Source organism: Proteus sp. G4415 (assembly GCF_963896075.1).
Classification (GTDB): domain Bacteria; phylum Pseudomonadota; class Gammaproteobacteria; order Enterobacterales; family Enterobacteriaceae; genus Proteus; species Proteus mirabilis.
The window spans coordinates 1-50,594 of the sequence record NZ_CAWQOK010000143.1 but is presented as its reverse complement, the minus strand read 5'-3'; the positions used below and the strand labels follow the sequence as shown (position 1 = coordinate 50,594).

At 40.2% G+C, this 50,594-nt stretch carries 37 protein-coding genes; 27 read left to right on the top strand and 10 right to left on the bottom strand.

Going from position 1 to position 50,594, the window contains the following annotated elements; genetic code table 11:
- Positions 1–112: 112 nt before the first annotated feature.
- A complete protein-coding gene (gene bcsG, locus AACU95_RS15460) occupies positions 113–1,822 on the top strand; it encodes a cellulose biosynthesis protein BcsG (RefSeq protein WP_087741114.1) in 1,710 nt (569 codons plus the stop codon).
- 160 nt (positions 1,823–1,982) lie between these two features.
- Here the strand turns inward: bcsG and metK are convergent, their stop codons facing one another.
- Entirely contained in the window at positions 1,983–3,137 is a 1,155-nt protein-coding gene (gene metK / locus AACU95_RS15455) for a methionine adenosyltransferase (RefSeq protein WP_004244148.1), read from the bottom strand.
- Positions 3,138–3,828: 691 nt separating this feature from the next.
- Here metK and speA point away from each other — a divergent pair.
- The 5 genes from speA to AACU95_RS15430 all read left to right on the top strand — a co-directional run bounded on the left by speA (position 3,829) and on the right by AACU95_RS15430 (position 8,720).
- Positions 3,829–5,736, top strand: a complete 1,908-nt coding sequence (gene speA / locus AACU95_RS15450; RefSeq protein ID WP_046334668.1) for a biosynthetic arginine decarboxylase — start codon at positions 3,829–3,831, stop codon at positions 5,734–5,736.
- Between the two features lie 98 nt (positions 5,737–5,834).
- Positions 5,835–6,755, top strand: a complete 921-nt coding sequence (gene speB / locus AACU95_RS15445) for an agmatinase (protein WP_004248574.1) — start codon at positions 5,835–5,837, stop codon at positions 6,753–6,755.
- A gap of 329 nt (positions 6,756–7,084) precedes the next feature.
- The gene (locus AACU95_RS15440) at positions 7,085–7,864 is read left to right on the top strand and encodes an acetoin reductase (protein WP_004244145.1); all 780 of its coding nucleotides are present in this window, start codon (positions 7,085–7,087) and stop codon (positions 7,862–7,864) included.
- Positions 7,865–8,044: 180 nt separating this feature from the next.
- Entirely contained in the window at positions 8,045–8,386 is a 342-nt protein-coding gene (locus AACU95_RS15435) for a type II toxin-antitoxin system RelE/ParE family toxin (protein ID WP_004244144.1), read from the top strand.
- Positions 8,376–8,720, top strand: coding sequence for a helix-turn-helix domain-containing transcriptional regulator (locus tag AACU95_RS15430; protein WP_049203019.1), 345 nt, complete (start codon positions 8,376–8,378; stop codon positions 8,718–8,720). Before AACU95_RS15435 ends, AACU95_RS15430 begins: the two co-directional genes overlap by 11 nt.
- Positions 8,721–8,798: 78 nt before the next feature.
- Here the strand turns inward: AACU95_RS15430 and mutH are convergent, their stop codons facing one another.
- From mutH to leuA, 6 genes are all read right to left on the bottom strand, one after another.
- Complete coding sequence (gene mutH / locus AACU95_RS15425; RefSeq protein ID WP_017827194.1) at positions 8,799–9,476, bottom strand: DNA mismatch repair endonuclease MutH; 678 nt, start codon at positions 9,474–9,476, stop codon at positions 8,799–8,801.
- Positions 9,477–10,078: 602 nt separating this feature from the next.
- Positions 10,079–11,758 carry an HTH-type transcriptional regulator SgrR gene (sgrR, locus tag AACU95_RS15420; RefSeq protein WP_049203018.1) on the bottom strand — a complete coding sequence of 560 codons (1,680 nt, stop codon included), beginning with the start codon at positions 11,756–11,758 and terminating at the stop codon, positions 10,079–10,081.
- Positions 11,759–12,039: 281 nt separating this feature from the next.
- Entirely contained in the window at positions 12,040–12,642 is a 603-nt protein-coding gene (gene leuD / locus AACU95_RS15415) for a 3-isopropylmalate dehydratase small subunit (RefSeq protein WP_017827192.1), read from the bottom strand.
- A gap of 11 nt (positions 12,643–12,653) precedes the next feature.
- A complete protein-coding gene (gene leuC / locus AACU95_RS15410) occupies positions 12,654–14,063 on the bottom strand; it encodes a 3-isopropylmalate dehydratase large subunit (protein WP_004244139.1) in 1,410 nt (469 codons plus the stop codon).
- 1 nt (position 14,064) lies between these two features.
- Positions 14,065–15,156: a 3-isopropylmalate dehydrogenase gene (gene leuB, locus AACU95_RS15405; RefSeq protein WP_004244138.1), complete on the bottom strand. Its 1,092-nt coding sequence runs from the start codon at positions 15,154–15,156 to the stop codon at positions 14,065–14,067.
- 5 nt (positions 15,157–15,161) lie between these two features.
- Positions 15,162–16,721, bottom strand: coding sequence for a 2-isopropylmalate synthase (leuA, locus tag AACU95_RS15400; protein ID WP_004244137.1), 1,560 nt, complete (start codon positions 16,719–16,721; stop codon positions 15,162–15,164).
- 882 nt (positions 16,722–17,603) lie between these two features.
- On the opposite strand from leuA, the gene leuO reads away from it, so the two are divergent.
- The 19 genes from leuO (at position 17,604) to lpxC (ending at position 40,063) form a co-directional block, all read left to right on the top strand.
- A complete protein-coding gene (leuO, locus tag AACU95_RS15395; protein WP_004244135.1) occupies positions 17,604–18,548 on the top strand; it encodes a transcriptional regulator LeuO in 945 nt (314 codons plus the stop codon).
- Positions 18,549–19,077: 529 nt separating this feature from the next.
- A complete protein-coding gene (locus tag AACU95_RS15390; protein ID WP_017827191.1) occupies positions 19,078–20,886 on the top strand; it encodes an AMP-dependent synthetase/ligase in 1,809 nt (602 codons plus the stop codon).
- Positions 20,887–21,107: 221 nt separating this feature from the next.
- Complete coding sequence (cra, locus tag AACU95_RS15385) at positions 21,108–22,115, top strand: catabolite repressor/activator (RefSeq protein ID WP_126402866.1); 1,008 nt, start codon at positions 21,108–21,110, stop codon at positions 22,113–22,115.
- A gap of 687 nt (positions 22,116–22,802) precedes the next feature.
- Positions 22,803–23,261: a division/cell wall cluster transcriptional repressor MraZ gene (gene mraZ, locus AACU95_RS15380; RefSeq protein WP_004248567.1), complete on the top strand. Its 459-nt coding sequence runs from the start codon at positions 22,803–22,805 to the stop codon at positions 23,259–23,261.
- 3 nt (positions 23,262–23,264) lie between these two features.
- Entirely contained in the window at positions 23,265–24,212 is a 948-nt protein-coding gene (gene rsmH / locus AACU95_RS15375; RefSeq protein WP_004244125.1) for a 16S rRNA (cytosine(1402)-N(4))-methyltransferase RsmH, read from the top strand.
- Complete coding sequence (ftsL, locus tag AACU95_RS15370; RefSeq protein WP_004244124.1) at positions 24,213–24,530, top strand: cell division protein FtsL; 318 nt, start codon at positions 24,213–24,215, stop codon at positions 24,528–24,530.
- A gap of 11 nt (positions 24,531–24,541) precedes the next feature.
- On the top strand, positions 24,542–26,338 hold the full coding sequence (gene ftsI / locus AACU95_RS15365; RefSeq protein WP_004248565.1) for a peptidoglycan glycosyltransferase FtsI: 1,797 nt from the start codon (positions 24,542–24,544) through the stop codon (positions 26,336–26,338).
- Positions 26,325–27,812, top strand: coding sequence for a UDP-N-acetylmuramoyl-L-alanyl-D-glutamate--2,6-diaminopimelate ligase (gene murE / locus AACU95_RS15360; RefSeq protein WP_004244121.1), 1,488 nt, complete (start codon positions 26,325–26,327; stop codon positions 27,810–27,812). Before ftsI ends, murE begins: the two co-directional genes overlap by 14 nt.
- Positions 27,809–29,191, top strand: coding sequence for a UDP-N-acetylmuramoyl-tripeptide--D-alanyl-D-alanine ligase (murF, locus tag AACU95_RS15355; RefSeq protein WP_141191990.1), 1,383 nt, complete (start codon positions 27,809–27,811; stop codon positions 29,189–29,191). Before murE ends, murF begins: the two co-directional genes overlap by 4 nt.
- Positions 29,185–30,267 carry a phospho-N-acetylmuramoyl-pentapeptide-transferase gene (gene mraY, locus AACU95_RS15350; protein WP_004248563.1) on the top strand — a complete coding sequence of 361 codons (1,083 nt, stop codon included), beginning with the start codon at positions 29,185–29,187 and terminating at the stop codon, positions 30,265–30,267. Before murF ends, mraY begins: the two co-directional genes overlap by 7 nt.
- A gap of 1 nt (position 30,268) precedes the next feature.
- Positions 30,269–31,579 carry a UDP-N-acetylmuramoyl-L-alanine--D-glutamate ligase gene (gene murD, locus AACU95_RS15345; protein WP_004244118.1) on the top strand — a complete coding sequence of 437 codons (1,311 nt, stop codon included), beginning with the start codon at positions 30,269–30,271 and terminating at the stop codon, positions 31,577–31,579.
- A complete protein-coding gene (ftsW, locus tag AACU95_RS15340; RefSeq protein WP_004244117.1) occupies positions 31,579–32,772 on the top strand; it encodes a cell division protein FtsW in 1,194 nt (397 codons plus the stop codon). Before murD ends, ftsW begins: the two co-directional genes overlap by 1 nt.
- On the top strand, positions 32,769–33,851 hold the full coding sequence (gene murG, locus AACU95_RS15335) for an undecaprenyldiphospho-muramoylpentapeptide beta-N-acetylglucosaminyltransferase (RefSeq protein WP_004248561.1): 1,083 nt from the start codon (positions 32,769–32,771) through the stop codon (positions 33,849–33,851). Before ftsW ends, murG begins: the two co-directional genes overlap by 4 nt.
- 41 nt (positions 33,852–33,892) lie before the next feature.
- Positions 33,893–35,356 carry a UDP-N-acetylmuramate--L-alanine ligase gene (gene murC / locus AACU95_RS15330; RefSeq protein ID WP_141191989.1) on the top strand — a complete coding sequence of 488 codons (1,464 nt, stop codon included), beginning with the start codon at positions 33,893–33,895 and terminating at the stop codon, positions 35,354–35,356.
- Positions 35,357–35,361: 5 nt separating this feature from the next.
- On the top strand, positions 35,362–35,709 hold the full coding sequence (locus AACU95_RS15325; protein ID WP_004244114.1) for a hypothetical protein: 348 nt from the start codon (positions 35,362–35,364) through the stop codon (positions 35,707–35,709).
- An 11-nt stretch (positions 35,710–35,720) separates the two neighbouring features.
- Positions 35,721–36,509: a cell division protein FtsQ gene (ftsQ, locus tag AACU95_RS15320; RefSeq protein ID WP_012368234.1), complete on the top strand. Its 789-nt coding sequence runs from the start codon at positions 35,721–35,723 to the stop codon at positions 36,507–36,509.
- Between the two features lie 45 nt (positions 36,510–36,554).
- Positions 36,555–37,811: a cell division protein FtsA gene (gene ftsA, locus AACU95_RS15315; RefSeq protein WP_004244110.1), complete on the top strand. Its 1,257-nt coding sequence runs from the start codon at positions 36,555–36,557 to the stop codon at positions 37,809–37,811.
- Between the two features lie 69 nt (positions 37,812–37,880).
- Positions 37,881–39,047 carry a cell division protein FtsZ gene (ftsZ, locus tag AACU95_RS15310; RefSeq protein WP_004244108.1) on the top strand — a complete coding sequence of 389 codons (1,167 nt, stop codon included), beginning with the start codon at positions 37,881–37,883 and terminating at the stop codon, positions 39,045–39,047.
- Between the two features lie 98 nt (positions 39,048–39,145).
- Entirely contained in the window at positions 39,146–40,063 is a 918-nt protein-coding gene (gene lpxC, locus AACU95_RS15305) for a UDP-3-O-acyl-N-acetylglucosamine deacetylase (protein WP_012368233.1), read from the top strand.
- Positions 40,064–40,093: 30 nt separating this feature from the next.
- Here the strand turns inward: lpxC and AACU95_RS15300 are convergent, their stop codons facing one another.
- Entirely contained in the window at positions 40,094–40,612 is a 519-nt protein-coding gene (locus AACU95_RS15300; protein WP_004244106.1) for a DUF721 domain-containing protein, read from the bottom strand.
- Positions 40,613–40,655: 43 nt separating this feature from the next.
- Between AACU95_RS15300 and secM the strand changes: the two genes are divergently transcribed.
- Entirely contained in the window at positions 40,656–41,183 is a 528-nt protein-coding gene (gene secM / locus AACU95_RS15295) for a secA translation cis-regulator SecM (protein WP_004248559.1), read from the top strand.
- 107 nt (positions 41,184–41,290) lie between these two features.
- Positions 41,291–43,999 carry a preprotein translocase subunit SecA gene (secA, locus tag AACU95_RS15290; RefSeq protein WP_004244101.1) on the top strand — a complete coding sequence of 903 codons (2,709 nt, stop codon included), beginning with the start codon at positions 41,291–41,293 and terminating at the stop codon, positions 43,997–43,999.
- Positions 44,000–44,141: 142 nt separating this feature from the next.
- Here secA and hpmA read toward each other — a convergent pair whose 3' ends face one another.
- Entirely contained in the window at positions 44,142–48,878 is a 4,737-nt protein-coding gene (gene hpmA / locus AACU95_RS15285) for a calcium-independent hemolysin HpmA (protein WP_161737106.1), read from the bottom strand.
- A 33-nt stretch (positions 48,879–48,911) separates the two neighbouring features.
- On the bottom strand, positions 48,912–50,594 hold a 1,683-nt coding region (gene hpmB / locus AACU95_RS15280), incomplete at its 5' end, for a hemolysin secretion/activation protein HpmB (protein ID WP_161737105.1).

Below are 50,594 nucleotides of genomic sequence, written 5' to 3'. Positions count from 1 at the left end.
ATTAAGAGTTAACTTTATAGTTATTTATAAAAATAAGAAGTATAAAAAGGAAAATATGAATATTCATATCAATGTCGGATATTATATAGATACGAATAAGTAGGTAATTAAAATGAACAAGACTAAAACAACCCGGTTAAGTTTTTTACATTACTGGCATGGGTTGGGGGCCTGGAATTTTTATTTTTTGCTAAAGTTTGTTTTGCTTTGGTATGGTTATTTAAAATTTGATGCATTTAGCAATTTACTCTTTCTAGCATTTTTATTATTTCCATTACCGAAAACATTTTGGCATAAATTACGTAATTGGATAGCGATCCCTATAGGGGTTATGCTTTTCTACCACGACACTTGGCTACCTAGTTTTTCAACGGTATTAGAACAAGGAGGGCAGTTAAAAAATTTTTCATTCTCTTACCTCATTGAATTAGCTGTTAATTTTATTAACTTAAAGATGATCGGGGTGGCATTTATTTTACTGGTAGGGTATCTCTTTATTGAACAGTGGGTAAGAGTGTCGGTGTTTATTATCGCGGGTGTAGTGTGGCTTAATATTAGTGGTTTTACCCATTTTTCAGGCGCTATGGTTTCTGCTGTTTCTGCCAATAGCTTTACTCAGCAAACCAACACATCTATCGATCAGCCACAACCGCAAAATACAGAAATATTATCGACAGCGCAGACTAGAGCGCAAAATAATAACGTACTGAGTTCACCTTACCCGCCACAAAAACAGCCAGCTAATAACAAAGTGTTAGATGAATGGCTTGCTCAGTTTTATCGTTACGAAAATAAACGCAGCACACCGGCTCCCGCTCAGCTCTCTTCTTATGCACAACCCTTTGATATTTTAATTATTAATATTTGTTCACTCTCTACCGCTGATGCGGCAGCCGTCGGATTACAGCAACATCCTATTTGGGGTAACTTTGATGTGTTATTTAATCGCTTTAATAGTGTTGCTTCTTATAGTGGCCCCGCTTCATTACGTTTATTAAGAGCCAGTTGTGGCCAAACACAACACGCTGATTTGTATGATCCTGCCGATATGCAATGCTTATTGATGGATAATCTGGCTGCTTTAGGTTTTGAGAAGAAATTGGTGCTCGATCATAATGGCGAGTTTGGTCATTATCTTCAAGAAATTAGAGAGTTAGGTAATCTTAATGTACCGTTGCAAGATCAAAACGGACTCTCTCATCAAATTACCGCTTTTGATGGCTCTAAAATCTATAACGATAAAGAGACCTTAGAGCGTTGGTTAAAAGCACGAGAAAAATCAGATGAAAAACGGACGGTGACCTTTGTCAATTTAGTGTCACTTCATGATGGTAATAGGTTCGTTGGCGAAAATACAACGGCTGATTATGGCAAAAGAGCCTCAGCGCTACTTGATAACTTAAATGCTTTTATTAATACCCTTGATAAACGTGGCAGAAAAGTGATGGTAGTGATTGTTCCTGAACATGGAGCCGCATTACAAGGTGATACAACACAGATGTCTGGTTTGCGAGATATTCCAAGCCAAAGTATTACTACAGTTCCTGTCGGTATTCGTTTTACTGGACTTAAAAATCAACGTTTACCTCATACGCCTATGATGATAGATAAACCAAGCAGTTATTTAGCGTTATCCGATTTTATTCTCCGTAATGTGAATGGCGATATCTTTAATCAACCCACCATTGATTGGAATGCTTTAACCCGTGAATTACCACAAACCGCGACGGTATCAGAAAATCAAAATACCATTGTGGTTGATTATCAAGGGAAATCTTATATCAAATTAAATGAAGGAGAGTGGATAGACTACCCTGATTGATTTGTTTATTTCATCATCACTCCCTGTTCTCTTACTGACTTTGAGTTCCCCGTTAATATTGCGGGGTTTTTTTATGGTTAACAAACAGATAAATTTCAGGAATAAAAAAACCACACCTAAAAGATGTGGTTTAATGAGTTTGCTATGAAACAAGGGAAATTTATTTTAAACCCGCAGCTTCACGTAAAATCTCAGCTTTATCTGTTGCTTCCCAAGGGAATTCAGCACGACCAAAATGACCGTATGCTGCTGTTTTTTGGTAGATCGGATGCAGTAAATCCAGCATTTGAATTAAGCCATAAGGGCGTAAATCAAAGAATTCACGTACTAATAAGATCAGTTGTGAAGTAGGGATTTTTTCAGTGCCAAATGTTTCGACCATAATAGATGTTGGCTCTGCAACACCGATAGCGTAAGACACTTGAATTTCACAGCGATCTGCTAAGCCCGCAGCAACAATATTTTTTGCAACATAACGTGCAGCATAAGCCGCAGAACGGTCAACTTTGGAAGGATCTTTACCAGAGAATGCCCCACCGCCGTGGCGTGCCATACCACCATAAGTATCAACAATGATCTTACGACCTGTTAATCCACAGTCGCCCATTGGGCCACCGATAACAAAACGACCTGTTGGGTTAATGAAATATTTGGTTTGTTCATTTAACCATTCTGTTGGCAGAATAGGTTTAATGATCTCTTCCATTACCGCTTCATGTAAGTCTTTTTGTGAAATATCTTCAGCATGCTGAGTTGATAAAACCACGGCATCAATACCAACAATGTTGTTATTGTCGTATTGGAAAGTGATCTGACTTTTAGCATCTGGACGTAACCATGGTAGTGTGCCATTTTTACGTACTTGAGCTTGGCGCTGGACTAAGCGGTGAGCATAAGTAATAGGCGCTGGCATCAGAACGTCGGTTTCATTAGTGGCATAACCAAACATTAAGCCTTGGTCACCGGCACCTTGTTCAAGGGGATCTGCGCGGTCAACACCTTGGTTGATATCTGGGGATTGTTTACCAATCGCACTGATAACGGCGCAGGAATTAGCATCAAAGCCCATATCTGAACTGGTATAACCGATTTCACGTACTGTTTTACGCGTGATCTCTTCGATATCAACCCAAGCTTTGGTGGTAATTTCTCCGCCTACCATCACCATGCCTGTTTTAACGTAAGTTTCACAGGCAACACGTGCTTTTGGATCTTGTTCTAAAATTGCATCCAATACGGCATCAGAAATTTGATCCGCAATTTTGTCTGGATGACCTTCTGATACTGATTCAGAAGTAAAAAGGTGTGTAGTCATTATATCTCGTTACCTTAATACAGATGGTCTAAGGATGGATGTTTTAACATCTAGACGTCCATTTTAGGACTGTTTTCTCTTTAATTCCAGCTTTTTTTAATCAAATATAGGGATAAACTCGCATCCAATAGTTGATATCATTTTTTGTGTGACACAATTTTTCAAGTGAGCAAAAAGAAAAATAATAAAAAAAAGCGATTTATCTATTTTGTTTTTGCATTTTGATTCAACTACAGGTATAACCTCGCCGTTACTGTGAAAACTGAATCACAGTGTAAACCGCAGGATTGCTGATCCTGTTTCTCTGTTAGGGAAATGGCTTATAAGGTTAAGCCATGTGTGGAGTGAATGGGTAATGATCCATTGTCTACTGGTTATTCTTTTCAAAAACCAAAACAGTACTCGCCAATACTATACCCGTAGTATGTCTAGAGTGATTTCCTCTTTGAGCTCTTTTTCTTTAGAGCGAAGTTGTCTGTTACTTGCCAATAGGTGATTGTGTTAACTATTAGTCGGTTAACTTCATCGCTTTCTACTACTATATCCTGCATTAGGCTGGATAATCATACAAAAATATATAGTGAGTCATTACTTCTAACTGTTATTTATCGGTCATTTCAGCTAGCCATGAAATTATTGACTACTATAGTGACAGGCAAGGTATAAACTCATACTCCCTAAGGAGAATGTCATGAATGATAACATCGCTCGTAAGATGCAACAGACTTATAACATCACATATTGGGGGGGAGGATACTACTGCGCGAATAATCGCGGCAATATTAGTGTTTGCCCAAATCCTGATGTGCCTGAAGCAACGCTGGATTTAACAGAATTAGTTAAGCAAGTACAAGAAGAGCATTCACATTTACGCCTTCCTGCGCTGTTTTGTTTTCCACAAATTTTACAGCACCGTTTGCGCTCAATTAATGCCGCTTTTCATCGTGCACGTGAGTCTTATGGCTACAAAGGGGATTACTTTTTAGTTTATCCAATTAAAGTCAATCAACAGCGTCGTGTGATTGAATCGCTAATTAATGCTGGAGAGCCATTAGGATTAGAAGCTGGCTCTAAAGCTGAATTAATGGCAGTGCTTGCTCATGCCAATATGACCAGTTCGGTGATTGTTTGTAATGGTTACAAAGATCGCGAATATATTCGTTTAGCCCTTACAGGGGAAAAGCTCGGTCATAAAGTGTTCTTGGTCATTGAAAAAATGTCTGAGATAAAAATGGTACTTGAAGAAGCCGAACGTTTAGAAGTGATCCCCCGCTTAGGGGTTCGTGCTCGCCTTGCTTCTCAAGGCTCAGGTAAATGGCAAGCCAGTGGGGGTGAAAAATCTAAATTCGGCCTAGCTGCAACACAAGTACTACAACTGATTGATACGCTACGCCAAGCTGGTCGTTTAGATAGTTTGCAGTTATTGCATTTTCACCTTGGATCACAGATGGCTAATATCCGTGATATTGCGACAGGTGTGCGTGAATCAGCCCGTTTTTATGTTGAGTTACATAAATTAGGGGTCAATATTCAGTATTTTGATGTTGGTGGTGGCTTGGGCGTTGATTATGAAGGTACGCGCTCACAATCTGATTGCTCCGTTAACTATGGTCTTAATGAATACGCTAATAACGTGATTTGGGCGATTGGTGATGCTTGTGATGAAAATGAATTACCTCATCCAACCGTTATTACAGAATCAGGTCGAGCATTAACTGCGCATCATACGGTGCTTATTTCCAATGTTATTGGTGTTGAACGTAACGAATTTACTGCAATCACGCCACCGGACGAAGATGCTCCAAGACCTATCGCAAGCCTTTGGGAAACATGGGAAGAGATGCAAACCAAAGGGAATAGCCGTTCATTACGTGAATGGCTACATGATAGCCAATTAGATTTACATGATGTCCATACTCAATATGTACACGGTATGTTAAGTCTGACAGAGCGTGCATGGGCGGAAGAGTTATATCTGAATATCTGTCGTCATATTCAATATGATTTAGATCCAAGTAATCGAGCCCATCGCCCGATTATTGATGAACTGCAAGAGCGTATGTCAGATAAGTTCTATGTCAACTTTTCACTGTTCCAGTCATTGCCTGATGCTTGGGGAATTGATCAATTATTCCCTGTATTACCAATTGAAGGTTTAGATAAACCGCTCGATCGCCGTGCTGTATTGCTAGATATCACTTGTGATTCAGATGGTATTATCGATCATTATGTCGATGGTGATGGGGTCGAAACCACGATGCCAATGCCAGCTTATGATCCTGAATATCCACCAATGATTGGCTTCTTTATGGTGGGGGCGTATCAGGAAATCCTTGGAAATATGCATAACTTATTTGGTGATACAGCTGCTGTTGATGTTTATCTTGATGAGAAAGGCAATCTTACTTATCAGTTGAGTGAAGAGGGTGATACCGTTGCGGATATGCTTCAATATGTAAAACTTAATCCTGCGGTATTGTTGGAGCGCTTCCGTACTCAAGTGAAAAATGCACAGTTAGATAAAGCACTCCAAGAGCAGTTCCTAACTGAATTTGAAAGTGGCTTATACGGTTATACCTATCTGGAAGAAGAGGAGTAATGCTTACTTCCTAATGCAGAGTGGTGTTGATACATCACTCTTTATCTATCATATTGATTTATATGTTGCTTGTTAAAATAAGTAACAGAGGTAATGGCATGAAAAATTGTACGTTAGGTAATGAGACTGATAATTCTTTGATCTCAAATGCATTTGGTTTTTTACGTTTTCCACTGAATTTTCAACCTTATAGCAGTGATGCTGATTGGGTGATCACTGGGGTGCCTTTTGATATGGCAACTTCAGGTCGTGCAGGTACTCGCCATGGGCCCGGCGCTATTCGCCAGATTTCGACTAACTTAGCGTGGGAAGGACATCGCTGGCCTTGGCACTTCGATATGCGTGAACGCCTCAAAGTTGTTGATTGTGGTGATTTAGTATTTAACTTCGGTGATGCGCAAGATATGAGTGATAAGCTACAAGCTCATACGGAAAAATTGCTAGCAGCAGGTAAAAGATGTTTAACCTTTGGTGGTGATCACTTTGTGACATTACCTCTATTACGTGCTCACGCTAAACACTTTGGCAAAATGGCTTTGGTGCATTTTGATGCTCATACCGATACTTATGCTAATGGCAGTAAGTTTGATCACGGTACGATGTTCTATCATGCTCCTAATGAAGGTTTGATTGATCCACAGCATTCAGTGCAAATTGGTATTCGTACCGAGCATGACACTAATAACGGCTTTACTGTCTTGGATGCTGCACAAGTTAATGATCGTGGGGTTGATGATTTAGTCGCGCAAATTAAAGAGATTGTGGGTTCACTTCCTGTTTATTTGACTTTTGATATTGATTGCCTTGATCCCGCATTTGCACCGGGTACAGGAACACCGGTTGTGGGTGGATTAACCACGGATAAGGCGCTGAAAATGCTGCGTGCTCTACAGCCGTTAAATATTGTAGGCATGGATTTAGTTGAAGTATCGCCAGCGTATGATCAATCAGATATTACTGCCCTTGCCGGAGCAACCATTGCACTTGATATGCTATATCTGCAAGCGGCTAAAAAATAATTACTTTTTTGTCATAAATAATGTCAAGGCAATATCTATTTAGATATTGCCTTATTTTTATCCATTAAATGAATGAGTTAAGCATTTTTTGCTAACTATAAAGTTAATGAGTAAAAAAGATCATCTGCTCTTTTGCAACAGATGATGGCCTTTTGGTAACTTGTTATTCTAAATGATAATTATTTTCACTATATTCTATTCTACTTATTGTGTTTACTAGTGAATGATCATTTCTTTGTCACATCGCACTTTAATTGCTACTGTTAAATTATTAATAAAGTTCTTTTTTGGAAGAGCTTTTTCATCTGTAAATATTCAGGAGAAAGACAATGGCTTTGAATGGTAAAGTAATTTTAGTTACAGGTGCTGCTCAGGGAATTGGTCGTGGTATCGCATTACGTCTTGCTAAAGAGGGTGCCGATATTGCTCTGGTTGACTTAAAAGCAGATAAATTATCCGATGTAGCAAAAGAAATTGAAGCGTTAGGGCGTAAAGTAACGACCTTTGCTGCAGATATTAGCAACCGTGATGAAGTCTTTGCGGCAGTTGAACATGCTGAAAAAACCTTAGGCGGTTTTGATGTTATGATCAATAACGCAGGTATTGCACAGGTGAAACCTCTTGCAGATGTGACCCCGGAAGATATGGATCGGATCTTCAAAATTAACGTTAATGGTGTGATGTGGGGTATTCAGGCCGCTTCTGAGAAATTTAAAGCATTAGGCCATAAAGGGAAGATTATTAATGCATCTTCTATTGCTGGGCACGATGGTTTTGCCATGTTAGGGGTTTATTCTGCCACTAAATTTGCAGTACGTGCATTAACACAAGCGGCAGCTAAAGAGTATGCAAGCGCAGGCATCACTGTTAATGCTTATTGCCCGGGCATTGTTGGCACTGATATGTGGGTTGAGATTGACGAGCGTTTTGCTGAAATTACTGGAGCACCAAAAGGTGAGACCTATAAAAAATATGTGGACGGTATTGCTCTAGGTCGTGCTCAAACTCCTGATGACGTAGCTGCGTTAGTTTCCTTCTTGGCAAGTGATGATTCCGACTATATTACGGGCCAAGCTATCTTAACCGATGGCGGTATTGTCTATCGTTAATTATTGATTACTTAATCATAATTGTTATTTGTGCCCCGAGTTATTCACTAAGATAACTCGGGGCATTTTTTTATGATATGTGTACGAAAAATATTTCCTCTTTGATTTTTGTCTGTTATAAGTTACATTTTTAGTGTGATTTATAAGCAACAATTAGGACTTTGGCAATAAGGAAAGCAAATGCCATATAAAATAGTGCGTTATCAGGACAGAAACCAAAAAGTACCCTATCGAGAGTGGATACAAAAGCTTAGGAAACGAGATCCTCAAGCGGCTGCTAAAATTGAAGTACAAGTAACTCGAGCATGTTATGGTAACTTCGCCGATCATAAATTTGTTCGTGATGGAGTCTGGGCTTTACGAATAAACTTCGGGCAGGGATATCGGGTTTATTATTCAATAGAAAATGAATTTATTATTCTTTTACTTGTTGGAGGGAATAAAAGTACTCAACAAGCAGATATTGATAAAGCAGTGAACTATCTTGAAGATTATCATGTAAGGATGAAAAATGACCAATAAAATAGATATAGTAAAAAGAAAAACTGTTCCTGCATATCTTGACCATGATTTAGAGATGATAAATGAACTACGAGAAGATCCTGATTATGCTGAGGTGTATTTGCAAACGGCGTTAGAAGGTATTTATGAGCCTGGGGGAATAGGTGCATTTTTAATTGCATTACGGCAAATTATTGAGGCTCATGGTGGAGTGGGCGTGATTGCGAAAAAATCAGGATTATCTCGACAACATATTTATCGAGCATTATCTGAAAATGGTAATCCAACACTGACAACATTGACAGAAATCACCAGAGCAGTAGGCGTTCGATTAGCATCAACTCACTGTGTTTAATAATTTACCAGCAAAAAATACGATGTGCCCCGAGTTATTCACTAAGATAACTCGGGGCATTTTGTTTACTGTAACGCATTAAAGTTGGAAATAACGAGCAATCAGTGGCGTTGTAAAGTTCTTTTTTAAATAAAAACCACGGGGAAGTGTCATGATGCGTTGTCCATTTTCACCAATGGCTTCGGTTAATGCCTTACTGTTAGCAGCCTTAGGGCGAATTTGTAATACTTGTCCGTGACGCGCAGTAATGCTTTCTACTTTTCCTAAGACAATCATATCCATTAACTCTTCCCAATCGTGACGCAGTAGCTCTTCTTCAAGATGATTGGGGCTCCAAAGTAGCGGGGAAGCGACTCTACGCTGTGCTAATGGGATCTCCCGTTCTCCCTCTACAGGCACCCATAATACTTTCGACAGCTTACGTTTTACATGGCTATTCTCCCATGTGATCCCACTGTTTCCTGTAAGTGCGGCTACACAAACAAAGGTCGTTTCTAATGGCATACCAAAACGGTCGATAGGGATGGTTTTTAGCTCAACTCCGATATGAGAAAAATCTTGTTCAGGTTTACTGCCGGCACTGGCACCTAAATAGTATTCCAATAGCATACCGACCCAACCTTTATCACGCTTTAAATTTTCAGGAATAGGAAGCTGTGCAAAAGCGGCGAGTTCACCGAAGGTATAACCAGCCAGCGCTTGTGCTCGTGCGAGTAAAACGGATTCATTTTCAGGTGCTGCTGGTGGCGTAAACATAAATAACTGTCTTCCTGTACAATAAATAAACAGAAAAAAAGGATGATGGAAAATGTTTTTTCACTGATTTAAGTTAAAACATAATAGCATGATATATCATCATTTTTTTATGTGAATCGAGGTTTTAATAATAAATGATATAAGTTGTTCAGGGTTATCCTTAGATCATAAACAGGCTTTTGCACTAGGTTATCCACAGCTTTGTGGGATAACTCCGCAAAAGTGAGATCACTGTTCTGATTTACAGCCTTGACTTTTGCCGATATTCCCCAAAATCTGCCTATTTCGATTAACTAATCGGCACAACCTGTGGATAAAACCGACTATGGTTGTTTTTCGTACAATTTAACCATTGGACTTTATTCATTGGTTTATCCAATCGTTGAAATAGGGATAAAAACTTATCTACTAATTTGAATTATAAGTGATATTTTAAAAAATGTTTCAACAGCCTGTACGCTAATATAAAAACTATACCCTGATTATCTCACTCTTTTTCACATAGATATCCACAGAAAAAGTGAATAAATCCCCTAGACCTTACTGTTGGTGTTTATAACTTTGCGGGTTTCTGTGAATTAACATAATTATAAGTGAAAACGCTATTTTAATGGGGGCGTTTCTAAATCAGGTATAAACCATGCCGATTTAAAATCAAACCAACCAAAGGTATTCATTTTTACACCGCGTATCGTACGTTGCCCTTGTAATTCAAGTAAATGGTGAAATAACGGGAAAAGCCAATTATTTTGTGTTAATTGGCGACACCACTCTTCAAGCGGTAATACTTTTTGACGCCATAAGGCTAGGGCATCTTCATAACGTTCACCCATGCACTGGTGAAATAGGGGCAGTTCATAAAGTGCTGCAAAAATAGAAAACTCGAGCGGTTTATAGAAATTGACGGTAGCTAACCAGATATCACTCTTTGCATCACCATAATACCACTGTTCATAATCAAGCACTTGAATAGATAATTCGATATCATAGTCAGATAAGATTTTTTTGATCAGTTCAGCAATAGTGCTGTATTCGTGGTGCTCTTTATACAGTGTAATGGTCAGTTTTGTGAGTGAAGCGGGTTTAGTATGCGGTGGGATCAGTTTGCTATGGTGCCAGTGTAACAATAAACCATAAGCAGGTGACCAATGGCGTTGATAAGAGGGCGCACAATGGGCCAACATATTCACCGGTGTTAATACACTACTAAGCCATTCGCGGATCTCAGGTTGTTGGCATTGTGTTGAGCGACTATCGTAAAGTAAAAAATAACAGCCTTCCTCTTTGCGGCTTTCCAGTGAGTTGTTATGAGTATCATCATCGGTTAAATGAAGGGTAGAGCAAACCATTTTGTCTTTTAATTCAGGAACCACCCAAATATCGATGTTATCTAATAGTGCGCGTAAACCAAAATAGCGATCAAACGCTTTGATTTGCAGTTTATGTTGATCATTGCTCATCACTTGGTATGCCCCTGTGCCAATGGGGTGCTGAGAAAAATTAGCGAGAGTTCGCCATTCTTGGGGTAAGATCGCTGCTTGTGGGCTACCTAATAGGGTGGCAAATTGTTTATCCGGTACGGTTAAATAAATATCAATAACATAAGGTTGCGGTGAGGTTATTTTCTCAATATGTGCATAAAGTGGATTGCAGACTTTCATTCTCATTAAAGAGGTGCTGATATCCTCTATGGTTAATTCTCGTCCATGGTGAAAATAGATAGCAGGGCGTAAATAAAAGCGCCAATGTTGCTCGCTGATCATCTGCCAGTGATGGGCTAATTCTGCTTCGACTTCCCCATTTTCCTCTTTTAAGTGAAGTAATGAATTAAATATTTGGCTCATTAAATGTAATTCAGAGCGCCGAAGCGGCGTACCGGGTAATAAATTACGAAAAGGGCGATAGTAAATTATTCGTAGACGTTGTTGGCTAGGGTGAAAGCTTTTTTCAATCTGTGAAAGCACCATTTGCCGTAACGAGTCTTTATCGCCCATCAGTGCAACGAGCTTTTCTATATCATTTTCTTTCAGTAATCGCTCTGCTCGGCTTTGTTGGATGTCAAAGGCGTTAGAGTGAAAAGTCAGGGTGGATTTTTTTCCTCTTCCTACTTCTGCTTGCCAATCTATCCAACCAGTTTGATGCATTTTGTTTAGTAACGAACGCACATGGCGACGAGTGCAATGTAATGTTTCAGCAAGCTCTTGTAATGTGGTTTCAGTCTCTTTTCCCTCAAAAGCTTGCCATAAGCGAATAAATTGCAACTCTAAGCGGGGTGATGTCATAAAAGAGGAAATCCCTTATTAAAGTGATCAATTTTAATTTCCTTATATTAGACCGATAATGTTTGTGTTTAAAGTTAGCTCTTATGTTAGTTATCACAAATTATGAATACTAACAGACTCCCCCTTTGAGCATGCGGTGATTACCGGCCAGTGATAATAGTTCACTGGCTTTTTTGTACGTTTTACTGAAAAAAAATGCCGCGAGGTAAATAGCGGCGAGAATGACAAAGTTTAAATTTTTACAGATAACAAACAGTGAAATAAGGTAATTGAGTCAGTGATTAACGCATAAAAGCAGGTTGTTTAGCTTCATAAGCACTTATCTCTGCTTGGTGTTGTAACGTTAATCCGATACTGTCTAATCCTTCAATCATGCAATGACGGCGAAATGCATCGATTTCAAATGAGAAGCATAATTCACCGGCGATCACTTGTTGGGCAACTAAATCAACGGTAATAGGCGTACCAGCATGCTCTGTTACCCAATCAAATAACTGGGTAACTTGCTCATCACTTAATTTGATTGGCAATAACTGGTTATTAAAGGAATTGCCGTAAAAAATATCAGCAAAACTCGGCGCGATCACCGCATGAAAGCCATAATCTGTGAGCGCCCAAGGCGCATGTTCGCGAGAAGATCCACAACCAAAATTCTCGCGCGCCAATAAAATAGAAGCATCTTGATAGATGGGCTGATTTAAAATAAATGATGGGTTAGGCTGGGTGCCTTCATCATCTAAAAATCGCCAATCATGAAATAAGTGTTTACCAAATCCTGTGCGAGTGACTTTTTGTAAAAATTGTTTGGGAATAATCGCATCAGTATCCACGTTGGCAGCATCTAAAGGTACTGGAATTCCAGTGTGTTGTGTGAATTTATTCATTAGGGTCTCCTTTATGATACTGTTGCAAAAGTGCGAATATCAGCGAAATGCCCATGAATGGCGGCGGCAGCGGCCATTGCCGGACTGACTAAATGAGTTCTGCCACCACGACCTTGGCGACCTTCAAAATTACGATTGCTGGTCGATGCGCAACGCTCTCCGGGATTTAATCGGTCATTGTTCATTGCCAAGCACATTGAGCAACCGGGTAAACGCCATTCAAAACCGGCTTCAATAAAAATTTTATCTAAACCTTCTGCTTCTGCTTGGGCTTTAACAGGGCCTGAGCCGGGAACAACAATTGCTTGTACATGGGAGGCGACTTTATGCCCTTTAGCTATCTTTGCTGCTGCGCGTAAATCTTCAATACGAGAGTTAGTGCAAGAGCCTATAAAAACTTTATCTATTGTAATATCAGTTAAGTTAACACCTTCAGTTAATCCCATATAAGCTAAGGCTTTTTCGGCGCTAGCTCGTTCAACAGGATCGTTAAAACTGTTCAATCGCGGAACAATTTGGTCAATAGCAATCACTTGTCCCGGATTCGTCCCCCAAGTCACTTGTGGTGCAATCTCTGCGGCATTAATCGTCACAGTAGCATCAAAAATAGCATCTTCGTCCGACTTTAACGTTTTCCAATAGGCGACAGCTTCATCCCACAATGGGGCTTGAGGGGCAAATTGACGTCCTTTTAAGTAAGCAAATGTAGTCTCATCAGGAGCAACTAAGCCTGCTTTTGCCCCCATCTCTATCGCCATATTGCATAACGTCATTCGCCCTTCCATACTCAAAGCTTCAATAGCTTCTCCCGTAAATTCAATGATATACCCCGTACCTCCCGCACTACCCAATTTTCCGATAATCGCCAATACGATATCTTTTGCCGTGATGCCATTGGCTGTTTTGCCTTGTACTTCGATTTTTAAGGTTTTAGCACGTGATTGTTTTAAGGTTTGTGTCGCTAATACGTGCTCAACCTCAGAAGTGCCAATACCGAAAGCTAATGCGCCAAAGGCACCATGTGTTGCTGTATGTGAGTCGCCACAAACAATTGTCATGCCTGGTAAAGTTAAGCCTTGTTCAGGCCCCATAACATGAACAATTCCTTGATATGGGTGATTTAAGTCATACAAGGTCACACCAAATTCTTGACAGTTTTTCATTAACTCTTGCATTTGAATACGCGCCATATCACCACAGGCGTTGATATCTTTGGTTTGAGTTGAAACGTTGTGATCCATTGTGGCAAAGGTTTTGTTGGGTTGACGAACAGCACGACCTTTGGTTCTTAAACCATCAAAAGCTTGAGGTGAAGTTACTTCATGCACTAAATGTCTATCGATATATATAATAGGTGTTTCATTCGCTACTTCTCTGACAACATGTGCATCGTAAATTTTTTGATATAATGTTTTACCCATGTTATGCCCCTTCTTGAATAAACTGAGCGATATGATCACCCATTTCTGCGGTTGTTATTGCGTTTCCTTCTCCCGCTAAATCTGCGGTGCGATAGCCTGTTGCTAGTACTCTTGTAATTGCTTCTTCAATGGCTTGGGCTGCTTTATCTTCATTAAAGCTATAACGCAGTAATAGGGCGGTTGATAAAATTTGTGCTATTGGATTGGCGATATTTTTACCGGCAATATCTGGTGCGGAGCCACCTGCGGGTTCATATAAACCAAAATGTGCTTCATTTACGCTTGCAGAGGGCAACATGCCCATTGAACCGGTGATCATGGCGCATTCGTCTGATAAAATATCGCCAAAGATATTGGAGCACAGCAATACATCAAATTGCGCTGGATCTTTAATTAATTGCATTGTCGCATTATCGATATACATATGTTGCAAGGTCACATCAGGGTATTGCTTAGCGACCTCAGTGACGACTTCACGCCATAAAATAGAGCTTTGTAAAACGTTGGCTTTATCAATCGACGTGACTTTATAACGACGTTTTTGCGCTGATTTGAAAGCAAAATGAGCAATACGTTCGATTTCATAGCGATGGTAAACCTCGGTATCAAAAGCACGCTCTTCGCGACCTTCACCATCACGGCCTTTAGGTTGACCGAAATAGATCCCCCCAGTTAATTCACGAACACATAAAATATCAAAACCGCGTTGTGCAATATCAGCACGCAATGGACAATAAGCTTCTAAACCTTTATATAAACGAGCTGGGCGCAGATTGCAGAATAATTTAAAGTGTTTACGTAAAGGTAATAATGCGCCACGTTCCGGTTGTTGATCTGCCGGTAAATGCTCCCATTTAGGCCCCCCCACAGAGCCGAATAAAATCGCATCAGCTTGCTCACATCCAGCTAAGGTGGTTGCCGGTAATGGTGTGCCATGATTATCGATAGCAATACCACCAATATCGTACTCTTTGGTCGTGATATTCAGTGAAAATCGTTTATTTACCGCATCGATCACTTTTTGTGCTTGCGCCATAACTTCAGGGCCAATGCCATCTCCGGGCAATACTGCAATATGATAATGTTTAGACATAATGATTAAACCGCTTCTTGTGTTGTATGGTGTTTGCGTTTTTCTATTTCGACTTGCTCTGAACGCCAAATACTGTTGATAACATGCATCATGGCGTTGGCGGATGAACCGACGATATCAGTTTCTAATCCCATGCCATGAAATTTACGTCCTTGGTATTCAACTACGATATCAACTTGTCCTAATGCATCTCGTCCTTCACCTTTGGCTGTTAATTGATAAGTCACCAGTTTTAAGGGATAACCTGTAGCACGAGAAATAGCTTGATAGACAGCATCAACGGGACCATTTCCTGTTGCTGCTTCAGTGATTTCTTCATTTTTACGACTAATGCTGACACTGGCCGTGGCAACTGTTGAGGAGCCGGATTGAGTATTAAAATAGTTCATTACAAACTCATCAGGCTCTTGTTGTTGTTGCCCCATAAAAGCCAATGCTTCTAAGTCATAGTCAAAAACTTGACCTTTTTTATCAGCTAAACGTAAGAAAGCGGCATATAAAGAATCTAAGTTATAATCTGTTTCGCGATAGCCCATCTCTTCCATACGGTGTTTTACCGCAGCTCGACCAGAGCGAGACGTTAAGTTCAATTGCACCTCTTTTAAACCAATTGATTCAGGTGTCATAATTTCGTAAGTTTCACGATTTTTCAGTACGCCATCTTGGTGAATACCAGAGGAGTGGGCAAAGGCATTTGAGCCAACGATGGATTTATTGGCATGAATAGGGGTATTACATAATTGACTGACTAACTGGCTGGTACGGTAGATCTCTTTGTGATTAATACGCGTTTGTACATTCATCATTTGTTCACGTACTTTTATCGCCATAATCACTTCTTCTAAAGCGCAGTTACCGGCTCGTTCACCTAAGCCGTTGATAGTCCCTTCAACTTGTCTTGCACCTGCTTGTACTGCGGTAATAGAGTTTGCAACAGCCATACCTAAATCATCATGGCAATGAACGGAGATCACCGCTTTATCAATATTAGGTACACGTTCAAATAAATTAGTGATAATGCCACCGAATTGATAAGGCGTGGTATAACCTACGGTGTCTGGAATATTAATGGTTGTTGCGCCCGCGTTGATGGCACTTTCCACAATGCGACATAAATTATCAATATGGGTACGCCCCGCATCTTCGCAAGAAAACTCAACATCATCAGTATAGCGTCGGGCGCGTTTAATTGAGCGTGTTCCCATTTCAATAATGTCATCAAAGGATTTTTTTAACTTATGTTCAGCATGCAAAGCGGAGGTGGCTAAAAAAACATGAATACGAAATGCCTCGGCAATGTTTAATGACTCTGCGGCAACGTCAATATCATTATCAACACAGCGAGCTAACGCACAAATGCGACTATTTTTAATTTCTCGAGCGATGGTTTGTACAGATTCAAAATCCCCTGGGGAAGAGACAGGAAAACCCGCTTCAATGATATCTACACCTAAACGTTCTAAGGCATAAGCAATTTGTAACTTCTCTTTTACGCTTAAGCTAGCTTGTAATGCTTGTTCGCCATCTCTTAATGTGGTGTCAAAAATAATCACATTGTTGCTCATAATCTGTTCCTTATACTTTTTTATTTCGTTTTTTGCGCTCTCCCAGGTATAAAAAAACCCGCGATTAGCGCGGGTTTTTCTCTAAGGGTAGGTATGTTTCATTTTTTACCCATCAGCCGACCGCGCATCAATGTTGCGAATAGTAGTAGGCTTGATAGTAAAATTGCGTTTAACATGAAACATCCTTACATTTGTTCTTAATAATGTTTATTTATTGATACCGGATACCAATCATCATGTCAAGCATTGGAATTTTTTAATTTGTTTTGATGTGTGAATTATATTTTATTCTTAGTAATTCTGACTAATATCTAAATTTTTAGTAATGATTATATCTATCAAACAATCATTGATTAGGTTAATGTTTCACATAATCGCTCTCGGGGAGTGAAATAAAAAATTAAACAATTGTTTGCTTTTTTTTTGAACAACTAACTATCAGGGGGATGAGCGGTTGTAGTTAACAACAATATCAATAAATTTGAGCAACATTTTGAATATAAGAATAAAAATTATTACCGTGGTGACTGTAATAGTTCTGAAAGTGTCCTGTAAGGTGATAGATTTTATTATTTTATTATGATTTTTATCATATTTTGTTTTATTATTTGCAAGGCATAAGGTAAAACAGGTTGTAATATATATCGGTATAATCATTTCATTAATATGTAATTTAAATGTCAATTTATTCTCTTTAATATAAAGATGAATTATTTTTTGGTGTTTGTGTTATACATTTTGTGATGTACATGGATGATGAATAATAAGTAGTAATATTTTTATAAAAGTTACAGTCATGGTTAGATATATAATTTATTAATATGCTTTTATATTATTAATAAGTTTTAATTCGCCAATTATAATAACATAGTGGAGTAAAAAATGACGGATTACACATCAGCAACAACGACCAATAAAGAGTCAGCAGATATGCATTTACGTAATGTTGATCTTAATTTATTAACGGTGTTTGATGCTGTTATGCAAATGCAAAATGTCACACGAGCAGCACAGGTGTTAGGTATGTCTCAACCGGCAGTCAGTAATGCAGTTTCTCGTCTTAAGATCATGTTTAATGACGAGTTATTTGTTCGGTATGGCCGAGGTATTCAACCAACATTAAGAGCCAAACAATTATTTGGCCCTGTTCGACAAGCATTACAATTAGTCCATAATGAATTGCCAGGGGCGGGATTTGAACCGGAACAAAGTGATCGTGTGTTTAGCTTATCTATTTGCAGTCCATTAGATATCAAGTTAGCGCCAAAAATTGTAGAGAGAATAAAAAATAAAACCCCTAATATTAATGTAAATATTAAGTCTTATTTGAATAGTAATATTGAACACCAATTAAAATATCAGGAAGTTGAGTTCTTTATTAATTATAAACAATTTGATAAACCAGAGTTTCATTCACACCCTTTATTCAATGATGAAGTGGTTTTGGCTGTCTCTAACCAACACCCACGAATTAAAGAAAGCGTTACTGAAGAGATGTTATTAAATGAGCATCATTCTATTGTTTCTTTAGAAGATGTGGGGTCTTTTAGTGCGGCTTATTATAAGAATACAGAGTTAGAAGATTTAATTACTTATGAAGGTACTGATTTAAATAGTGTATTAAATCTAGTCTCAAAAACTTATTCGGTCGCTATTGCGCCTAGATGGTTAGTTGAAAGCTATTCAGAACAATTGAACATTAAGGCGATATCATTACCTTGGGAGAAGGTAGAACGTCCATGCTATTTAATTTGGCATGAGTCAACGGCACGAGATAAAGGCCATTTATGGATGAAAAATTTACTTAGTGAGGTTTGTCAAAACTAAGAGTGATTCACTCATAATTAGCACTCTATGCTAATTATGCAGAAATAGTGGCAGATAACGTTAGCTTACTGCTAATAACCAATAAAAGATATTCTTTAATAGTAAATAATAAAGATAAGTCTCTTGGGTAGCTGTCACTATTTTTGCCCTAATTGTTATCCTATCCCTATCAGCTGCAACTATTGTCATCTAATCGATTTTTTTCTTTATTTTCTCTGTTATTAATCTTGTAAATGAATAAATTTTTATAATTAACTTTTGATTTTATTATATTTTTCTTGTTAATACTTTGTTTGTTCACAAAGTGTTCAGGCTCATTTTTACATTTTCATTAGTATGATGAAATTGACAAAACTTTTCATGACTCACAATTTTACAAATTTATGTAAAATTAGATTCCTTTATTTTTGCGGATCACTTAGACTTTCAGATAAGTCAGCGAACAGGTGTAAGCTGAAATTAGAAGATGACATTATTCTTTATTTCAACTTAATTATTCCTACGCTTTTCCATAAATAACAGGAAAATCATGATAAATAATAATAATCTATATGATTATCATATAATTAGAAGATTGCAGATGCAATTTTCATCTTCTGGGGAAAAAACGGCTTATCGTCAGTGGGATGCTAAGTCTGAAATCGCCATGTCATGGGCGTCAGTAGCAAAGAAAACACGTGCACTCTCAAATGCATTACTCGATATGGGCGTGGCTGTTCAAGAAAATGTGGGGATTTTTTCCCAAAACAGCATTGATTGGTCTATTGCCGATATTGCTACTTTGCAGTTGCGTGCTGTCACAGTTCCTCTTTATGCAACAAGTAGTGTGGAACAAGCCGCTTATATCATCAACGATGCGAATATTCGTATTCTTTTTGTTGGTGACCAAAAGGAATATGACGTTGTTTCTGAGTTAGCGCTATTATGCCCGCAACTTAAACATATTATTGTGTTTAATTCTCAGGTCGTTTTAAATCCGACAATACCTTCTTATCATCTGACAAACTTAATCAGTGACTGTCAATCTCAATATGATTCTCTGCTACAACAACGTATTGATGAATGTTGTTTAGATGATTTGTTTACGCTGATTTATACCTCGGGTACAACAGGTGAGCCTAAAGGTGTTATGCTTGATTACACCAATCTGGCTTCTCAACTTTATCTGCATGATCAGCGCCTTTCATTATCGGATAAAGATGTTTCATTATGCTTTTTACCGTTATCACATGTATTTGAACGGGCATGGAGCTTCTATGTTATGCATACTGGGGCTATTAATGTTTATCTCACAGATACCCATGCCGTAAGGGAAGCAATGGCTGCAGTAAAACCAACGGTTATGTGTGCAGTGCCACGCTTTTACGAAAAAGTATATAGCGCCATTCAAGAGAAAGTTTCTCAAGCACCTCGACTACGCCAATGGATGTTTAAATGGGCTCTTAAACAGGGTGAAAAACAACGTCAGGCACACTTAGCTGGACGTTCATTAGGCGTGCTATCTCAATGGTGTTATCGCTTTGCGGATAAAAAAGTTCTTCAACCACTACGTCAAATTTTAGGTGGGCGAGTTCGTTTTTTACCTGCCGCAGGCGCTCGTTTAGATGATGCGGTGATCGGCTTTTTCTTAGCCGCGGGTATTAATATTAAATATGGTTATGGCATGACAGAGACTTGTGCCACGGTATCTTGTTGGGAAGAAAACCATTATAAACTAGGCTCTATTGGTACTCCGTTACCGGGGGTTGAGGTACGTATAGGCGAAGAAAACGAGATCCAAGTGCGTGGTAGTATCGTGATGAAAGGTTATTTTAATAAGCCTGAAGAGACGGTTGCCGCGTTTACTGAAGATGGTTGGTTACGTACCGGTGATGCGGGTGCATTAGATGAAGATGGGATGTTATATATTACCGAACGTTTGAAAGATCTTATGAAAACCTCAAATGGAAAATATATTGCACCGCAAATGATTGAAGGTACATTAGGGCAAGATCGCTTTATTGAGCATATCGCTGTGATTGCAGATACCCGTAAATTTGTTTCTGCACTGATCGTACCTTGCTTTGATGCATTAGAAGAACATGCTCGAGCATTAAATTTAAAATATCACGATCGGATAGAGTTATTACGCCATACTAAGATCAAAGAATTATTTGATGAACGCTTGCGTGAAATGCAACGTAATTTTGCTAGTTTCCATCAAGTTAAACGATTTACCCTATTAGCGGAAGGGTTTACGATGGAGTCTGGAGAATTGACACCTACCTTAAAATTAAGACGTAAAATAATTTCTGAACGCTATCGAAATGAAATTGAGCAGATGTATCAAGAGTCGTGATCACCAGACAAAAAAGCACCGTAAAGGTGCTTTTTTATTGCACTTTAGGTAAGTCATAGGCAGTAACAATGCAAGTAATTGGTAAAAGGTATAAACGGAAACGTTGACGCATACGGTTTTATCAGTAAATTGTGTTAAAATGCAGATTCAGATCAGCATGATGACTGAAAACCATAGCAATAATGTAATAAATACCCTATTAATAATTAGAAGAGGCTAAAGTGAAACTGGATGAAATCGCCCGCTTGGCTGGTGTTTCACGAACAACAGCGAGTTATGTCATTAATGGTAAAGCTAAACAGTACCGTGTAAGTGACAAGACTGTTGAAAAAGTGATGGCGGTGGTCAGAGAGCACAATTACCACCCGAACGCTGTTGCCGCGGGATTACGTGCTGGTCGTACGCGTTCTATAGGTTTGGTTATTCCTGATTTGGAAAATACCAGTTATACCAGAATTGCCAATTATCTTGAACGACAAGCGCGTCAACGTGGTTATCAATTGCTGATTGCCTGCTCAGAAGATCAACCTGACAACGAAATTCGTTGTGTAGAACATCTACTACAACGCCAAGTTGATGCCATTATTGTATCAACGGCATTACCCCCAGAGCACCCATTTTATCAGCGTTGGGCTAATCGTTCGTTGCCTATCATTGCCTTAGATAGGGCGTTAGAGAGTGAACATTTTATTAGCGTCGTCGGTGATGATTTAGAAGACGCAAAAATGTTAGCGAGTGAGCTTAAAGCTTTTCCTTCTCAATCGGTTCTCTATCTAGGCGCATTGCCCGAACTATCAGTCAGTTTTTTACGTGAACAGGGCTTTCGTAGTGTGTGGCAAGATGAACCACGACAAGTGACTTATCTTTATGCGAATAGTTATGAACGAGAAGCGGCGGCGGAGGTATTTTCGGAATGGTTAAATAATAACCCGATGCCTGATGCACTCTTTACGACCTCTTTTGCGCTATTACAAGGTGTGATGGATGTAACGTTGCAAAGAAGTGGACGCTTACCTACGCAGTTAGTGATTGCTACATTTGGTGATCATGAATTATTAGATTTCCTCGAATGTCCAGTATTATCGGTGGCTCAGCGACATCGTGATATTGCACAACGTGTATTAGAGCTGGTTTTGGCAAGTCTTGAAGAAGAGCAAAAACCACAAGCGGGTATTACGCGTATTCGACGTGATTTATGTCGCCGAGGTAGTTTAGGACGTACTCGTTAATTAGCGTTCACTTTCTGACTCAGCATTTTTTATAATGACTATCCCTGCTTTATTAAATTAAAGCAGGGATAGTTTATTTGGTTAAATAATGTCGGGTGACTTAAATAAAATAAAATTTGAGATTAATCTTAAACGTTTTTTTACAATTTATCCTGTTTTGTTTAATTCGCGGGTGAAATTTTGATATTTCTATAAGTGATATTACTTAAATAAAATAATTTATTTATTAACTTTGCAGAAAGAAAACTAGACAGTAAAAAATTATCTACATGATATCACATTATTTTTTCAGTAGATTAAGCCGGTTTTTTAATTTAAAGAGGGCTTTGTATTGTTATGTTGGTTAAAGGTAAATGAACGACAATAAATAGGCATTATCTCATTAAATAGGTCATTTTCTTTTTATGACTTCTTTATCTTATTTTTCCCTTTTTCATCTCTATAAATAATCACTATTTGAGAACAAATAAGAAAAATAAAAAATAACCGATAGGAATCATAGTGTTAATATTCTGCTTTTTTAGCCTGCTGATAATTTGTTCATTTCGATGAGATTATAAAATTACTGTAAATATCAATAAAGCGTCCTACAACTGGCTTGACAACGTTTTCATACCATCCGTAAACTCTATTTGTGGGGATTTGTGGGATAATGTGGTGTAAATTATAACGCTGAGGGAAATGAGGATGTTTCGTGGTGCAACACTCGTTAATCTCGACAGCAAAGGGCGAATAACAGTTCCTTCCCGTTATCGAACAACGCTGAACGAGGCTTCTGAAGGTCAAATGGTCTGTACCATTGATCTCAATCAGCCATGTTTATTGCTGTACACCCTTCCTGAATGGGAAAAAATTGAGTTAAAACTGGCGGCGCTTTCTTCCATGAATCCCGCCGAACGAAGAGTGCAGCGTTTATTACTTGGGCATGCCAGTGAATGCCAAATGGATAGCGCAGGACGTCTTTTGTTAGCTAGCACGCTAAGACAGCACGCGGGGCTAACCAAAGAGGTCATGTTAGTCGGTCAATTCAATAAATTTGAATTGTGGGATGAACAGGTCTGGTATCAACAGATCAAAGAAGACATTTTGGCAGAGCAAACCTCACAGGAACCGTTATCGACACGACTATTGGATTTATCACTTTAAATAATGACAACGAATAATTTTAGCCATACCAGTGTATTACTGGATGAAGCAGTAAACGGCCTGAATATTAAACCTTCAGGTATTTATATTGACGGTACTTTTGGCCGTGGCGGGCACTCTCGTCTGATTTTATCGCAATTAGGTGAACAAGGCCGTCTCATTGCGATTGATAGAGATCCACAAGCTATCGCAGTGGCAAATGAAATTGATGATCCACGATTCTCTATTATTCATGGGCCTTTTTCAAATATTGAACACTATATCAATGAGTTAGGTTTAAGTGGCAAAGTTGATGGCGTATTATTAGATTTAGGCGTTTCTTCACCGCAATTAGATGATCCTGAACGAGGATTCTCTTTTATGCGTGATGGGCCACTCGATATGCGTATGGACCCAACCACAGGACAATCAGCTGCACAGTGGTTAATGAATGCCGAAGAAGATGATATTACTTGGGTGCTAAAAACCTTCGGTGAAGAGCGTTTCGCGAAACGCATTGCCCGTGCCATTGTGGCGCGTAATAAAACTGAAGAGCCATTAACACGTACTAAACAGTTAGCGGATTTGATTAGTGAAGCAAGTCCAGTAAAAGAGCGACATAAGCACCCTGCAACACGTAGCTTTCAAGCGATCCGTATCTATATCAATAGCGAGTTAGATGAGATTGAAAAAGCATTAAAAGGTGCCGTGTCTATTTTAGCGCCAGCAGGACGTTTATCGGTGATTAGTTTCCACTCTTTAGAAGACCGATTAGTTAAACGCTTTATAAGAGATGAAAGTAAAGGGCCTGTTGTTCCAGCGGGGATCCCATTAACAGAAGAACAAATTAAAGCACTAGGAAGTGCTCGCCTGAGTAGCATTCATAAAATGAAACCTACCGGTGTTGAAGTTGAGGAGAATCCACGAGCGCGAAGTTCTGTTTTACGCGTCGCACAGCGTATTGAGGAATAAATGTCTACTGAACGCCATTCATTACCGGGAGTAATAGGACAAGATTTACTGCGTCATGGCAAATTGCCACTTATTCTTTTTTTCGCCGTTATTATCTCCGCGATCTATGTGGTAACGACAGCACATAAAACACGCTTACTGACAGCAGAAAAAGAGCGCTTAGTGTTAGAAAAAAATGTATTGGATATTGAATGGCGCAACTTGATCCTTGAGGAAAATGCATTGGCGGACCATAGCCGAGTTGAACGTTTTGCAAGTGAACAGTTAGGCATGGTTCATGTTGATCCAACTAAAGAGAATATTGTGGTTACTAAATAATTAAGGCAAGTATGAAATTTTCACGTTCGGCAAAAGCGAAGACAAAGACAAAGTCAAATGCCAAACTCCGTAAACCTGAAGAAAAAACAGGATTTGTGAGTTGGCGTTTTGCGTTGCTTTGCGGTGGTATTGGTATTGCTTTAGCGGCGTTATTAATACGAGTTGCCTATTTACAGATTATTAACCCAGATCCCCTGATCCGCGAAGGGGATCTGCGCTCTTTACGTGTGCAAAAAGTCCCCACAGCTCGTGGCATGATAAGCGATCGTATGGGAAGACCATTGGCGGTGAGTGTCCCTGTATATGCTATTTGGGCTGATCCTAAAGTTGTGTTAGAAGCTAACCCTGATATGACCGATTCACGCTGGTTAGCACTTGCTGATGCATTAAAACTTCCCGTTAATCAAATTTCTCAAAAAATTTCTGCAACACCTTCCGCTCGTTTTATCTATCTTGCGCGCCAAGTTAATCCTGAAATTAGTGATTACATAAGTAAGCTGAAAATCAAAGGGATAAACATGCGCCAAGAGTCCAAACGCTATTATCCTTCAGGAGAAGTGACCGCTCACATCATTGGTGTTACAAACATTGATGGTGATGGTATTGAAGGGGTTGAAAAAAGCTTTAACCAATGGCTTACCGGTGCCCCCGGAGAGCGAGTTGTACGCAAAGATGGCTTTAACCGTGTGATTGAAAATATCGCTCAAACAGATAGCCAAGCTGCTCACAACTTAATGTTAAGCATTGATGAGCGTTTACAATCTGTTGTGTATAGAGAGTTAACCAATGCAGTCATTGAAAATAAAGCCGAATCAGGTACGGCGGTTTTGGTTGATGTCAATACAGGCGAAGTGTTAGCGATGGCAAATAGCCCATCCTATAACCCGAATAATTTAGCAGGAACGCCGAAAGATGCGATGCGTAATCGAGCTATCACCGATATTTTTGAGCCAGGCTCTACGGTAAAGCCGATGGTGGTTATGAGTGCGCTAAACAATAATATTATTAAAGAAAATACCGTTATTAATACTGTTCCTTATCGAATTAGTGGTCATCAGATAAAAGATGTTGCGCTTTATCGTGAGCTTTCGATAACTGGAATTTTACAGAAATCGAGTAACGTAGGGGTATCTCGCCTTGCGTTAGCGATGCCGGCGTCTGAACTGGTAGATGTTTATTCCCGTTTTGGCCTCGGAAAACCAACTAACTTGGGGCTAGTTGGTGAAAGTAGTGGCATATTTCCAATAAAAAAACAACGGTGGTCCGATCTTGAAAGGGCCACCTTCTCATTCGGATATGGGCTAATGGTAACGCCATTACAGTTAGCGCGTGTCTATGCAACTATCGGTAGTTTTGGTATTTATCGACCGCTTTCTATTACTAAAGTCGACCCTCCTGTACCGGGTACTCGCGTTTTTCCTGAAAAAGTCATGAGAACAGTGGTTCATATGATGGAAAGTGTCGCCTTACCGGGCGGTGGTGGCGTTCGTGCTGCGATCAAAGGGTATCGTGTTGCGATTAAGACCGGGACCGCGAAAAAAGTCGGCCCAGATGGAAAGTATATTAATGCCTACATTTCTTATGCAGCCGGTGTTGCACCGGCAAGCCGTCCACGCTTTGCCTTAGTAGTGATCATTAACGAGCCAAAAGCGGGCAAATATTATGGGGGTGCAGTTTCTGCACCAGTGTTTGGCACAATTATGGGCGCGGTTCTACGTACGATGAATGTAGAGCCTGATGCATTAACGCCAGACGATAAAAGTGAAATAGTGATTAATAAAAAAGAGGATACAAGTGGCAGATCCTAATTTAAGTGACCTATTAGGGGCACTCGGGATACAAGCACCGTCTTTAACGCTTAAAGACATGACACTCGATAGCCGAAAAGCCGCGAGTGGTGATCTGTTTGTGGCAATTAAAGGCCATGAAACGGATGGTAGACGCTATATTCCTCAGGCAATTGCACAAGGTGTTTGCGCTGTTTTAGCGGAAGCTGAAGGTATTGCTACTCATGGCGAAATTCGTGAAAGTCATGGTATACCCGTTATTTATATTGAAAACCTAAATTGTCAATTATCAAAACTTGCAGGAATTTTTTATCATCAGCCAGCGAATAAATTAAAGCTGATTGGTGTCACTGGTACTAACGGAAAAACGACAACAACACAATTGTTAGCACAGTGGGCGCAAGGTTTAGGTGAAGTCAGTGCCGTTATGGGAACGGTAGGCAATGGGTTATTAGATCATATTGTTCCGGCAATGAATACAACCGGTTCAGCGGTTGATATCCAATTAGAATTACAGCAATTAGTTAATCAAGGCGCTACCTTTACCGCAATGGAGGTTTCGTCACACGGTTTAGTTCAAGGGCGCGTTAGTGCGCTACCTTTTGTCGCCAGCGTATTTACCAACTTAAGTCGCGATCACCTTGATTATCATGGTGATATGGCCAATTACGAACAGGCTAAATGGTTGTTATTTTCGACCCACCATAGTGGCGAAAAAATCATTAATGCTGATGATGCGGTAGGGCATAAATGGTTGACGCATCTACCCGATGCAGTGGCGGTGACTATGGCGGATAAATTGCCGGCAAATTGGCAAGGACGCTATGTGCAAGCGACACAAATCAATTACCATGATGCGGGTGCCACTATCCATTTTAATTCAAGTTGGGGAGAAGGTGAAATTGAAAGCCCATTAATGGGGGCTTTTAATGTCAGTAACTTACTCTGTGCTTTAGCTACACTTTTGGCACTTGAATACCCTCTTGATGCAGTGATTAAAGCTTCCAGTGCATTAACGCCCGTTTGTGGTCGTATGGAAGTATTTAGTGCGGATAATCGTCCTACGGTGATCGTTGATTATGCCCACACGCCAGATGCCTTAGAAAAAGCGTTACAAGCGGCACGCTTACACTGTACTGGCAAACTGTGGTGTATCTTTGGTTGTGGTGGTGATAGAGATAAAGGTAAGCGCCCACTAATGGGAGCTGTAGCAGAGCAGTTTGCCGATAAAGTGGTTATCACCGATGACAATCCACGTAGTGAAGAGCCTCAAGCCATTATTCAAGATATCCTTTCTGGGTTAATGGATCCTGGTCGTGCATTAGCGATTGAAGGTCGAGCAGAAGCCGTGACGAATGTAGTAATGCAAGCCTCTCCCGCTGATATGATCTTAGTGGCAGGAAAAGGGCACGAAGATTATCAAATCGTTGGCACTCGCCGTCTTGATTATTCTGACCGATTAACTGTTGCACGGTTATTGGGGGTGATCGCATGATAGCGCTTTCTCTCGAAACTATTGCACAAGTCACTCAAGGCACGTTGAGTACTATTACTCAAAGCCAAGCCAATCAATTAATGATCAAATCAATTTCTACCGATAGCCGTAAAATTGATGATGCATGTCTGTTTATTGCTTTAGCAGGTGATCGTTTTGATGCTCATGACTTTATTGCTGATGTCAAACAAAAGGGTGCCGTTGCGGTTTTAGTTAATCGGAAAATCGATGTTGAATGTCCACAAATCATCGTAAAAGATACCCGTTTAGCAATGGGGCATATTGCCGCTTATATCCGTTCGCTTAGCAATGCTAAAATTGTGGCGTTAACGGGCTCTTCGGGTAAAACGTCCGTTAAAGAGATGACGGCTTCGATACTGCGTCACTGTGGTGAAACCTTATATACACATGGCAATTTAAATAATGATATTGGTGTTCCCCTGACACTCTTTCGTCTAACCCCTGAACATCGTTTTGCCGTGATTGAACTTGGTGCTAACCATATTGGTGAAATAGCCTATACCGTGAATATGGTTAAACCAGATAGTGCATTGGTCAATAATCTCTTTTCTGCACATATTGAAGGTTTTGGTTCCTTACAAGGGATTGCTCAAGCTAAAGGTGAAATATTCACTGGCTTAAAAGAGCAAGGCACAGCCATTATTAATCAGCAAAGTAATGATGTTGCGCTATGGCAACAGCATTTTAACTCACGTCAAACTCAGTGGTCTTTCTCTTTATCTGCAGACACTCAGGCCGATTTCTACCCAACGGATATCGTTGTTAATCAACTCACCACCGATTTTACATTGCATACGCCAGAAGGGGGTGTAGCAATCACCCTACCTTTACCTGGTCGCCATAATATTGCCAATGCGTTAGCCGCAAGTGCGTTAGCCTTGTCGGTAGGGGCGACATTAACGGATATTCAGCAAGGTTTAGCGGTACTGAAAGCCGTACCTGGCAGACTCTATCCTGTTGAATTAACAACAGGAAAAATAGTGTTAGATGATACCTATAATGCTAATGATGGGTCGATGATGGCAGGGCTGCAAGTTTTATCTCAATTACCAGGATATAAAATCTTTGTCGCTGGAGATATGGCTGAACTAGGCGAGGATTCAGAAAAATGTCACCGTGATGTGGGACGTTTTGCCCATCAAGTCGGTATCGATCGGGTATTAACCGTGGGTCATTACAGCCAGTTTATTAGTCAAGAAAATGAAGGCGGTGAGCATTTTTCATTTAAAGCTGATTTGCTTACCCAATTAATTCCATTATTACAGCAGCATGATGTTGTTTCAGTTTTAGTAAAAGGTTCACGAAGCTCAGCAATGGAGGATATCGTGAACGCATTAAAGGAGTGCTTTGAATGTTAGTTTGGCTAGCCGAATATTTGGTTAAATATCATACATTTTTTAATGTGTTTTCTTATCTGACATTCAGAGCGATTGTTGGTTTATTGACGGCATTAATTATTGCGTTATGGATGGGACCCCATTTAATTGCATGGTTACAAAAAATGCAAATCGGGCAAGTGGTGCGTAACGAAGGCCCTGAGTCACACTTTAGCAAACGTGGTACGCCGACCATGGGTGGGATCATGATCCTATTTTCTATCGCTGTATCAACCTTATTGTGGGCGCGATTAGATAATCCTTATGTATGGTGTGTACTCTTGGTGCTAATTGGTTATGGCATCATCGGTTTTATCGATGATTATCGCAAAGTAGTGCGTAAAGATACTCGAGGCTTAATAGCGCGTTGGAAATATTTCTGGCAATCGGTATTAGCTTTAGCGGTTGCATTTAGTATGTACGCGATTGGTAAAGATACCCCAGCAACGCAACTTGTCGTGCCTTTCTTTAAAGATGTCATGCCACAACTTGGCATGTTGTATATCTTACTGGCTTATTTTGTCATTGTTGGCACCAGTAACGCGGTAAATTTAACCGATGGTTTAGATGGCTTAGCCATTATGCCTACGGTGTTTGTAGCGGCTGGATTTGCATTAGTTGCATGGGCTACAGGTAATGTCAATTTTGCCAGCTACCTAAAAATTCCTTATTTAATGCATGCAGGCGAATTGGTGATTGTTTGTACCGCCATTGTCGGCGCGGGATTAGGCTTCCTTTGGTTTAATACTTATCCTGCCCAAGTCTTTATGGGTGATGTTGGCTCTTTAGCATTAGGTGGTGCATTAGGTACTATCGCCGTGTTATTACGCCAAGAATTTTTATTAGTGATTATGGGGGGCGTGTTCGTTGTTGAAACGCTCTCGGTTATTTTACAAGTAGGTTCATTTAAACTGCGCGGCCAACGTATTTTCCGTATGGCGCCAATCCATCATCACTATGAATTAAAAGGTTGGCCAGAGCCTCGTGTGATTGTCCGCTTTTGGATCATCTCTCTTATGTTAGTCCTTATTGGTTTAGCGACATTAAAGGTACGTTAACATGGCAAATTATCAGGGGAAAAAAGTTGTTATCGTGGGACTAGGCATTACCGGTCTATCCTGCGTTGACTTTTTTATCCGCCAAGGTGTAACACCTAAAGTGATAGATACTCGCCAGCATCCCGCGGGTTTAGATAAGCTACCTGCTGATGTTGAGTATCATACGGGGAGTTTTCATCAAGTATGGCTTAATGATGCTGATTTAATTGTCTCAAGTCCGGGTATTGCGTTATCAACGCCTGAGTTAGTTGAAGCGCGAGATCATGGAGTGGAAATTGTCGGTGATATTGAGCTATTTTGCCGTGAGGCAAAAGCACCTATTGTTGCGATAACAGGCTCTAATGGCAAAAGTACCGTAACGACGTTGGTGGGGGAAATGGCTAAAGCTGACGGGATCCCTGTCGGTGTCGGTGGCAATATTGGTGTACCTGCTTTAACGTTATTAACACAGCCTTATGACTTATATGTCTTAGAGCTATCGAGCTTTCAATTAGAGACAACCTATAGCTTAACAGCGGCGGCTGCCACGGTATTAAATATTAGCGAAGATCATATGAATCGCTATCCGTTAGGATTAGAACAATACCGTGAAGCTAAATTACGTATTTATGATAATGCTAAAACCTGTGTCTATAACGCAGATGATGTTCTGACATTGCCTTTAGCTGGCAAAGATGCACGTTGTGTGAGTTTTGGTATCGGACAAGGGGATTATCAACTGGATAATACCAATCGTTACTTGAACGTAAATGGTGAAAATATTCTTGCCACTTCACAGATGTTCCTTTCTGGTCAACACAATTACACCAATGCATTAGCCGCATTAGCGTTAGCTGATGCGGTGGGAATTTCTCGTAAAGCATCACTGGCTGTTTTAAACACCTATCATGGCCTTGCTCATCGTTTCCAATTAGTTTACTCCCATAATGGGGTACGTTGGATCAATGATTCTAAAGCGACTAATGTAGGTAGCACAGAAGCAGCTTTAAGAGGGCTTGAAGTAGAAGGGACTTTGCACCTGTTGTTAGGTGGGGACGGTAAGTCTGCTGATTTTAGCGCGCTATTACCTTATCTCAGTGGCGATAATATTCGCTTATATTGCTTCGGACAAGATGGTCAAGCATTGGCAAATTTACGACCACAAGTCTCACAATTAACCGCGACTATGGAAGAGGCGATGCGATTACTTGCACCAACAGTGCAAACTGGCGATATGGTGCTACTTTCACCCGCTTGTGCAAGTCTAGATCAGTTTAAAAGTTTCGAACAACGTGGTGATGAGTTTGCCCGTTTAGCGCAGGAGCTTGGCTGATGAGTGTATACGCAATGCGAAGATTAAAACAGTGGCTGGTGGGAAGTTATCAAACAGATAACAGCGCGTTCGTGCCTTATGATCGCACTTTGCTCTGGTTTACATTCGGATTAGCGGTTGTCGGGTTTGTGATGGTAACCTCGGCGTCAATGCCTGTTGGACAACGTTTAGCAGAAGATCCTTTTCTATTTGCTAAACGTGACGGCATTTATATGATTGTTGCCCTTTGCCTTGCATTAGTGACAATGCGAGTGCCAATGGCGGTATGGCAACGCTACAGTAGCTTAATGCTGTTTGGTTCTATCTTGCTATTACTCGTGGTATTGGCAGTGGGCAGTTCAGTAAATGGCGCATCACGTTGGATTGCATTTGGGCCTTTACGTATTCAGCCGGCAGAACTTTCTAAATTGGCACTGTTTTGTTATCTCTCCAGTTATTTGGTGAGAAAAGTAGAAGAAGTGAGAAACAATTTTTGGGGATTCTGTAAACCTATGGGGGTGATGTTAATATTAGCCGTGTTACTGCTATTACAACCCGACTTAGGTACGGTGGTCGTGTTGTTTGTGACCACATTAGCGTTGCTTTTTTTAGCCGGTGCAAAAATTTGGCAATTCCTCGCCATTATTGGTACAGGTATTGCCGCTGTTGTGATGTTAATTATTGTTGAGCCTTACCGTGTACGACGTATCACTTCGTTCTTAGAACCTTGGGAAGATCCTTTTGGTAGTGGTTATCAGTTAACACAATCCTTGATGGCTTTTGGACGCGGTGATCTACTGGGGCAAGGGTTAGGAAATTCAGTACAAAAGTTGGAGTATCTACCTGAAGCTCATACTGACTTTATTTTCTCCATTTTAGCAGAAGAACTTGGTTATATCGGTGTGGTTTTAGTGCTTTTAATGGTATTCTTCATCGCTTTTCGTGCGATGCAAATTGGACGCCGTGCTTTGCTGCTCGATCAACGTTTTTCAGGCTTTTTAGCCTGTTCGATTGGGATCTGGTTTACCTTCCAGACTTTGGTCAACGTCGGTGCGGCAGCAGGTATGTTGCCAACAAAAGGGTTAACGTTACCTCTTATTAGTTACGGTGGTTCGAGTTTGATTATTATGTCAACGGCTATCGTGATGTTGTTACGAATTGATTATGAATCACGCCTAGCACAGGCTCAGGCGTTTGTAAGGAGTCCTAAATGAGCGAACGTAAACGCCGATTAATGGTGATGGCCGGCGGAACAGGAGGGCACGTCTTTCCTGGATTAGCAGTTGCTCATTATCTGCAATCCCAAGGCTGGGATATTCGTTGGTTAGGAACCGCGGATAGAATGGAAGCACAATTAGTGCCTAAGCATGGCATTGAAATCGAGTATATCCGTATTTCGGGTCTGCGAGGTAAAGGGGTAAAAGCGTTAATTGCGGCACCTATTCGTATTATAAAAGCGATTTTTCAAGCCCGTCGGATTATGAAGCGCTATCAGCCTGATGCCGTATTAGGCATGGGAGGCTATGTTTCTGGACCAGGCGGTGTTGCAGCATGGAGCTGTGGTATTCCCGTTGTTTTACATGAACAAAATGGTATTGCAGGCTTAACTAACCGTTGGTTGTCAAAAATAGCCAAACGTGTGTTACAAGCATTCCCCGGTGCGTTTGCTAATGCGCCTGTTGTTGGTAATCCGGTTCGTGACGATGTCTTAGCACTTGAAGCCCCAGCAGAGAGATTAAAAGGCAGAGAAGGTGCTGTCCGAGTGCTGGTTATTGGTGGTAGCCAAGGTGCGCGTATCTTAAATCATACAATGCCCGTGGTGGCTGGATTATTAGGAGAGCGAGTTACAATTTGGCATCAGGCCGGCAAAGGGAGCGAAAGTGATACCAAATTACGCTATCAAAATGAATTTTCTAAAAATTCAGTTAAATCTGAGTATAAAGTTACTGAATTTATTGATGATATAGCGCAAGCTTATCAATGGGCTGATGTTGTTGTATGTCGTTCAGGTGCATTAACAGTTAGCGAGATTGCCGCTGCGGGGTTACCCGCTATTTTTGTTCCTTTTCAACATAAAGATAGACAGCAATATTGGAATGCATTGCCATTAGAAAATGCCGGTGCGGCGCGTATTATTGAACAGAATGATTTAACGCCAGAAGCGATAGCTGACACCCTAGAAAATTGGGATAGACATCAGCTAATGCTAATGGCAGAAAAAGCACAAAGTGTTGCGATTACGGATGCTACTGAGCGAGTCGCTAATGTAATTATCGAAGTGGCTAAAAAATAAACGTAACTTGTAACCATTAACTTAGAGTGAAGAAGTAAATAGTGAATACACAACAGCTGGCGAAATTAAGATCTTTTGTGCCTGAGATGAGAAAAGTTAGGCATATCCACTTTGTTGGCATTGGTGGTGCCGGCATGGGCGGGATCGCCGAAGTGTTGGCTAATGAAGGTTATGCAATCAGTGGTTCTGATTTAGCGCCTAATGTAGTCACACAACAACTCGTTGCATTAGGGGCGACAATCTATTTTAATCATCGCCCTGAAAATATTCGTGATGCTAGTGTTGTGGTGGTTTCTACCGCAATTAGTGCAGATAATCCGGAAATTATTGCAGCAAGAGAAGCGCGTATTCCTGTGATACGTCGTGCAGAAATGTTAGCGGAGTTAATGCGTTATCGTCACGGGGTTGCGATTGCAGGAACCCACGGTAAAACAACAACAACGGCGATGATTTCGAATATTTATGCACAAGCAGGATTAGATCCAACCTTTGTTAATGGCGGTTTAGTGAAATCAGCAGGTACCCATGCTCGTTTAGGTTGTAGCCGCTATTTAATTGCAGAAGCGGATGAGAGTGATGCTTCTTTCTTACATCTTCAACCTATGGTTGCGGTGGTAACGAATATTGAAGCTGACCATATGGACACTTATCACGGTAATTTTGATAATTTAAAAGAGACTTTTATTACTTTTTTACACAACTTACCGTTTTATGGTCGCGCAGTGATGTGTATTGATGACGATGTTATTCGGTCAATTATTCCTAAAGTAGGGCGTTATATTACTACCTATGGTTTTAGTGAAGATGCTGATGTACGCATTACTCATTACGAACAAAAAGGTGCGCAAGGATTTTTCACTATTTCTCGTGAAGATATGCCTGATTTAGATGTGGTATTAAATGCGCCGGGACGTCATAACGCCTTAAATGCAACCGCAGCTGTGGCTGTTGCTACAGAAGAAGGGATTGCGGATGAGCATATTTTAGCCGCACTACTTAATTTCCAAGGCACTGGGCGTCGTTTCGATTTCTTGGGAAATTTCAGTCTTGAGCATGTGAATGGCCAAGAAGGGGAAGTCATGCTGGTGGATGACTATGGACATCACCCAACAGAAGTTGATGCAACGATAAAAGCGGCACGAGCAGGTTGGCCTGATAAACGTTTAGTGATGTTATTTCAACCACATCGTTATACACGTACTCGTGATTTATATGAAGATTTTGCAACGGTGCTTAATCAAGTTGATATTTTATTATTAACCGATGTTTATGCAGCAGGAGAGGCGCCTATTCCCGGTGCAGATAGTCGTTCACTGTGTCGTACTATTCGTCAACGTGGCAAACTAGATCCGATTTGGGTTTCTGATGTTGAGAACATCTCCTCAATATTAGCGGGTGTATTAATAGATAATGATCTTGTTTTAGTTCAAGGTGCTGGAAATATTGGTAAAATAGCGCGTCGCTTAGCAGAAACAAAATTACAACCATCTTTAAGCGAGGATTAAGACGGATGTTTGAGCAAGTGAACATCATTTATGGTGAAATGGTTAAGAAAATGACTGTAATGGTGGGAGATTTTAGTCAAAAAGAGATCTTATTTGCGAAAAATACGATCGGTAATTTGCTTGCTCAAAGAGATGTGGGAAAAATTTATCAGTTAAAAGTAGCGAAATTTAAAGAAAAACTCGCTATTTTGACTTTTAAGGTAAATAATTCTCAACAGATTGAACAATTTAGTGATTTAATTATCAAAGCTAAAGGTATTTATAGAGTATATATATCTAGTGGAAGTATTAATCGTAGGAATATCGTACAAAAGAATAGCCGATTCTCTTATTTGAATGTTGCGCAGGGGTGAATGAATTTACTATGTCACAAGCAGCGCTAAATAATAAAGAGATAAAAGAGAAACGTCATTCTGATAGGCCGAGTAATGGTAGCTATTTATCAGGATTAATCTTCTTCTTATGTGTGATTGCCACCATTATTTGGGGCGGAATACAAGTTGTGAATTGGATGAAAGATGCTAATCGTCTACCGATATCAAAGCTTGTACTTACTGGTGAGCGGCATTACACAACGAATGATGATGTGCGTCAGGCCATTTTATCTTTAGGCCAACCAGGCACTTTTATGACACAGGATGTCAATATCATTCAGCAACAAATTGAACGTATGCCATGGATCAGGCAAGTGACCGTACGTAAACAATGGCCAGACGAATTAAAAATCCATCTGGTGGAGTATGTGCCATTTACCCGTTGGAATGACACACATTTTCTTGATAGAGAAGGCCGAATTTTCAGTCTGCCAACGCGATTGGAAACACAAGGAAATTACCCACTATTATATGGGCCGCAAGGAAGTGAGAAAATGGTATTAGCAGGTTATTTAGCAATGAGAGATCAGCTTCTTGCCAGTAATCTGAAATTAAAAGCAGCATCAATGTCAGCTCGTCAAGGATGGCAATTAGTCTTAGACAATGATGTCCGATTGGAGTTAGGGCGTAAGGATACCGAAAAACGGATTGCTCGCTTTATTGAGCTGTATCCTATCTTGCAACAACAGACTGACAAACGGGTTGATTATGTCGATTTGCGTTATGACAGTGGTGGTGCAGTTGGATGGGCTCCTTTATTACTTGATGTGAATGAATAAACAAGACGTGGCAGATGACACGATGAAGGCGAAGGCAGAACAATAATGATCAAAGCGACGGACAGAAAATTAGTAGTTGGTCTTGAGATTGGTACGGCCAAAGTAGCCACCCTTGTCGGTGAGATCCTGCCTGATGGCGTAGTGAATATTATCGGGGTGGGAAGTTGCCCATCTCGGGGTATGGACAAAGGTGGCGTGAACGATCTCGAATCCGTCGTAAAATGTGTACAACGGGCTGTAGATCAGGCTGAATTGATGGCAGATTGCCAAATATCGTCAGTATATTTGGCGTTATCAGGCAAACATATTAGCTGCCAAAATGAAATTGGTATGGTGCCAATTTCAGAAGAAGAAGTAACACAAGATGATGTTGATAGCGTGGTGCATACTGCGAAATCCGTCAAAGTAAAAGATGAACACCGTGTTTTACACGTAATACCGCAAGAGTACGCCATTGATTACCAAGAAGGGATCAAAAACCCTGTTGGGTTATCTGGTGTACGTATGCAGGCTAAAGTACATCTGATTACCTGCCATAACGATATGGCGAAGAATATAGTAAAAGCAGTTGAGCGCTGTGGTTTAAAAGTGGATCAACTGATTTTTGCAGGACTGGCTTCAAGTTTTGCTGTGCTAACAGAAGATGAGCGCGAATTAGGTGTTTGTGTCGTTGATATGGGTGGCGGAACCATGGATATCGCCATATATACCGGTGGTGCATTAAGACATACTCGTGTCATTCCTTATGCAGGCAACGTTGTGACTAGCGATATTGCTTACGCTTTTGGTACACCACCAAATGACGCTGAAGCAATAAAAGTGCGTCATGGCTGTGCATTAGGCTCTTTAGTTGGCAAAGATGAAAATGTCGAAGTTCCAAGTGTCGGAGGTAGACCACCAAGAAGTCTACAACGGCAAACACTTGCTGAGGTGATTGAACCGCGTTATACCGAGCTTCTAAATCTTGTTAATGAAGAGATTTTGAGTGTTCAGGAACAATTACGTCAGCAAGGAATAAAGCACCATTTAGCGGCAGGTATTGTTTTAACAGGTGGTGCTGCACAGATAGATGGACTTGTTGAATGTGCTCAACGTGTTTTCCACACGCAAGTACGGATCGGTAAACCGTTAAATATTACCGGGCTAACAGATTATGCGCAGGATCCCTTCTATTCTACGGCAGTCGGGCTTTTGCATTACGGTAAAGAATCTCACTTTGGTGAGGAAACTGAAACCGAAAAACGCTCTGCAGTTAGTGGTTGGCTAAAAAAACTCACTGGCTGGTTAAAAAGAGAGTTTTAATCATCAGACAAATTTAAAAAGAGGTCGTTTGAGCAAGCGACCCTAAAAGGCACAAAACGGAGAGAAATTATGTTTGAACCTATGGAATTAACCAACGATGCGGTGATCAAAGTCATCGGCGTTGGTGGCGGCGGCGGTAATGCGGTTGAGCACATGGTTCGTGAACGTATTGAAGGCGTTGATTTCTTCGCGGTCAATACTGATGCTCAAGCATTACGTAAAACAGCAGTTGGACAAACTATCCAAATCGGTAATGCCATTACGAAAGGCTTAGGTGCAGGTGCAAACCCTGAGGTAGGCCGTAATGCTGCCGAAGAAGATCGTGAAGCGTTACGCGCTGCACTAGAAGGTGCGGATATGGTATTTATTGCTGCGGGTATGGGCGGTGGTACTGGTACCGGTGCTGCGCCAGTCGTTGCTGAAGTTGCGAAAGAGTTAGGTATTTTAACGGTTGCTGTTGTGACTAAGCCTTTTAATTTTGAAGGCAAAAAGCGTATGGCATTTGCTGAGCAGGGAATTACTGAGTTATCTAAGCATGTTGACTCATTAATCACTATTCCAAATGACAAGCTGCTAAAAGTACTCGGCCGTGGTATTTCGTTACTTGACGCATTTGGTGCGGCAAATGATGTATTAAAAGGTGCTGTTCAAGGTATCGCAGAACTGATCACTCGCCCAGGTTTGATGAACGTCGACTTTGCTGACGTGAGAACGGTGATGTCAGAGATGGGTTATGCCATGATGGGATCTGGTGCAGCTAAAGGCGAAGATCGTGCTGAAGAAGCCGCTGAAATGGCGATTTCAAGTCCATTACTGGAAGATATCGACCTGTCTGGCGCACGTGGTGTGTTAGTTAATATTACAGCAGGCTTTGATTTACGTCTTGATGAGTTTGAAACCGTCGGTAACACCATTCGTGCATTTGCATCAGATAACGCCACAGTGGTGATTGGTACTTCTCTTGACCCTGAAATGAACGATGAACTGCGTGTTACTGTGGTTGCTACAGGTATCGGCATGGATAAACGTCCAGAAATTACGCTGGTAACTAATAAGCAAAATCAACAAAACGCTATGGAAAATCGTTATCAGCAAATGCAAAATAGCATGTCCTCTTTCTCTACAGTAGAAGAGAGCAAGCCGGCAGCTAAAGCGGTTAATGAACAATCTACTCAAGCTAACAAAGAGCCAGATTATTTAGATATCCCTGCTTTCTTAAGAAAACAGGCTGATTAATCGTCAAAAAGATTGGCATCTCCGCTTTTTGTGCTAAACTGTCCTGCCAATTATAAGTATAATAATTGGTAGGACGGATAATATTGCGAGATAAAATGATGATCAAACAACGGACATTAAAACGAATTGTACAAGCAACTGGTGTGGGGCTCCACACGGGTAAAAAAGTTACGCTTACAATGCGTCCGGCGCCAGCTAATACTGGGGTCATCTACCGTCGTACTGACTTAAATCCACCGGTGGATTTTCCAGCAGACGCAAAATCAGTTCGTGACACTATGTTATGTACTTGCTTAGTGAATGAAGATGATGTGCGTATATCAACCGTTGAGCATTTAAATGCAGCACTGGCTGGTTTAGGCATTGATAATATCGTAATTGAAGTGGATGCACCTGAAATTCCTATTATGGATGGCAGTGCAGCACCTTTTGTTTTCTTATTGCTTGATGCAGGTATTGAAGAGCTTCGCACTGCGAAAAAATTCATCCGTATCAAGGAAACAGTACGTGTTGAAGATGGCGATAAATGGGCGGAAATGCGTCCTTATAATGGTTTTAAATTAGATTTTACTATCGATTTTAACCATCCTGCTATCGATGCAAGTACTCAGCGTTATAAATTAGATTTCTCTGCTGAATCCTTTATGAGTCAAATAAGTCGTGCTCGTACATTTGGATTTATGCGTGATATTGAATATTTACAATCGAAAGGATTGTGTTTAGGCGGTAGCTTTGATTGCGCTATCGTGGTTGATGACTATCGTGTCCTCAACGATGATGGTTTACGTTTTGAAGACGAATTTGTTCGTCATAAAATGTTAGATGCAATCGGTGATTTATTTATGTGTGGCTATAACATTATCGGTGAATTTACCGCGTTTAAATCAGGTCATGCACTAAATAATAAATTGCTCCAAGCTGTTTTAGCAAAAGAGTCTGCTTGGGAATTCGTCACCTTTGAAGACGAAGCGAAAATGCCAGTGGCATTTAAAGCGCCATCGACAGTTTTTGCTTAATCGCTCAATTGGAAAGCACGTTAATTATCTCTAATTAGCGTCATCTTTGGCTGTACTTGTACTCTCTCCGGCAAGTGCAGCCAACCGTTCTAATCTTTCTCTTAATTTCTTCGGGCTTTTCTCTGCCAAATATTTCAATGATTGTGCACTCTCTACACTTAAATGGCGTTTTTTTACGGGTGTTGGATCTTTTAATGATGAAGTGACACTCTTTTTTCCCGCTTTTATGCTTAAAGAAGGATTTATTTTGATGTCTATTGAGGATAACGATGGTAAAATTTCCTTTCTTAATGCAGAAAGTAATGATGGAATTTCATAACGTAATCGGGTCATCCAACTTGCGTTTGTGACTTCAATAATTAAAATAGCATTGCGATAATTGGCGACACGGCATTTACCTTGTAACGGTGCTGGTAAAAGTGCCATGACGGTACGATTTAATTTGAGTAAAATTGTTGCACGCTGTTGTATAAGCTGTAATGTGCTTTTATTGGAACCTTCAAGCTCTTTTAGGATGTTTTCCAATGATTGTGGGTAGCTATCCCGCATAGATTTTGACTCCACAAATTATAAAATTAAATAACGAAGGTTAATGAGCATTATAAATTTTTGGCGACAATTTGGCAGACGATATTTTTGGTCGCATCTGCTATTAGGGATGGTAGCAGCAGGTATTGGTATGCCTTCGCTGGTGTCTGCCCATGCTGAAAATCCATCACAAACGGATACACCTTCCTCACAAAATCGTCAAAGCCAAGCATTAATCGCTTTTGATAATTTATTCTTACGCCAGAGTGTACAGAATCCTGCTTCATCCTTCACCTTTAATTACTGGCAACAGCATGCCGTTAAAAATGTGATTAAGCAGCTCTCTTTTGCTTTTACCATTCATTCACCTGAATTGATGGTAAAAGCAAAAGATGAGCCATCACCTGTTGCGAATGTTGCTGAGGTCATGCTTGATACGCTTTATGCGTTACTGACTCAAGCGCCATCTTCTACCCTGGTTAATTTACCGATTTCCCGTAGCGTATTAACGGAAAATCGTATTTCCTATCATACCGGATTATGGCTTGCTCAGATCCGCGGTATCCGTGCTGGACCTTACCTAACAGCTTAATTGAGTTTGTTAATCTTTGTTAGATTATGCTTATCTCTATGATTTATCGTCGATAAACATAGAGGCTGTATTCGGCGTATTTACGCCATAAATGAGAATAAAGAGTTATGTTAGGTAAAATTGTAACCAAAATTTTTGGTAGTCGTAATGAACGCGCTATTCGTCGTATGCGTAAAGTGGTTGCTCAAATCAATCAACTAGAGCCAGAATTTGAAAAATTAACCGACGATGAATTGAAAGCCAAAACAGATGAATTTCGTGAGCGTTTAAAAAAAGGTGAAAAAGAAGAGGATATTTTACCTGAAGCTTTTGCCACTGTACGTGAAGCGAGTAAACGTGTTTTTGGTATGCGTCACTTTGACGTACAGCTTATTGGCGGTATGGTATTAAATGATCGCTGTATCGCAGAGATGCGTACAGGGGAAGGTAAAACCTTAACTGCAACACTGCCTGCTTATTTAAATGCGCTATCAGGTAAAGGGGTGCACGTTGTTACCGTCAATGACTATTTGGCGCAACGGGATGCGGAAAATAACCGCCCACTATTTGAATTCTTAGGGTTAAGTGTTGGTATCAACCTCCCTAATATGGCACCACCAGCAAAACGTGAAGCTTATAACGCAGATATCACTTACGGTACAAATAACGAATTTGGTTTCGACTATTTGCGTGACAATATGGCGTTTAGCCCTGAAGAGCGTGTCCAACGTAAATTACACTATGCATTAGTGGATGAGGTTGACTCCATTTTAATTGATGAAGCTCGTACTCCACTGATTATTTCAGGGCCTGCTGAGGATAGCTCTGAACTTTATATTAAAATGAATAAAGTTATTCCTCATTTAGTGCCTCAAGAAAAAGAAGATTCAGATACCTTCCAAGGGGAAGGGGATTACTCTGTCGACGAAAAAACGCGTCAAGTGAATATTACTGAGCGTGGCTTAGTTAAAATTGAAGGGTTATTAGCCGAAGCAGGTATGATGAAAGAGGGCGAGTCACTTTACTCACCTGCTAACATCATGCTTATGCACCATGTAACGGCAGCCTTACGTGCCCATGCATTATTTACAAAAGATGTTGATTACATTGTTAAAGATGGCGAAGTTATCATTGTTGACGAACATACCGGTCGTACCATGCAAGGCCGTCGTTGGTCGGATGGTTTACACCAAGCGGTAGAAGCAAAAGAAGGTGTGAAGATCCAAAATGAGAACCAAACATTAGCGTCCATTACATTCCAGAACTATTTCCGTTTATATGAGAAATTAGCGGGGATGACTGGTACTGCAGATACCGAAGCTTTTGAATTTAACTCTATCTACCGTTTAGAAACTATCGTTATTCCAACTAACCGCCCAATGGTCCGTAAAGATTTACCTGATTTAGTTTATATGAATGAAAAAGGTAAATTTGCCGCGATTATTGAAGATATTCGTGAACGTACTAAAAATGGACAACCGGTACTGGTGGGGACCATCTCGATTGAAAAATCTGAAGAGATCTCCCAAGCACTCACAAAAGCGAATATTCATCATAATGTCCTGAATGCCAAATTCCATGCTATGGAAGCAGATATCATTGCTAATGCGGGGTTACCATCAGCGGTGACTATCGCAACTAATATGGCTGGTCGTGGTACCGATATCGTATTAGGGGGAAGTTGGCAGACTGAAGTTGCGAAGCTGGAAAATCCAACAGAAGAGCAAATTGAAGAGATCAAAGCACAATGGCAAAAACGCCATGATGCGGTATTAGCTTCTGGTGGTTTACATATTATTGGTACTGAACGCCATGAATCACGTCGTATCGATAACCAGTTACGTGGTCGTGCGGGGCGTCAAGGGGATGAGGGTTCTTCTCGTTTCTATCTGTCAATGGAAGACTCCTTAATGCGTATTTTTGCCTCTGATAAAGTATCAGGCATGATGCGTAAACTGGGAATGAACGAAACAGAAGCTATTGAGCATCCATGGGTAACTAAAGCGATTGCTAATGCACAACGTAAAGTAGAAAACCGTAACTTCGATATTCGTAAACAATTACTTGAGTATGATGATGTAGCCAATGATCAGCGTCGAGCTATTTATACTCAACGTAATGAGTTGTTAGATGTTGCTGATGTCAGTGAAACTATCGACAGTATTCGCCAAGATGTGTTTACTTCGATGATTGATAACTATATTCCACCTCAATCACTAGAAGAGATGTGGGATATTGAAGGTTTAACGGCCTGTCTGCAAAATGACTTTGATTTAAATTTACCTATCAAAGAGTGGTTAGATAAAGAGCCTGAACTACACGAAGAAACACTGCGCGAACGTATTTTAGAAAAATCAATCGAAGTCTATAAAGCAAAAGAAGAGATTGTCAGTGCTGAAATGATGCGTAACTTTGAAAAAGGTGTCATGTTACAAACACTGGATTCACTGTGGAAAGAGCACTTAGCGGCGATGGATTATCTGCGTCAAGGTATCCATTTACGTGGTTATGCACAAAAAGATCCAAAACAAGAGTACAAACGTGAATCTTTTGCTATGTTCGCTAATATGTTGGAATCACTGAAATATGAAGTGATCAGCACATTAAGTAAAGTACAAGTTCGTTTACCTGAAGAAGTTGAAGAGTTAGAGCGTCGTCGTCGTGAAGAGGCGGAGCGTTTAGCTAAACAGCAACAACTTAGCCATGAAGTGACAAAAGAATCACAAATGTCAGCCGTTGATGGCCAAGTGGCATCAGGCAAAAAAGTGGGTCGTAACGAACCTTGCCCTTGTGGTTCAGGTAAAAAATATAAGCATTGTCACGGTAAATTAGGTTAATTGTGATCACACAATAGAATTTAATTATCGAATATAGCGAGTACAAGTAAAGTAACCCCCAATAGCTGGATAACCAATTATTGGGGGTTTTTCTATACAGCGTAGCCGTGTGACTAACAGACTATGCTGGTCTTATTTTGTATTATTTCTTTTCAGAAATAGATGCTTTTGTATTGACGGTTTCATTCGTTTTAACGGGGGATTTAAAAGAAATATCTCCACCTACCAGTTGTTTTGCTAAATCCACCACAGAGGATTTCAGATCAAGATCGGCGCCGGCTTCATAATGATGACCTTCAATATTTTCTAATTTAACGCTACTTCCCCCTAAATCAACTTGGCCTTGTTTACTCGCAATTTCTGCTCCGGTGAGTTTTGTCGAGCCATTCACATTTAATGATAGGTTGTTGTTGCTAGTTAAGGAGGTGGTTTTAGTGACAGCATCATTATCTACATGAGTGACTTTGATATCTGCATTAGCAGTATGACCCTCAGCACCTGTTACGATATTCTTAATACCATTACCGACTTTACCAAAACCTTGATCAATTTTGGCTTTAGTTTCATCACTGATACCTGTTTTATCTGCAATAGTTGAAGAGAGGGAATTGTATTTATCAGAGATAGCATCTGTTGATGATTTAATTCCTGAATCAATCGTATCTTTGATGGTTTTCTCTAATAATGACCCTCCGGCTTTAGCCGTTTTATTCACTTGGCTTGATTTAGGATCGTTGGTGTGGTTATAGCCAACATTGACGCCAACAGTAACATGGCGATCACTCTCTTTTTGGCTAGCAATATTGAGTGAACCACCAACATTACCCGTAACGCTATCAGCAGTCACATTAGCACCAGATAGTGTCAGATCTTTATTACTATTAATCGTTAATGTACCTGTTTCTAAGGTTGCATTTTGGTGGCTCGTTTTTTGTTGATCTTCCACATTAACCAGTAATTTACCCCATATGTTATGAATAGAGGTAGCAGGTTTCTCCTCTGTAACTTCTTTTGGGGTGGTATTGGTTTTTTTGCCATTAAAGCCAATATCTGTTCCCCAATTGTTTTTATAATCAGTAGACTGCGCAGATGTGATCTCGATATCACCGGATTGTGATGTTAGCTGAGTATCTTTACTATTAACTTGTGCTCCTTGAAGATGGACGCTATTGCCATTAATCGTTAAGTTTCCTGAGTTATTAATCGTTCCTCCTTCTCGAGATACGCTTTTCTCATCTTGTTTACCAATAGCAAATTGGGCACTACCTAAACCATTCACAGATGAAGCATCATCGGTCATTTTTTTACCAAAACCTGCTTGTACTCCTCCAGATAAATTATTGCCTTTTTCAGTACGCTCAGAGCTCGCTGATTGTAGGTCGACTTTATTAGTTGCATTTAATGCAATATCTTGTTCGCTACTTAAATGAGTACCTTGTAAAGTCAGGTTATGCCCAGCGTTTAATTCAATAGCTTGAGAGCCAGTGATAGCGCCCACTTTTGCGGTAGTCTGCTCTTTGCTGTGATGAGTGGTCCCTGCATTGAAACCTCCACCATAGTCTTTACTCTCTGGCGTGGTGCCCACTTTCAGATTTGCACTACCATTAACATTAGATTGACTTTCGCTATGAGTATCAGTCGCCTGTGCAAGAGTGAGATCACCCCCCGCATTGATAACTGTTTTGCCCTTTTGTGCATCAAATTGAGCACCTTCATAATGGGCATCTTCACCTACATTAATCGAAATATCGCCATTTGAGGTAAATTGGCTACCTTTAGCCTTTGTTTCCATTAAGGCGTTATCAGTTGTTTGGCCTTCACCTTTAATAGCAACGGTAATATCACTGCCCGTTTTAGTACTGACACCAACTTGTCCACCGCCTTTTGTTTCATGGAATGTCGTTTGATGTTTATCTTGCGCGACCTCACTTGTGTGGGTGTTTGCTGTGAGAGAAATACCTTCTTGGGTTGATTGATAGTGAGTACTTTGATCATGTAACTTATTATTACTATCAATGTTGATTTTTCCTGCATTGATAGAGGTTGAAACGGCTTGGCTATCGGTTTGTGATTTCTGACTACCACCACCTTTAATACCAACTTCAACACCGACATTGGGGGTCTCTAAATTGCTAAGGTTAGCTAAATTAGCAATTGCATCTCTTGCTGTAACTTTTTTAGTTAAATCGGTATTGTTACCCGGTTTGGTTGTGTTAACACCATCTTCGATTGCTTTCTTAACTGGCTTCGTTACACCGCTATAATCAAGATTAACGCCAACATCGATACCAACATTTAAGCTGTCAGTTTTAGATGTTTCACTATCATTGACGGCAAGATGCTGAATATTTTCACCAGACTCTTGATAACGCCCCTCAACATGGTGAGAAGCCCCTTCGTGAAGCAAATCTTTGTTCGCGGTAATAGTCAAATCACCTGCAACCTCTGTTTGGCTGCCTCTATTTTTTGTTACCTCTGTTTGTGTATGTTGTTTGTCATATTGAAAATCGGCTTTAGAACCGACTTTATCTACACCTCCTGTGTAGCTAAAACCCCCTGAAATAGTGGTATCTGTGTTGTCCGCTTGTTTTTTATTTTCCGTACTAACAAAGGCAACATTATCACCCGTAATAGAGGCATTCCCTGCGGTAGTCTTTAGATCAGATCCCGCAAAAGTCACATTTTTATTCGCTTGCAGATCAACATTGGCGCCACTAATGGTTGAGTTAGCTTGTTCTGTTTCAGTGCTAGTATTTTTATTGGTGGTATGAGTGATATGAAAGCCCGCACTATATTGCTTGTCTTCAACTTCTTTGGCGTGCCCAGTAATGGCTAATGATGTTTTTTCATCATCAATCTTAGTGACTTGTTGTGCTGATTTAACGTTGATATCACCTAAAGAATGAATACCTAATTTATCAGCGCTTTTGATCAAACTACCAATGACATTAACATCATTGCCACTGACAACGGTCAATTGTGCATCGGAAATGAGTTCACTACCTGTAGATGTTTGTTTATTAGTTTCATTTTTATGTGAACTTTTAGTGATATTAAACGCGGTTCCTGTGCGTTCATCGATTTTACTGATGGTTTCACTCAGCGCATTATCAATGACGACATCACCTTGTGTGGTTTTAACAAAAGCACCTTGGTTGCCTTTTACTTGGCTACCGGTAATGTTGACATTGTTATCTGCAGCAAGGAGCAATTGACCATCAGCGGTTAATTGTGTTGCATGACTAACTTGTTGTTGATTATTATTATTTTTATTCTGACCACCACCAATACCTCCCCACATAACATGATTATCGGTGACTGTTTTATCATTATTGGTTTTTTGGACGTTTAAATTAATGTTATCTTTGGCATTGACCAGCACATTTTCATTCGCATGCAGTTTAGCACCTTGCGCCGTTATTGAGCCTTGAGCATCTAAACCAAGATCTTTACCTGCCGTTAATTCACTGGCTTTCAACGTCTCAGTTTGGTGGCTGTTACTCCAACTACCACTTTCTAAGCGAGAAGTATGATTACGTTTATTGCCATTTTCACTACGACTTTCTTTCTCAACTAATCCATTGATATGGATATCTTTATTGGCATTAATTGCAAGGTTATTCCCCGCATTAATTTTAGCCGCGTCTAAGGTAACATCTCCTTTAGTTGCGGTTAATGTCGCATTATTTTTAGCATCAATTTGGCTACCAATTTGCTGTATTTGTTCTTTCTCTTTAGTCACATCGTATTTCCACGAGTAGAACCAGCGATTATCAATATCGGTCTCTTTTTGCTGTAGCTGTTTACCATCGATAGTTAAATCAGCACCTTGTAAAGTGATATCATCCCCCATTAAATCAGAGGCTTTGATTTGATTATGGCTACTCGCTACTAATGTGATGTTTTTACCTTTTAATTCGGTTTTAGTGAGTGTTTGACTAGAGCCACTATTATTAACCGTGATCCCGCCACGATAGTTTTGGTAATTTTCACTGCCATCTTTATCGTAACTGTCATAACGGACTTGACTATCTGTTTGAATATTATCGGCTTTAACACTTAGGTCGTTATCTGCGGTAAATTTACCTGCTAATTTAACTCCACTACCTTCAGCCGTATTAATAATGCGGATACGACCCGATTGCATACTACCAAAGAAATAGCTATCTAATGCTGAAACGGGTTTTTGTGAAGAGAGAATATCAAAATGTTGTGAGAAGGTGTTTTGTCCAGTAAAGGCTGAAATTTCAGCAGCAGTGATTTTCCCTCTACTATCAATACGAGGAGCAATTAAGTCTAACAACCCTGTTGTATTTAAGCCATTTTTACCAAGCGATAGTAAATTTGTGTTGTTGAGGGTGCTATAGCCTTTTAGCTGACCATTTTCAAAGAGCGGATTACCAACAACTAATGAAGAGCGGCTGGTATTTATAAAACCACAACCATCACATGTGATACCATTTGGGTTAGAAAGCACATATTCAGCAGCGATACCAAAGACCTCTTGCTGACCTAATAAGAATGATGGGTTGCGGCTAACAACTTCATTCAAAATTAAAGAGGCAGCTTGACCATTTAAATTGCTGTTAGCGTTTAAATGACCCGCAAGTTGAGATTGTCCCGCTTCTAATGCGTTATTAAATACAGCCCCAGGCTTGCCAACATTGAAGTCTTGGTATTGGTTATGAGAAATCCCTTCGTTATTTGGCGTGACTATATTAATCACTTGCGTACCACCATTAACAGCAGAGACATCCGGCCCTTGATGGCCTGCATCGGGCACGATGCCATTGCCATAAGCATTAAGAGAGACAAAAATTATTGCTAAAGACGCAGCAAGTCGCCCAGAGGGTGAAAGTTTAAAGTTTTTTGATTTCATAGAGTTATCTCCATTTGTTGCTATGAATGTAGATCAAAATAAGTATGAAAATTTAACCAGTAGTTGAGTAGGATCTTTGGTTTTATTGGAATTTGTTTGGTGATACAGTAACTCGCCTTTTGCAACTTCAAGGTCGAGTTGTGCTTGTTGATATTGAATATTTAAGCCGGAGCTTAGGCCGTAACCACCTTGCCATCCTTTGTAGTTACCATGTTGTTTTACTTGACCGATATCTACCCCTATACGAGGTGTGATAGAAAAGTGGTTAAGTCGATAGGGATAGGAGAGGGTATTGCGTAAATAGCCACCGTTATCACCAGAAAGTGTGCTTTGATCAAAACCACGAATGGCGTTTTTGTCTGTTAAACTTAGCCATTCAACGCCGGGGAGTGTGTCGTGGCTGTATTGGCCTAAAAAAGAACTATTGAATAAAAATGTTGAATGCCATAGAGAAAAGCGTTGATACCAATTGGCAAATAGCTTAACTTTTGTAAAGCGATAGTCGTTACCATTACCGTTAGCGATATAGGGTGTTTCCTCTGCGCCAAACCAGCCGACCGCTTTTTCAACACTCAGATTAGTGCTCAATACGCCATTTGGAATAATCTGCAAATGATTAATCCCTAATTCAATAGTGGTTAATTTAGGGCTACTGAGATCTAAACGAATTTGGCTAAAATAGTTGCGTATACGTTTATGAGTGACTTGAATATTTAAGGTATCAATTTGTTTTTGGCTACGGCTAAAAGCATAATCGCCTCTAATACCTACTTGAGTGGTATCGCCATATAAGCTGACAGTACGTGTTTGTAATTTTTGGTGAAATTGGTACTCCGAATAACTACCAAAAGAGCTAAAAGTAAAACCACCATAAGGAATTGAATAGAGCAAAGTATAAGCACGATTAAAACGGGTATTCGGGTTATCTGTGGTTATATTGGCATTTAAGCTTACAAAATCAGATAAACCTAATGGGCTATCTAAACTAGCATTCGTTCGTATTAACCAGCGGCCTGAATTTTTCTGTCCATAATTGTCACTAGCGATATTGAGATGCCAAGGTGATTTTCGTTGATTAGACAACTTAATGACAGAGCTCCCCAATTCGGTACCGGGAAGAATATCCACTGTGACTTTATTTGATTGCAAACGGTTAGCTTGATCTAAGCCTTGATCGAGTGTAGCGAGTTTTAATGGTTGCCCTTTGATTCGAGGAAATAGTAGTGTGGTGTTAACACCTCGATCACCTCCTTCAATACGTTCAACAAACCCTTCAATAGCATACAGACCTAATTCGCCATGTTGGTTAGGACGTAAAAATTGGATACGTGCGGTAATATAACCATGTTGAAGATAACGCTGTGTGAGTTCTTTCACGAGGCGATTAATATCAGCACTCTTAATACATTGATCAGGTAACGGAGATAATGAATTGAGATCCTTCTCAGTAAGTAAAGTAATACCCTGAATATAAACGCCTTTTATAGGCAAACAATGTTCTGACTCAGTAATTAAAGTTGGGGTAGGTGAAATATTTACCGCTTTTTCTTGCAGTTGCTGATAGCGATTTTGTTCTATTAATTGATTAATTTCACGTTGGCTATCTTGCAATGCACGCCTTGATTCACTGATTGAGCCTAAATTTCCTGTTTCATTTGCGCTTAATCCACTGGTAGAAAAACAGCTTAATAGTGTTAATAAAACAACTTTTTTTTT

Coding starts and splice junctions, on each gene's coding strand:
- ftsA (WP_004244110.1), top strand. CDS start 36,555: ATGATCAAAGCGACGGACAGAAAATTAGTAGTTGGTCTTGAGATTGGT.
- ftsQ (WP_012368234.1), top strand. CDS start 35,721: ATGTCACAAGCAGCGCTAAATAATAAAGAGATAAAAGAGAAACGTCAT.
- mutH (WP_017827194.1), bottom strand. CDS start 9,476: ATGTTTACGCCACCAGCAGCACCTGAAAATGAATCCGTTTTACTCGCA.
- AACU95_RS15440 (WP_004244145.1), top strand. CDS start 7,085: ATGGCTTTGAATGGTAAAGTAATTTTAGTTACAGGTGCTGCTCAGGGA.
- hpmA (WP_161737106.1), bottom strand. CDS start 48,878: ATGAAATCAAAAAACTTTAAACTTTCACCCTCTGGGCGACTTGCTGCG.
- ftsL (WP_004244124.1), top strand. CDS start 24,213: ATGTCTACTGAACGCCATTCATTACCGGGAGTAATAGGACAAGATTTA.
- secA (WP_004244101.1), top strand. CDS start 41,291: ATGTTAGGTAAAATTGTAACCAAAATTTTTGGTAGTCGTAATGAACGC.
- murD (WP_004244118.1), top strand. CDS start 30,269: ATGGCAAATTATCAGGGGAAAAAAGTTGTTATCGTGGGACTAGGCATT.
- AACU95_RS15300 (WP_004244106.1), bottom strand. CDS start 40,612: ATGCGGGATAGCTACCCACAATCATTGGAAAACATCCTAAAAGAGCTT.
- metK (WP_004244148.1), bottom strand. CDS start 3,137: ATGACTACACACCTTTTTACTTCTGAATCAGTATCAGAAGGTCATCCA.
- leuA (WP_004244137.1), bottom strand. CDS start 16,721: ATGAGCAACAATGTGATTATTTTTGACACCACATTAAGAGATGGCGAA.
- mraZ (WP_004248567.1), top strand. CDS start 22,803: ATGTTTCGTGGTGCAACACTCGTTAATCTCGACAGCAAAGGGCGAATA.
- ftsZ (WP_004244108.1), top strand. CDS start 37,881: ATGTTTGAACCTATGGAATTAACCAACGATGCGGTGATCAAAGTCATC.
- AACU95_RS15435 (WP_004244144.1), top strand. CDS start 8,045: ATGCCATATAAAATAGTGCGTTATCAGGACAGAAACCAAAAAGTACCC.
- sgrR (WP_049203018.1), bottom strand. CDS start 11,758: ATGACATCACCCCGCTTAGAGTTGCAATTTATTCGCTTATGGCAAGCT.
- rsmH (WP_004244125.1), top strand. CDS start 23,265: ATGACAACGAATAATTTTAGCCATACCAGTGTATTACTGGATGAAGCA.
- murG (WP_004248561.1), top strand. CDS start 32,769: ATGAGCGAACGTAAACGCCGATTAATGGTGATGGCCGGCGGAACAGGA.
- bcsG (WP_087741114.1), top strand. CDS start 113: ATGAACAAGACTAAAACAACCCGGTTAAGTTTTTTACATTACTGGCAT.
- mraY (WP_004248563.1), top strand. CDS start 29,185: ATGTTAGTTTGGCTAGCCGAATATTTGGTTAAATATCATACATTTTTT.
- leuB (WP_004244138.1), bottom strand. CDS start 15,156: ATGTCTAAACATTATCATATTGCAGTATTGCCCGGAGATGGCATTGGC.
- AACU95_RS15325 (WP_004244114.1), top strand. CDS start 35,362: ATGTTTGAGCAAGTGAACATCATTTATGGTGAAATGGTTAAGAAAATG.
- speA (WP_046334668.1), top strand. CDS start 3,829: ATGAATGATAACATCGCTCGTAAGATGCAACAGACTTATAACATCACA.
- AACU95_RS15430 (WP_049203019.1), top strand. CDS start 8,376: ATGACCAATAAAATAGATATAGTAAAAAGAAAAACTGTTCCTGCATAT.
- speB (WP_004248574.1), top strand. CDS start 5,835: ATGAAAAATTGTACGTTAGGTAATGAGACTGATAATTCTTTGATCTCA.
- leuD (WP_017827192.1), bottom strand. CDS start 12,642: ATGAATAAATTCACACAACACACTGGAATTCCAGTACCTTTAGATGCT.
- lpxC (WP_012368233.1), top strand. CDS start 39,146: ATGATCAAACAACGGACATTAAAACGAATTGTACAAGCAACTGGTGTG.
- leuO (WP_004244135.1), top strand. CDS start 17,604: ATGACGGATTACACATCAGCAACAACGACCAATAAAGAGTCAGCAGAT.
- secM (WP_004248559.1), top strand. CDS start 40,656: ATGAGCATTATAAATTTTTGGCGACAATTTGGCAGACGATATTTTTGG.
- murF (WP_141191990.1), top strand. CDS start 27,809: ATGATAGCGCTTTCTCTCGAAACTATTGCACAAGTCACTCAAGGCACG.
- ftsW (WP_004244117.1), top strand. CDS start 31,579: ATGAGTGTATACGCAATGCGAAGATTAAAACAGTGGCTGGTGGGAAGT.
- ftsI (WP_004248565.1), top strand. CDS start 24,542: ATGAAATTTTCACGTTCGGCAAAAGCGAAGACAAAGACAAAGTCAAAT.
- leuC (WP_004244139.1), bottom strand. CDS start 14,063: ATGGGTAAAACATTATATCAAAAAATTTACGATGCACATGTTGTCAGA.
- AACU95_RS15390 (WP_017827191.1), top strand. CDS start 19,078: ATGATAAATAATAATAATCTATATGATTATCATATAATTAGAAGATTG.